Annotated in this window: 54 protein-coding genes, 1 rRNA gene and 1 pseudogene (1 of these 56 running past the window's edge); 27 read left to right on the top strand and 29 right to left on the bottom strand. The window is 73.2% G+C overall.

The features are described 5' to 3' along the window. Positions 1–94 (top strand): 5S ribosomal RNA (gene rrf, locus ACFYZY_RS02385); the annotation flags it as partial. A gap of 149 nt (positions 95–243) precedes the next feature. Next, the gene (locus ACFYZY_RS02380; protein WP_388688760.1) at positions 244–819 is read left to right on the top strand and encodes a GNAT family N-acetyltransferase; all 576 of its coding nucleotides are present in this window, start codon (positions 244–246) and stop codon (positions 817–819) included. 7 nt (positions 820–826) lie between these two features. Here the strand turns inward: ACFYZY_RS02380 and ACFYZY_RS02375 are convergent, their stop codons facing one another. The 6 genes from ACFYZY_RS02375 to ACFYZY_RS02350 all read right to left on the bottom strand — a co-directional run bounded on the left by ACFYZY_RS02375 (position 827) and on the right by ACFYZY_RS02350 (position 8,114). Further along, positions 827–2,461 (bottom strand): type VI secretion protein, encoded by a 1,635-nt coding sequence (locus tag ACFYZY_RS02375; RefSeq protein ID WP_388688759.1) that lies wholly within the window; start codon positions 2,459–2,461, stop codon positions 827–829. A 9-nt stretch (positions 2,462–2,470) separates the two neighbouring features. Continuing rightward, positions 2,471–3,874 (bottom strand): ATP-binding protein, encoded by a 1,404-nt coding sequence (locus ACFYZY_RS02370; protein WP_388688758.1) that lies wholly within the window; start codon positions 3,872–3,874, stop codon positions 2,471–2,473. Positions 3,875–3,894: 20 nt separating this feature from the next. Then, positions 3,895–5,448 carry an SCO6880 family protein gene (locus tag ACFYZY_RS02365; protein ID WP_388688756.1) on the bottom strand — a complete coding sequence of 518 codons (1,554 nt, stop codon included), beginning with the start codon at positions 5,446–5,448 and terminating at the stop codon, positions 3,895–3,897. Continuing rightward, positions 5,445–6,890 (bottom strand): hypothetical protein, encoded by a 1,446-nt coding sequence (locus tag ACFYZY_RS02360; protein ID WP_388688755.1) that lies wholly within the window; start codon positions 6,888–6,890, stop codon positions 5,445–5,447. The genes ACFYZY_RS02365 and ACFYZY_RS02360 overlap by 4 nt, the downstream gene beginning before the upstream one ends. Then, a complete protein-coding gene (locus tag ACFYZY_RS02355; protein WP_388688754.1) occupies positions 6,880–7,707 on the bottom strand; it encodes a hypothetical protein in 828 nt (275 codons plus the stop codon). The genes ACFYZY_RS02360 and ACFYZY_RS02355 overlap by 11 nt, the downstream gene beginning before the upstream one ends. Before the next feature lie 98 nt (positions 7,708–7,805). Then, a complete protein-coding gene (locus ACFYZY_RS02350) occupies positions 7,806–8,114 on the bottom strand; it encodes a hypothetical protein (RefSeq protein ID WP_024757447.1) in 309 nt (102 codons plus the stop codon). A gap of 308 nt (positions 8,115–8,422) precedes the next feature. Between ACFYZY_RS02350 and ACFYZY_RS02345 the strand changes: the two genes are divergently transcribed. The 4 genes from ACFYZY_RS02345 (at position 8,423) to ACFYZY_RS02330 (ending at position 11,990) form a co-directional block, all read left to right on the top strand. Further along, a complete protein-coding gene (locus ACFYZY_RS02345) occupies positions 8,423–9,457 on the top strand; it encodes an NlpC/P60 family protein (RefSeq protein WP_388688753.1) in 1,035 nt (344 codons plus the stop codon). A gap of 213 nt (positions 9,458–9,670) precedes the next feature. Then, positions 9,671–10,393 carry a phosphatase PAP2 family protein gene (locus tag ACFYZY_RS02340; protein WP_388688752.1) on the top strand — a complete coding sequence of 241 codons (723 nt, stop codon included), beginning with the start codon at positions 9,671–9,673 and terminating at the stop codon, positions 10,391–10,393. Positions 10,394–10,838: 445 nt separating this feature from the next. Beyond that, the gene (locus tag ACFYZY_RS02335) at positions 10,839–11,678 is read left to right on the top strand and encodes a hypothetical protein (RefSeq protein WP_388688750.1); all 840 of its coding nucleotides are present in this window, start codon (positions 10,839–10,841) and stop codon (positions 11,676–11,678) included. A 117-nt stretch (positions 11,679–11,795) separates the two neighbouring features. Beyond that, entirely contained in the window at positions 11,796–11,990 is a 195-nt protein-coding gene (locus ACFYZY_RS02330; protein ID WP_388688749.1) for a hypothetical protein, read from the top strand. A 104-nt stretch (positions 11,991–12,094) separates the two neighbouring features. Here the strand turns inward: ACFYZY_RS02330 and ACFYZY_RS02325 are convergent, their stop codons facing one another. Beyond that, positions 12,095–12,442: a metal-sensitive transcriptional regulator gene (locus ACFYZY_RS02325; RefSeq protein ID WP_388688747.1), complete on the bottom strand. Its 348-nt coding sequence runs from the start codon at positions 12,440–12,442 to the stop codon at positions 12,095–12,097. 211 nt (positions 12,443–12,653) lie between these two features. Here ACFYZY_RS02325 and ACFYZY_RS02320 point away from each other — a divergent pair, with 211 nt between their 5' ends. Beyond that, positions 12,654–13,274: a DUF47 domain-containing protein gene (locus ACFYZY_RS02320; RefSeq protein WP_388688745.1), complete on the top strand. Its 621-nt coding sequence runs from the start codon at positions 12,654–12,656 to the stop codon at positions 13,272–13,274. Positions 13,275–13,280: 6 nt separating this feature from the next. After that, positions 13,281–14,279: an anion permease gene (locus ACFYZY_RS02315; RefSeq protein WP_388688743.1), complete on the top strand. Its 999-nt coding sequence runs from the start codon at positions 13,281–13,283 to the stop codon at positions 14,277–14,279. 121 nt (positions 14,280–14,400) lie between these two features. On the opposite strand, the gene pstB is transcribed toward ACFYZY_RS02315, so the two are convergent. The 7 genes from pstB to mshD all read right to left on the bottom strand — a co-directional run bounded on the left by pstB (position 14,401) and on the right by mshD (position 23,420). Further along, on the bottom strand, positions 14,401–15,177 hold the full coding sequence (gene pstB / locus ACFYZY_RS02310) for a phosphate ABC transporter ATP-binding protein PstB (protein WP_388688741.1): 777 nt from the start codon (positions 15,175–15,177) through the stop codon (positions 14,401–14,403). A 25-nt stretch (positions 15,178–15,202) separates the two neighbouring features. Next, positions 15,203–16,276: a phosphate ABC transporter permease PstA gene (gene pstA / locus ACFYZY_RS02305; protein WP_388688739.1), complete on the bottom strand. Its 1,074-nt coding sequence runs from the start codon at positions 16,274–16,276 to the stop codon at positions 15,203–15,205. Continuing rightward, a complete protein-coding gene (gene pstC / locus ACFYZY_RS02300) occupies positions 16,273–17,247 on the bottom strand; it encodes a phosphate ABC transporter permease subunit PstC (protein ID WP_388688738.1) in 975 nt (324 codons plus the stop codon). Before pstC ends, pstA begins: the two co-directional genes overlap by 4 nt. Before the next feature lie 107 nt (positions 17,248–17,354). After that, entirely contained in the window at positions 17,355–18,503 is a 1,149-nt protein-coding gene (gene pstS, locus ACFYZY_RS02295; protein ID WP_388688736.1) for a phosphate ABC transporter substrate-binding protein PstS, read from the bottom strand. Positions 18,504–18,874: 371 nt separating this feature from the next. Beyond that, positions 18,875–19,864 carry a CHAD domain-containing protein gene (locus ACFYZY_RS02290; protein ID WP_388688734.1) on the bottom strand — a complete coding sequence of 330 codons (990 nt, stop codon included), beginning with the start codon at positions 19,862–19,864 and terminating at the stop codon, positions 18,875–18,877. After that, positions 19,851–22,103 carry an RNA degradosome polyphosphate kinase gene (locus ACFYZY_RS02285; protein ID WP_388688733.1) on the bottom strand — a complete coding sequence of 751 codons (2,253 nt, stop codon included), beginning with the start codon at positions 22,101–22,103 and terminating at the stop codon, positions 19,851–19,853. The genes ACFYZY_RS02290 and ACFYZY_RS02285 overlap by 14 nt, the downstream gene beginning before the upstream one ends. A gap of 390 nt (positions 22,104–22,493) precedes the next feature. Continuing rightward, on the bottom strand, positions 22,494–23,420 hold the full coding sequence (mshD, locus tag ACFYZY_RS02280) for a mycothiol synthase (protein WP_388688731.1): 927 nt from the start codon (positions 23,418–23,420) through the stop codon (positions 22,494–22,496). 153 nt (positions 23,421–23,573) lie between these two features. Here mshD and ACFYZY_RS02275 point away from each other — a divergent pair, with 153 nt between their 5' ends. Then, positions 23,574–25,403, top strand: a complete 1,830-nt coding sequence (locus ACFYZY_RS02275; protein ID WP_388688729.1) for a bifunctional metallophosphatase/5'-nucleotidase — start codon at positions 23,574–23,576, stop codon at positions 25,401–25,403. Between the two features lie 131 nt (positions 25,404–25,534). Further along, entirely contained in the window at positions 25,535–26,389 is an 855-nt protein-coding gene (locus ACFYZY_RS02270; RefSeq protein ID WP_388688727.1) for a phosphatidylinositol-specific phospholipase C, read from the top strand. Here ACFYZY_RS02270 and ACFYZY_RS02265 read toward each other — a convergent pair. The 5 genes from ACFYZY_RS02265 to ACFYZY_RS02245 all read right to left on the bottom strand — a co-directional run bounded on the left by ACFYZY_RS02265 (position 26,354) and on the right by ACFYZY_RS02245 (position 31,709). After that, positions 26,354–27,832: an ATP-binding protein gene (locus ACFYZY_RS02265; RefSeq protein WP_388688726.1), complete on the bottom strand. Its 1,479-nt coding sequence runs from the start codon at positions 27,830–27,832 to the stop codon at positions 26,354–26,356. The two genes, ACFYZY_RS02270 and ACFYZY_RS02265, sit on opposite strands and share 36 nt — an antisense overlap. Continuing rightward, the gene (locus tag ACFYZY_RS02260) at positions 27,829–28,578 is read right to left on the bottom strand and encodes a response regulator transcription factor (RefSeq protein ID WP_388688724.1); all 750 of its coding nucleotides are present in this window, start codon (positions 28,576–28,578) and stop codon (positions 27,829–27,831) included. The genes ACFYZY_RS02265 and ACFYZY_RS02260 overlap by 4 nt, the downstream gene beginning before the upstream one ends. A gap of 20 nt (positions 28,579–28,598) precedes the next feature. Continuing rightward, the gene (locus tag ACFYZY_RS02255) at positions 28,599–29,621 is read right to left on the bottom strand and encodes a S1C family serine protease (protein ID WP_388688723.1); all 1,023 of its coding nucleotides are present in this window, start codon (positions 29,619–29,621) and stop codon (positions 28,599–28,601) included. 213 nt (positions 29,622–29,834) lie between these two features. Further along, complete coding sequence (locus ACFYZY_RS02250; protein ID WP_388688721.1) at positions 29,835–30,863, bottom strand: LacI family DNA-binding transcriptional regulator; 1,029 nt, start codon at positions 30,861–30,863, stop codon at positions 29,835–29,837. 24 nt (positions 30,864–30,887) lie between these two features. Beyond that, on the bottom strand, positions 30,888–31,709 hold the full coding sequence (locus ACFYZY_RS02245; protein WP_388688719.1) for a response regulator transcription factor: 822 nt from the start codon (positions 31,707–31,709) through the stop codon (positions 30,888–30,890). Between the two features lie 373 nt (positions 31,710–32,082). On the opposite strand from ACFYZY_RS02245, the gene ACFYZY_RS02240 reads away from it, so the two are divergent. The 7 genes from ACFYZY_RS02240 to ACFYZY_RS02210 all read left to right on the top strand — a co-directional run bounded on the left by ACFYZY_RS02240 (position 32,083) and on the right by ACFYZY_RS02210 (position 37,023). Further along, positions 32,083–32,337 carry a MoaD/ThiS family protein gene (locus ACFYZY_RS02240; RefSeq protein ID WP_388688718.1) on the top strand — a complete coding sequence of 85 codons (255 nt, stop codon included), beginning with the start codon at positions 32,083–32,085 and terminating at the stop codon, positions 32,335–32,337. 10 nt (positions 32,338–32,347) lie between these two features. Continuing rightward, positions 32,348–33,697, top strand: coding sequence for a hypothetical protein (locus ACFYZY_RS02235; protein ID WP_388688717.1), 1,350 nt, complete (start codon positions 32,348–32,350; stop codon positions 33,695–33,697). A 108-nt stretch (positions 33,698–33,805) separates the two neighbouring features. Beyond that, entirely contained in the window at positions 33,806–34,492 is a 687-nt protein-coding gene (locus ACFYZY_RS02230; RefSeq protein WP_388688715.1) for a DUF2993 domain-containing protein, read from the top strand. A gap of 510 nt (positions 34,493–35,002) precedes the next feature. Beyond that, complete coding sequence (locus tag ACFYZY_RS02225; RefSeq protein WP_388688714.1) at positions 35,003–35,848, top strand: sulfurtransferase; 846 nt, start codon at positions 35,003–35,005, stop codon at positions 35,846–35,848. 53 nt (positions 35,849–35,901) lie between these two features. Next, positions 35,902–36,189 carry a DUF1416 domain-containing protein gene (locus ACFYZY_RS02220; protein ID WP_017242395.1) on the top strand — a complete coding sequence of 96 codons (288 nt, stop codon included), beginning with the start codon at positions 35,902–35,904 and terminating at the stop codon, positions 36,187–36,189. Between the two features lie 224 nt (positions 36,190–36,413). Further along, positions 36,414–36,677, top strand: coding sequence for a DUF3099 domain-containing protein (locus ACFYZY_RS02215; protein ID WP_388688712.1), 264 nt, complete (start codon positions 36,414–36,416; stop codon positions 36,675–36,677). Positions 36,678–36,714: 37 nt separating this feature from the next. Further along, a complete protein-coding gene (locus ACFYZY_RS02210) occupies positions 36,715–37,023 on the top strand; it encodes a transposase (RefSeq protein ID WP_388688711.1) in 309 nt (102 codons plus the stop codon). On the opposite strand, the gene ACFYZY_RS02205 is transcribed toward ACFYZY_RS02210, so the two are convergent. The 3 genes from ACFYZY_RS02205 to ACFYZY_RS02195 all read right to left on the bottom strand — a co-directional run bounded on the left by ACFYZY_RS02205 (position 37,001) and on the right by ACFYZY_RS02195 (position 38,881). Next, positions 37,001–37,681, bottom strand: coding sequence for a DUF4232 domain-containing protein (locus tag ACFYZY_RS02205; RefSeq protein ID WP_388688709.1), 681 nt, complete (start codon positions 37,679–37,681; stop codon positions 37,001–37,003). The two genes, ACFYZY_RS02210 and ACFYZY_RS02205, sit on opposite strands and share 23 nt — an antisense overlap. Positions 37,682–37,816: 135 nt before the next feature. Next, positions 37,817–38,431 carry a hypothetical protein gene (locus ACFYZY_RS02200; protein WP_388688708.1) on the bottom strand — a complete coding sequence of 205 codons (615 nt, stop codon included), beginning with the start codon at positions 38,429–38,431 and terminating at the stop codon, positions 37,817–37,819. 87 nt (positions 38,432–38,518) lie between these two features. Next, positions 38,519–38,881: a DsrE family protein gene (locus ACFYZY_RS02195; RefSeq protein ID WP_388688707.1), complete on the bottom strand. Its 363-nt coding sequence runs from the start codon at positions 38,879–38,881 to the stop codon at positions 38,519–38,521. A gap of 687 nt (positions 38,882–39,568) precedes the next feature. Here ACFYZY_RS02195 and ACFYZY_RS02190 point away from each other — a divergent pair. From ACFYZY_RS02190 to ACFYZY_RS02180, 3 genes are all read left to right on the top strand, one after another. Further along, entirely contained in the window at positions 39,569–40,141 is a 573-nt protein-coding gene (locus ACFYZY_RS02190; protein ID WP_062753387.1) for an FABP family protein, read from the top strand. A gap of 51 nt (positions 40,142–40,192) precedes the next feature. Then, entirely contained in the window at positions 40,193–40,654 is a 462-nt protein-coding gene (locus ACFYZY_RS02185) for a Fur family transcriptional regulator (RefSeq protein WP_388688706.1), read from the top strand. Positions 40,655–40,786: 132 nt separating this feature from the next. Beyond that, positions 40,787–41,767: a YgfZ/GcvT domain-containing protein gene (locus ACFYZY_RS02180; RefSeq protein ID WP_388688705.1), complete on the top strand. Its 981-nt coding sequence runs from the start codon at positions 40,787–40,789 to the stop codon at positions 41,765–41,767. 112 nt (positions 41,768–41,879) lie between these two features. Here the strand turns inward: ACFYZY_RS02180 and dtd are convergent, their stop codons facing one another. Then, positions 41,880–42,305 (bottom strand): D-aminoacyl-tRNA deacylase, encoded by a 426-nt coding sequence (gene dtd / locus ACFYZY_RS02175; protein ID WP_388688703.1) that lies wholly within the window; start codon positions 42,303–42,305, stop codon positions 41,880–41,882. Between the two features lie 129 nt (positions 42,306–42,434). On the opposite strand from dtd, the gene ACFYZY_RS02170 reads away from it, so the two are divergent. The 4 genes from ACFYZY_RS02170 (at position 42,435) to ACFYZY_RS02155 (ending at position 47,506) form a co-directional block, all read left to right on the top strand. After that, complete coding sequence (locus ACFYZY_RS02170) at positions 42,435–43,034, top strand: ABC transporter substrate-binding protein (RefSeq protein WP_388688701.1); 600 nt, start codon at positions 42,435–42,437, stop codon at positions 43,032–43,034. Positions 43,035–43,266: 232 nt separating this feature from the next. After that, positions 43,267–44,511 carry a GNAT family N-acetyltransferase gene (locus ACFYZY_RS02165; RefSeq protein ID WP_388688700.1) on the top strand — a complete coding sequence of 415 codons (1,245 nt, stop codon included), beginning with the start codon at positions 43,267–43,269 and terminating at the stop codon, positions 44,509–44,511. A gap of 187 nt (positions 44,512–44,698) precedes the next feature. After that, positions 44,699–45,361 carry a TetR/AcrR family transcriptional regulator gene (locus tag ACFYZY_RS02160; RefSeq protein WP_388688698.1) on the top strand — a complete coding sequence of 221 codons (663 nt, stop codon included), beginning with the start codon at positions 44,699–44,701 and terminating at the stop codon, positions 45,359–45,361. Between the two features lie 93 nt (positions 45,362–45,454). After that, complete coding sequence (locus ACFYZY_RS02155) at positions 45,455–47,506, top strand: HelD family protein (protein WP_388688697.1); 2,052 nt, start codon at positions 45,455–45,457, stop codon at positions 47,504–47,506. A gap of 39 nt (positions 47,507–47,545) precedes the next feature. Here ACFYZY_RS02155 and ACFYZY_RS02150 read toward each other — a convergent pair whose 3' ends face one another. From ACFYZY_RS02150 to ACFYZY_RS02140, 3 genes and pseudogenes are all read right to left on the bottom strand, one after another. Next, a complete protein-coding gene (locus tag ACFYZY_RS02150) occupies positions 47,546–48,280 on the bottom strand; it encodes a DUF5710 domain-containing protein (protein ID WP_388688695.1) in 735 nt (244 codons plus the stop codon). 46 nt (positions 48,281–48,326) lie between these two features. After that, positions 48,327–48,722, bottom strand: coding sequence for a helix-turn-helix domain-containing protein (locus ACFYZY_RS02145; protein WP_388688694.1), 396 nt, complete (start codon positions 48,720–48,722; stop codon positions 48,327–48,329). Between the two features lie 112 nt (positions 48,723–48,834). Next, a pseudogene (locus tag ACFYZY_RS02140) lies at positions 48,835–49,740 on the bottom strand (endonuclease/exonuclease/phosphatase family protein); the annotation flags it as partial. A gap of 272 nt (positions 49,741–50,012) precedes the next feature. On the opposite strand from ACFYZY_RS02140, the gene ACFYZY_RS02135 reads away from it, so the two are divergent. The 3 genes from ACFYZY_RS02135 to ACFYZY_RS02125 all read left to right on the top strand — a co-directional run bounded on the left by ACFYZY_RS02135 (position 50,013) and on the right by ACFYZY_RS02125 (position 51,644). Continuing rightward, the gene (locus tag ACFYZY_RS02135) at positions 50,013–50,471 is read left to right on the top strand and encodes a helix-turn-helix domain-containing protein (RefSeq protein WP_388688692.1); all 459 of its coding nucleotides are present in this window, start codon (positions 50,013–50,015) and stop codon (positions 50,469–50,471) included. A 27-nt stretch (positions 50,472–50,498) separates the two neighbouring features. Then, positions 50,499–51,215, top strand: a complete 717-nt coding sequence (locus ACFYZY_RS02130) for a hypothetical protein (RefSeq protein WP_388688691.1) — start codon at positions 50,499–50,501, stop codon at positions 51,213–51,215. A 90-nt stretch (positions 51,216–51,305) separates the two neighbouring features. After that, positions 51,306–51,644, top strand: coding sequence for a DUF2516 family protein (locus ACFYZY_RS02125; RefSeq protein ID WP_388688794.1), 339 nt, complete (start codon positions 51,306–51,308; stop codon positions 51,642–51,644). A 34-nt stretch (positions 51,645–51,678) separates the two neighbouring features. On the opposite strand, the gene ACFYZY_RS02120 is transcribed toward ACFYZY_RS02125, so the two are convergent. From ACFYZY_RS02120 to ACFYZY_RS02110, 3 genes are all read right to left on the bottom strand, one after another. After that, a complete protein-coding gene (locus ACFYZY_RS02120; RefSeq protein ID WP_388688689.1) occupies positions 51,679–52,896 on the bottom strand; it encodes a PP2C family protein-serine/threonine phosphatase in 1,218 nt (405 codons plus the stop codon). Between the two features lie 295 nt (positions 52,897–53,191). Beyond that, entirely contained in the window at positions 53,192–54,241 is a 1,050-nt protein-coding gene (locus ACFYZY_RS02115; RefSeq protein ID WP_388688688.1) for an NlpC/P60 family protein, read from the bottom strand. 333 nt (positions 54,242–54,574) lie between these two features. Next, positions 54,575–54,837, bottom strand: partial view of a class I SAM-dependent methyltransferase gene (locus ACFYZY_RS02110; protein ID WP_388688687.1) — the final stretch only. It continues 532 nt past the right edge of the window; only the last 263 of its 795 coding nucleotides appear in the window; the start codon falls outside the window, past its right edge — the gene reads right to left on this strand; the stop codon is at positions 54,575–54,577.

The raw sequence follows: 54,837 nt of genomic DNA, 5'->3' as shown, positions 1-54,837 counted from the left end.
AACGCCCGGTTACATTCCGAACCCGGAAGCTAAGCCTTTCAGCGCCGATGGTACTGCAGGGGGGACCCTGTGGGAGAGTAGGACACCGCCGAACAATTTTTGGCCTCAACCCCCGGACCATGTCCGGGGGTTGAGGCATTTTTGCGTTCTGAGCCCGGTCACCTTGTACCGGGGTACGACGCGGGGGCACGGCATCCGGGAAATGCCTTGTCAGGAGGGTGTGTCCGTCGTCAGGATCGGGCCATGGACCACCTGATACGTGACATCCGCGCCGACGAGTGGGAGAAGGCCCGCGAGATCCGTCTCGCCGCCCTCCGGGACCCGGTCGCGCACCTGGCGTTCCTCGACACGTACGGGGCCGCCGTCGAGCGGCCCGACTCCTTCTGGCGGGAGCGTGCGGAGGCGTCGTCCGGGAGCGGCGACGGGACGGTGCGGCAGTTCGTCGCCGAGGGGCCGGACCGCTCCTGGGCGGGCACGATCACGCTGCTCGTGGAACGGCCCTCGGACGAGGTGCGGTTCGGCGAGCCGGCGAAGGTCGACCAGACGCACGTCGTGGGGGTGTACGTGCGCCCCGAGGCGCGCGGGACGGGGGTGATCGACGCGCTGTTCCGGGCGGGTGTGGAGTGGTCCTGGGCGCTGACGGATCCGGTGGTGGAGCGGGTGCGGCTGTACGTGCACGAGGAGAACGCGCGGGCGGCGGCCTTCTACCGGCGGTTCGGGTTCACGGCGACGGGCGAGCGGGTGGCGGTGCCGGGGAGCGACACGGCGGTGGAGGTGGAGTACGAGCTGAGGCGGCCGGGGGACCCGAGCGGCGGGTGAGGCGCCGTCAGGCCCCGGAGACCAGTGAGTCGTTCGGCCAGCGGGTCCTCGCCTGTTCCCGGGAGCGCATCAGGGCCAGGGTGGGCAGGCCCCGGGAGTGGCCGTCGGCCAGGAGGGCCGGCAGTGCGGGCAGGGGGGCGACGGCGGCCACGTCGTCCAGCACGAGGGTGAGTGGTGGGTCGAGCCGACCGTCGGATGACCGTGCGGCCATGCGGCGGCCGTGCTCGACCACGTTTGCGGCGAGGGCCGTCAGGAGCGGCATCGCGCCGGGGCGGGTGCGGGGGTCCTCGATGGATTCACCCACCACGTAGAGCGTTCCCCCTTCGGGGAGGAAAGATGCCAGCGCCAGCGAATCCGTTCGGTTCGGGGTGCACGCCTCCCTGATGTGGACCGTGGAGAGCGCCGAGAACGCGCGGGCCGTCAGCTCCTGTGCCAGGCGGCGGCTCTCGGGGTGGGCGGTGAGGGCGGATTCGAGGAGTCCGGCCAGCCCGGAGGCGGCCCGGGGGTGGCCGCGGAGGACCCGTACGGGTTCGGTGGCGTCGGAGCCCTGTGCCCAGCGGTGCACCTGCCGGAAGGGGCGGCCGTCGACGGCGGCGGCGTGCAGCCAGCAGCGCAGGAGCGTCTCGGCGGTCTCGGCGGTCGTCGCGTCCAGGCGGGAGTGGGGGCGCACCGGGGCCAGCAGGGCGGCGGCGCGGGCCTGGGCGGTCTCCGGGTCCTCGCACCCCTCGGCGGGTGACCAGTGGAGGCGGGCGGGGGTGTCGCAGAGGTGCCCGGGGTCGTAGACGAGGACCGGGCCGAGCTTGCCGCGCGCGTCCTTGGTGTCCGACCAGACGGCCGGGTCCGAGGTGACGACGAGGACCGGGCCGTCGGCGTCGCGCACCGCCCGGACCGTCGCGGGGCGGCGGACGCCGGGCGGGCCGAAGACGGTGCCGGGCGCGGTGTCACCGGGTGCGGTCTCGGCGGGTGCGCCGAGGGGGACGCCGGCGGGGACGGCCTCGGCGGGAGGGGCCGGCCGGGGGCGCGGGGGGATTCCCGGCTCGGGGTGGTGGAGCGGGGACTTCGGGGTCTCCCGTACGGGTCCCCGGGGTGCGGGCGCGGGTTCCCTGGCGTGCTCGGTGCCGTCGCCCGGCCCGTACGGGCCGTCGGGCCCCGGGGGGCCGTACGGGACGAGGGCGGGGTCCGACGGGGCGCGGGGGCGTACGGGCGGCGGGAGTTCGTCCCGTACGGGCTCGTGGACCTCCCGTACGGGGCGCCGGGCGTCTCCCGCCGGCGTACCGTACGTGCCCGCCCTCCGGTGGGCGCGGACCGCGCGCCAGCGGGCCAGGGTGCCCAGGACGAAGACCGCGAGGACCGCGAGGACCATCGCCTCGCCGATCAGGAGGCCCCAGAAGAGGCCGTACCCCGACAGCCGGTCCGGCGGGGCGTCCGGCCAGGCGGCGGGGAGGTCCGTGGGGGCCGTCGCCAGGGAGCGCAGGGCCGGGGGCGTGCCCGTGAAGGCGACGCCGTCCGGCCAGGACCCGTGGGCGAACAGGGCCGCCAGGCCGGTCGCCGTCCACACCAGGAACGTGAGACAGAGGAGGAGGGCGAACAGGCTGAGCAGCAGCCCGTCCGAGATCCCTCCCCCCTTCCGTGCCGTGTCCATCTACGCCACCTACGCCACCGTCGACTGCGAGGAACCGTTCATCTGCCGCTCGGCGAGGACCGCCCGCTGTTCCGTCTCCCACTCCAGCTCCGGGTCGACCGCCGAGGACGCCGAGGACTCGGTCATGGCGCGGTCGGTGTAGACGAGGGGGCGTTCCTTCTCGGTGATGAGGTGTTTGACCACCTGCACGTTGCCGTTGACGTCCCAGACCGCGATGCCGGGGGTGAGGGTCGGGATGATCTCGACCGCCCACCGGGGCAGGCCGAGGACCCGGCCCGTGTTGCGGGCCTCGTCGGCCTTCTGGGCGTAGATCGTCCTGGTCGAGGCCATCTTGAGGATCGCCGCCGCCTCCTTGGCGGCCGCTCCGTCCACGACGTCGGAGAGGTGGTGGACGACGGCGACGAAGGACAGGCCGAGGCGGCGACCGAACTTCAGCAGGCGCTGGAACAGCTGGGCCACGAACGGGCTGTTGATGATGTGCCACGCCTCCTCGACCAGGAAGATGCGCTTCTTCCGGTCGGGGCGGATCCAGGTGTGTTCCAGCCAGACGCCGACGATGGCCATGAGGATCGGCATGGCGATGGAGTTGCGGTCGATGTGGGAGAGGTCGAAGACGATCAGGGGCGCGTCGAGGTCGATGCCGACGGTCGTCGGGCCGTCGAACATGCCGCGCAGGTCGCCGTCGACCAGGCGGTCCAGGACGAGGGCGACGTCCAGGCCCCAGGCCCGTACGTCGTCTATGTCGACGTTCATGGCCTCCGCCGATTCCGCCTCGGGGTGGCGCAGGCGCTCCACGATGTCGGTGAGGATCGGCTGGCGGCCGGTGACGTGGTCGGTGACGTGGGCGTGGGCGACCTTGAGGGCGAAGCCGGAGCGTTCGTCGAGGCCGTGGCCCATCGCCACCTCGATGATCGTGCGGAGCAGCGCGAGCTGGCCCGTGGTGGTGATCGAGGGGTCGAGCGGGTTGAGGCGGATCCCGGCGTCGTTGGCGACCATCGGGTCCAGGCGGATGGGGGTTATCCCCAGCTCCTGGGCGATGAGGTTCCATTCGCCGACGCCGTCCTCGCCCTGGGCGTCGAGGACGACGACCTGCCGGTCGCGGAAGCGGAGCTGGCGCAGGACGTACGTCTTCTCCAGGGCCGACTTGCCGTTGCCGGACTCGCCGAGGACCAGCCAGTGGGGGGCGGGGAGCTGCTGCCCGTACAGCTGGAAGGGGTCGTAGATGTAGCCCTTCCCGCTGTAGACCTCGCGGCCGATGATGACGCCGGAGTCGCCGAGCCCGGGGGCGGCGGTCGGGAGGTAGACGGCCTGGGCCTGTCCGGTGGAGGTGCGGACGGGCAGGCGGGTCGTCTCCACCTTCCCGAAGAGGAAGGAGGTGAACGCCTCGGTGAGGACGGACAGCGGATCTCGCATGGGTCGGTGCCCCTTCGGCCTCAGCGTCGGATGCCGGTCGCGAACGGCAAGGTGTTCACAAAGGCCCGGTGGTGCTCGCGGTCGCACCACTCCAGTTTCAGGTACGACTTGCCGGCGGAGGCCCTGATCGTGCGCTTGTCCCGGGCCAGGGCCTCGGGGGAACGCGACGACACGGTGATGTACCCGACGAGGTTCACCCCGGCAGCGCCGCTGGCGAGATCTTCACCCCGCTGGTCGAGCCGGCCGTGGGCGGCGATGTCGCGCGGGTCGACCGTGCGGTTCATCTTGGCGGCGCGGCTGGCGTCGGCCTCGTCGTTGGTCTTCTCGGTGAGCATGCGCTCGATGGCGACCTCGGTGGGTTCCAGGTCCATGGTGACGGCGACCGTGCGGATGACGTCGGGGGTGTGGACGAGGAGCGGGGCGAGGAAGTTGACGCCGACGGGGGTCATCGGCCACTCCTTGATCCAGGCGGTGGCGTGGCACCAGGGGGCGCGGGTGGAGGACTCGCGGGTCTTGGCCTGGAGGTACGTCGGTTCCATCGCGTCCAGCTCGGCGGGCCAGGCGTTCCTCTTCGACATGGCCTGGATGTGGTCGATGGGGTGGTCCGGGTCGTACATGGAGTGGACCAGGGAGGCGAGCCGGGACTGGCCGAGGGGCTGGCGGACGCGGATGTCGGCCTCGGCGAGGCGGGCGCAGATGTCGGTGAGTTCGCGGGCCATGACGACGGCGAGGCCGGCGTCGCGGTCGAGGCGGCGGGCGCCGGTGGCGTGGCGGGCGGCGCGGGCCATGGCGTTGGCCTCGGCGGCCAGTTCGCGGGTGTAGTGCATGCAGGCGACGAGGTAGGCGCGGTGCTGCTCGCTGGAGGTGGAGACCATGGACTGGAGCTGCTCGTAGGAGTCCTGGAGCCATCCGGGCGCGTGCGGGTCGCCGCGCTGGGCGACGTCCTTGGCGTGGGCGTCGGGGTCGGCGGGGAGGGTGCGGGCGAGCATCTGGATGCGGGTGACGAAGCCGTCGCCGTTGGCGACGTGCTTGAGGAGGGTGCCGAAGCGGTCGACCAGGGCCTCCTGGTCCTCGCTGTCGCGCAGGCCGACGCCGGGGCCCTCGATCTCGATGGCGGCGGTGACGGTGCGGCGGTCGGCGTGGAGGAGGACGGCGATCTCGTCGGGGCCGAAGGGGGCGGCGAGCCAGCCGACGCGGCCGATGCCGGGGGGCGGGCCGACCTCGACCTCGCGGCCGTCGAGGCGGGTGCCGGCCTCGGCGGCGACGGAGCGGTAGGCGGTGCCGCGCTTGAGCATGCGCTTGTAGCTGCGGTTGATCTCGAACCACTTGTAGAACGTGCGCTGCCGGTACGGGAGGTACACGGCGGCGATCGCGAGCATGGGCAGGCCGGCGAGGAGCGCGATCCGCAGGGGGAGGAGGGGGACGAGGAGTCCGCTCATCATGCCGAGGAAGGCGCCGACGATGATGAGGGCGATCTCGCCGGTCTCGCGGTTCTTGCCGACGATCGCGTTCGGCCGGGCGCGGCCGATGAGATACGTGCGGCGGGGCGTGACCGGCTGGGACTGGGTCGTCAACGCCCTGCACCTCCAGAGTTCTTGCGGTTGCTGTGCGGGGTTCCCGCGGTGGGACTGCTGCTGCGGGGGGCGGGCGGGGGCGTCGCGCCGCCGCTCCCGCCCCGGCTGCCGTGGGCGGCCATGCCGCCGGAGAGCGGGTTGGCGGGGCGGGGGGGCTGGGAGGAGCCGCCGCCGTCGCCGCGGGAGCTGTGGGTCTTGATGCCCTGGGAGACGAGGGAGGCGGGGGAGGAGATGACGGCGGCGGCGGTGTTCTCGCCGGCGCGGTGGAGGCGGTTGTTGCGGGAGGCGGCGATCTCGTCGCCGAAGCCGGGGACGAAGCGGTAGATCGCGGCGGAGGCGAAGATGGCGAGCAGGATGATCGCGAGGCCGGAGACGACGGCGGAGAAGGAGTCGGGCCCGGTGCCGGAGGAGAGGGCGCCGGCGAGTCCGAGGACGATGACGATGACCGGTTTGACCAGGATGATCGCGATCATGATGCCGGCCCAGCGGCGGACGTGGCCCCACATGTTCTTGTCGACGAGGCCGGAGTAGACGACGACGCCGAGGAGCGCGCCGACGTACAGCATGACGGCGCGGAGGAACAGCTCCAGGTAGAGCACGCCGGCGGCGATCACGGTCACCAGGGACACGATGATCAGCATGATCGGGCCGCCGCCGATGCTGTCGCCCTTCTGGAGGGCCTGTCGGAAGCTGCCGAAGAAGACGTCGGTCTGCTGGCCGGTGCCGGAGGCGATGACCTCGGTGACGGCGTCGGTGGCGTTGACGACGGTGTAGAGGATCAGGGGGGTGAAGGCGGAGGCGAGGACCGTCAGCCAGAGGAAGCCGATGGCCTCGGAGAGGGCGGTGGTGAGGGGGACGCCCCGGACGGCCCGCTTGGCGACGGCGAGGAGCCAGAGGAGGAGGGTGAGGACGGTGGAGGCGGCGAAGACGATGGCGTAGCGGCCGAGGAACTCCGGGTTGGTGAAGTCCACGTCGGCGGTCTCTTTGACGGCCTTGGAGAGGTAGTCGAGGGTGGCGGTGGCGGCGTCGGCGAAGCCGCGGGCGAGGGAGGAGAGGGGGTCGAGGGCGGGGGTCAGGTCGGTGGTGGGGGCCTTGTCGGCCCCGCCGGGGCGGCCCCTCTCGCAGAGCTCACGGGCCTGGCCGAGGATGAGACCGCAGCCGTTGTCCGTGGGGCTCGGGGACGGCGTCGGGACCGGCGGAGTCGGGGTGGGAGCCGCCTGGGCGTAGGAGGAGAGCAGGAACGGCGCGGCGAGGACCGCGGCGGTGAGCGTGGCTGTCGCGCGGCGACCACGGCCTCGCGGACGTACGGGGCCGGACCCTCCGTGGCCGGAACCGCGGTTCGCCGTGTTGTCGCCGATCGCCGTTTCCTTGTCCCGCGGTGCGTGGCACCGGTTTCCGCTGTCCGGTCCGGACCGAGCCGGACGAAAGACCTCAGCGCGCATAGGTGAACCCTCCGTACCCTTCGACGGCCGCGGCGATCTCGTCGGCGATGGACGCGCGGTTGTCCCCGTTGACCGGAGTCGGGCCCTCTGCCTGGGTGGACGAGGCGACGCGCCAGTCGCCCCCGACCCAGACCAGCTTCTGCGTGAGGGTGAACCAGGTGGACGTGACGGGCTTGGTGGAGCCGGGGCCGGCCAGGCCGACCAGGCCGGTGCACCAGACGTCGACGGTGGCGGAAGTGCCCTTGTAGTCCCGGACCTTCGCGCCGATCGGGACGGTGCGCGACACGAAGGTCAGGCCGCTGGGGGCGGTGCCGTTCGCGTCGAGTCCGACGCTGCTCATGAAGTCGGCCGAGTAGGAGGCGTCCAGGAGCTTCAGCAGGTTCTCCACGACGGCGGGGGCGTGGGTGGCGCGCACGACGGCCTCGCGGGGGCCGTCCTGGAACATGTCGGTCGAACCCAGCGCCACCGCGTAGTTCGTCGCCGCGCTCTGCGCCCCCTGCTCGTCGTGGGCGTACCCCGTGGGGACGGTGCCGTTGCCGCCCGTGACGGGGCGGACGCCGGTCGCCGCGGTGGGGGCCGGGCCGCCCGGGGCACCGGTGGCGCCCGGCTTCGACGGGGTGCCGCCGCCGCGGTTGGCGAGGGCGATGGCTCCGACGAGGAGGACCACCACGCCCACGACCGTGAGGAGGGAGCGGGTGCCGCGCGCGGGCCGGCGGTTTCCGTGGAAGTCGCCGCTGTTGCCCTCGGGCAGGCGGGTCCGGGTCTGGCCCGTGCCGCCCGTGCCGCCGAAGCCGTCGTGCTCGTCGCCGGGACTCATGCCGGGTACGCCCCCTCATTCGTTCGCGGGTACGGCCGTGCTTCAACAGGACTGGGCATCAGGTCGGTCAATCTCAGGGGGTCCGGTCCGACGGCGGGTCAGACGGCCATCCCGTAGACGATGGTGAAGAGCGTCCCCAGCGAGCCGATGATGAAGACGCCGGTCAGACCGGCGACGATCAGCCCCTTGCCCTGTTCCGCGCTGAACGTGTCGCGGAGGGCGGTCGCGCCGATGCGCTGCTTGGCCGCTCCCCAGATGGCGATGCCCAGGCAGAGCAGGATGGCCACGGCCATCACGACCTCGATCATCACCTTGGCCTCGTTGCCCAGGCTCCCGAAGGGCCCCCAGTTGGGGGCGATTCCACCGATAATGGTGGTGATGTCGCCCTTTTCAGCCGCCAGGTACATGTAACTCACCGCCCCTGTATGGGTTGTTGGCCGCCCCTCCCGGGCGGCACGGGTCATCGCTCTATCTTCGCTGATGAAACCGCCCATGTGTGACGGCTTGGGTGCTCTCTTTACCCGATCCCCGCACATCTGACCGGTCCGACGGCCTTGACCTGCGCCGGTACGGCCGGTTTTCGTGTGAAGAAGCGTATGGTCACTCTGTGTATCACGGAGGGTGACTCCGGGCAATGATTGTCGTTGTTCCACTCTTGGGCGTCTTTCGCTCGCCTAGACTGGCGCGGGACGTACTGCCATGAACCGAGGGGTGGTTGACGGTGCGCAGGGCTGGCAGGGCATGGCTGGTGGCCGGCGGGGCCGTCGGGGTCTGTCTCGGTTTCCTCGCCCTGCTGGTGGTCGGTACGTACTCCGCCGCCACGGGGCTCGCGGCCGGCGCGGGCAGTGGGAAGAACGGCACCGTGGGTCTCGCCAAGGGGGCCGTGCCCGCCCTCTACCAGGGGCTGGTGCAGAAGTGGGGGAACCTCTGCCCCGCCATCAACCCGGCCCTGCTCGCCGCGCAGCTCTACCAGGAGAGCGGCTGGAACCCGAGGGCCGTATCCTCGGCCGACGCCCGGGGCATCGCCCAGTTCATCCCCGGCACCTGGGCCGGTCACGGCATCGACGGGGACGGGGACGGGGACCGGGACATCTGGGACCCGAAGGACGCCATCCCGTCGGCCGCCTCGTACGACTGCGAACTCGCCGGCTACGTGAAGGACGTGCCCGGGGACCCGGCGAGCAACATGCTCGCGGCGTACAACGCGGGCGCGTACCGGGTGATCCGGCACGGCGGGGTGCCGCCCATCAGCGAGACGCAGAACTACGTGCGCATCATCCGCTCGCTGGAGAAGAGCTTCGCCCGGCCCCTGGGCCGCGTCGAACCGTCCCGGCTGGCCGCCGGGGCCATCCACTACGCGCAGCAGAAGCTCGGCACGCCCTACCTCTGGGGCGGTACGGGAACGGCCGCGCAGAATGGCCGGTTCGACTGCTCCGGGCTCACCCAGGCCGCGTACGAGAGCGTCGGCATCCCGCTCCCGCGCGTGGCCAACGACCAGTACAACGCCGGTCCGCACCCCTCGCGGGAGGAACTGCTCCCCGGAGACCTGGTCTTCTTCTCGGACGACCTGACCGACTCCCGGGCCATCCGGCACGTCGGCATCTACGTGGGCGGCGGCTACATGATCGACGCCCCGCGCACCGGGGCGGTGATCCGCTTCGACCGGATCGACACCCCGGACTACTTCGGCGCCACCCGGGTCACCGCGGAGGGTGCGGCGGCGCTGCCCACGCCCTCCGCGCGGACGTGACGGCGGGGGGCCGCTCTTCGGGCGTACGGGACATGGCCGGAACTCTCCGTCATGCGTAGGCCCTGAGCTGCGGCGGACCGTCACTCTTGGGTAACGTCGTCATGATCCACCGGAGAGAACGGAACGTGCGCCTCAGGCGGTTCGTTCCCTGATCCGACCGCTCTGACCACGGGGGTTGGAAACCACAGACACGAGAGCAAGGGGCCGAGGCAGATGGCTGTACTCGCATCGGACGGCTCGAACCCCGATGTCGGTCTGCTCTACGACATCAACGGACTGGCCAAGGCCGCTCCGCCGTGGTTCGACCGCGTCATGGAGTTCGCCGGCGAGTACGGGATCGTGCTCGCGATGGTGCTCGTCGTGCTCTGGTGCTGGTGGAACGTCCGCCGGCGCGGCGCGTTCGGGGACTCCGTCTCGGCCGTCGCCGGCATCGTCTGGGCGCCGCTGGCCGCGGGCATCGCCCTCCTGGTCAACATCCCCATCCGGGGCTTCGTCGAGCGTCCCCGCCCCTTCAGGGACCATCAGGGCCTCGACGTCCTCGTGGCCGGGAAGACCGACTTCTCCTTCGTCAGCGACCACGCCACCCTGGCGATGGCGCTCGGCGTCGGCCTCTTCGTCGCCCACCGCAGGTTCGGGCTCGCCGCGATCGGTCTCGCCCTGCTGGAGGGCTTCGCCCGGGTCTACATGGGCGTCCACTACCCGACCGACGTGATCGGCGGCTTCGCCCTGGGCACGGCGGTGGCGCTGCTCCTCGCCCCGCTCGCGCTCGCCGTGCTGACCCCCGTCGTCTCCGCCGTCGCCCGTTCGGGCCGGGGGACCCGCCTCGTCCGCTCCCGGCGGGCCGACGCGGTCCGGCACCCGGAGGCGGTCGGCATCCCCGAGCCCCGCGTCGGCGGCCCGGCCCCGGGCGCGGGACGGAACGGCCTCGCGGCCTGAAGGGCGGCGGGCGCCCCCTGCTGACGGGTGCTCACGACCGGCGGCCCGTCCACGGCCGGCGGGCACGCGTCGCTCCGCGTCCCCGGCGGGGAGCCTGACGGGCCGTCGCCTCCCGACGCGTACGCACCGCCCGGCGGTTCTCAGTCCGACGGGCTTCGGTCCGGGCCCTCTCCGCCCGTCGCCGTACGGACGTGTTCCGCCGCGTCCGTCCGCGCCCGGTCCCTCGACCTGCGGGCCGGACCGGCCCAGCCGCAGTCGCACCGGGCCAGCGCGAACGAACCGCGCTCCGTCGTCGTGACCGTGTGGGGGGAGGCGTCCGCGTGCACGCGTCCACCGTACTGCGCGTGACGGCTCGCCGGAGCCGTCGTTATCCGGATCGGACGTCCCCGGGGCCGGGGAAGGGCGGAGCACGGGCCGACAGCGACGAGGCAGGGGTTGGCAGGCGATGGTGAAGCAGCGGTACGGGCGTCCGCACGGGCGCGGGAGCGGGACGTTCGCCGTCGCCGTCCTGGCCGGCTCCCTCGCCGGGACCCTGGCCGTCGCCGGGTGCACCGCCTCCCGGGCGCCCGGTCCCGCGGCCGACCCGGCGCTCGCCGTGCGGAACGCCGCCGACGCGCTGACCCGGGCCGGCACGGCCAAGGCCAGCACCGCCCTGGAGATGGCCGCGGGCGGCACCCGGGTGACCATCCGGGGCGAGGGCGGCTACGACTTCCGGCGCCGCGCCGGCCGCCTCCAGGTGGTGCTGCCGAAGGACCCGGCCGGGTCGAGCGGGCACCGGCCGATCACCGAGCTCCTCACCCCCGGCACCCTCTACATGAAGAACCGGGGGGCCGGGGTGCCCGCCGGCAAGTGGGTCCGCGTCGACACCACCGCCCTGGACGACGGGAACCTCGTCACCGGCGGCGCCACCGATCCGGCCGCCGCGGCGGAGCTGCTGCGGGGCGTCCGGGAGGTGACGTACCTCGGCGAGATCGAGCTGGCGGGGGTGAAGGTCGGCCACTACCGGGGGGTCGCGGACATCGCGCGCGCGGCCCGCGCCGCCTCGCCGCAGCTGCGCGGGGCGCTGGCCGCGGCGGCGAAAGGGTTCTCCGACGACGCGGTGCCGTTCGACGCGTACCTGGACGGGGAGGGGCGGCTGCGGAAGGTGCGCCACCAGTTCAGCTTCAGCAACCGGGGCCGGACGGTCGCGGTCGCGTCGACGACCCTGCTGTACGGCTTCGGGGCGCCCGTGGAGGTCACGCTGCCGGACCGCCGGGACCTCTACGACGGGAAGATCGAGGCCTGACCCCGCCGGTGGTGGTGCGGACCATCGGCAAATGGTCCGGACGTGTCATGCGCGGTGCGTGCCGCCGTCCCTACGCTGGGGGACCGCTGGGAGACCGACGCCGGCAGGAAGAGGTGGATGCGCGTGGCCCCGCCCGGTACAGCGACCGTGCCCACGGACACGGAGTACATCGCCCTCGCCGAGATAGAACTCTGCGGCGAACTCATCATCGCCGCCTCGGCCGCCGACGGGGAGCGGCTCAGCGCCGACCGGATAGACGAGGTGCTGAGGGTGGCGGCGGGGAAGCGGACCGCCCGCGACGGCGCCCGCTGAACGAAGGCCCCCGGGCGCGGGGACCCGTACGGGAGGAGACGTACGGGAGGACCCGTACGGGAGAGCCCGGTGCCGTGCCGTGCGCGGGGGCCCTCCCGGACCGCTCAGGTGCGCAGCATGCGGGCGATGGCCTTCGTGGCCTCCTCGACCTTGGCGTCGATGTCGTCGCCGCCCCTGGCCGCCGCGTCCGCGACGCAGTGCCGCAGGTGCTCCTCCAGGAGCTGGAGCGCGAAGGACTGGAGCGCCTTCGTGGAGGCGGAGACCTGCGTGAGTATGTCGATGCAGTAGACGTCCTCGTCCACCATCCGCTGGAGACCCCGGATCTGGCCCTCGATCCGGCGCAGGCGCTTGAGGTGTTCGTCCTTCTGGTGGTGGTAGCCGTGCACGCCGTGCCCGTGGTCGGCCGTCCCGGCGGCCTCGGGGGTGACCTGGTCCGTCTCGGTCGTCGTCATCGCGTCCTCCCGTTGTGCTGCCGTCGTCCGGGGATCCGGAGAGGGGGTGCATACCCCTCGCGGGTATATGGTACCGATCCTCGCCGCACCGGGCGGGGGTCCGTGCGGTTCACTGTGCCTGATGGGCGACACTGAGAGGACGCCGGTTAGCCGTGGCCGGATGATGCGCCTAGCATCAGCCTGACCCAACCCAGCACCCCGAGGACCTCACGTGCGATTTCGTCTGACCCCCAGGGAGACGAGCTTCTACGACATGTTCGCCGCGTCCGCGGACAACATCGTCACGGGCTCGAAACTCCTGATGGAACTGCTCGGAGCGGAACATTCCGCCCGGGCCGAGATCGCGGAGCGGATGCGGGCAGCGGAACACGCCGGTGACGACGCCACCCACGCGATCTTCCACCAGCTGAACTCCTCCTTCATCACGCCGTTCGACCGCGAGGACATCTACTCCCTCGCCTCGTCGCTCGACGACATCATGGACTTCATGGAGGAGGCCGTCGACCTGGTCGTCCTCTACAACGTCGAGGAGCTCCCCAAGGGCGTCGAGCAGCAGATCGAGGTCCTGGCCCGGGCGGCGGAACTGACCGCCGAGGCCATGCCGAACCTGCGGACGATGTCCAACCTCACCGAGTACTGGATCGAGGTCAACCGGCTGGAGAACCAGGCGGACCAGATCCACCGCAAGCTGCTCGCCCAGCTCTTCAACGGCAAGTACGACGCCATCGAGGTGCTGAAGCTCAAGCAGATCGTGGATGTGCTGGAGGAGGCGGCCGACGCCTTCGAGCACGTGGCGAACACGGTGGAGACCATCGCGGTCAAGGAGTCCTGAGGCTTCGTGGACACCTTCGCCCTGATCGTGACCATCGGTGTCGCGCTCGGATTCACGTACACGAACGGGTTTCACGACTCCGCCAACGCCATCGCCACCTCGGTGTCGACCCGGGCGCTGACCCCCCGGGCGGCGCTCGCGATGGCGGCGGTGATGAACCTCGCGGGCGCCTTCATGGGCAGCGGGGTCGCCAAGACCGTCAGCGAGGGGCTCATCGCGACCCCGACCGGCGACAAGGGGATGGGGATCCTCTTCGCCGCCCTCGTCGGCGCGATCATCTGGAACCTGGTCACCTGGTACTTCGGCCTGCCGTCCTCCTCCTCGCACGCCCTCTTCGGCGGCATGGTGGGCGCGGCCCTGGCCGGCGGCACCGAGGTGATCTGGGGAGGCGTGCTCGACAAGGTCGTCATCCCGATGTTCGTCTCGCCGGTGATCGGCCTGATCGCGGGCTACCTGGTCATGTGCGTGATCCTCTGGCTGTTCCGCAAGTCCAACCCGCACAAGGCCAAGCGCGGCTTCCGCATCGCGCAGACGGTGTCGGCGGCCGGCATGGCGCTCGGCCACGGCCTGCAGGACGCGCAGAAGACGATGGGCATCGTGGTGATGGCCCTGGTCATCGCCGACGTGCAGGACGCCGGCGACGACATCCCGGTGTGGGTGAAGATCGCCTGCGCCATGATGCTCTCCCTCGGCACGTACGCGGGCGGCTGGCGCATCATGCGGACGCTCGGCCGGAAGATCATCGAACTGGACCCGCCGCAGGGCTTCGCGGCGGAGACCACGGGCGCGTCGATCATGTTCGGTTCGGCGTTCCTGTTCCACGCGCCGATCTCGACCACGCACGTCATCACCTCCGCGATCATGGGCGTGGGCGCGACCAAGCGCGTCAACGCGGTCCGGTGGGGCGTCGCCAAGAACATCATCCTCGGCTGGTTCATCACGATGCCGGCGGCGGCGCTGGTCGCCGCGGTGAGCTACTACGTGGTGCAGCTGGTCTTCGGCTGACGGACGGCCGTACGGAAAAGGGCCCGGTTCCCCTCGCGGGGAGCCGGGCCCTTCGTCGTGCGGTGGCACCGCCATGCAGCACCGCAGGACGGCCACGCGGCGGAACCGCGTGGGGTCTGGGTTATCCGAAGCGGCCGGAGATGTAGTCCTCGGTCGCCTGGACGCTCGGGTTGGAGAAGATGCGCTCGGTGTCGTCCAGCTCGATCAGCTTGCCGGGCTGGCCGACGGCCGCCAGGTTGAAGAAGGCCGTGCGGTCCGAGACGCGGGCGGCCTGCTGCATGTTGTGCGTCACGATGACGATCGTGAAGCGCTCCTTCAGCTCGCCGATCAGGTCCTCGATCGCGAGGGTCGAGATCGGGTCGAGGGCCGAGCAGGGCTCGTCCATCAGCAGGACGTCGGGCTCGACCGCGATGGCGCGGGCGATGCACAGGCGCTGCTGCTGGCCGCCGGAGAGGCCGGAGCCCGGCTTGTTGAGGCGGTCCTTGACCTCGTTCCAGAGGTTGGCGCCCTTGAGGGACTTCTCGACGACGTCGCTCAGCTCGGACTTCTTGTAGCTGCCGTTGAGGCGCAGGCCCGCCGCCACGTTGTCGAAGATCGACATGGTGGGGAAGGGGTTCGGGCGCTGGAAGACCATGCCGACCGTGCGGCGCACGGCGACCGGGTCGACGTTCGCCCCGTACAGGTTCTCGTCGTCCAGCAGCACCTTGCCCTCGACGCGGCCGCCGGGGGTGACCTCGTGCATGCGGTTCAGGGTGCGCAGGAAGGTGGACTTGCCGCAGCCGGACGGGCCGATGAAGGCCGTCACGGAGCGGGGCTCGACGGTCATCGAGATGTCGTCGATCGCCTTGTGGGCGCCGTAGTAGGCGGAGAGGCCGCTGACGTCGATGCGCTTGGCCATGTGAATCACTTCCAATTGCCGCTGGTCAGCGGGCGGTCTTCGGGGCCTTCCAGCGGGCGATGCCGCGGGCCACCAGGTTGAGGATCATGACGAAGGCGATCAGGACGAGCGCGGCGCCCCAGGCGCGGGCCACGGCGGCGTCGGTGCCGACCGAGTACTGCTCGTACACGTAGAGCGGCAGGGAGGACTGGGCGCCTTCGAAGGGGTTCGGGTTGATGAGCTTCGTGCCGAACACGAGGAGCAGGACGGGGGCCGTCTCGCCGGTGATGCGGGCGACCGCGAGCATGACGCCCGTGGTGATGCCGCCGATCGCGGTGGGCAGGACCACCTTCAGGATCGTGCGCCACTTGGGGATGCCGAGGGCGAGGGACGCCTCGCGCAGCTCGTTCGGGACGAGCTTGAGCATCTCCTCGGTGGAGCGGACCACGACCGGCACCATCAGGATGGCGAGGGCCATCGCGCCGGCGAAGCCGGAGGGGCCGAAGCCCAGCATCAGGTTCCAGGTGGCGAGGACGAAGAGTCCCGCGACGATCGACGGGATGCCCGTCATGACGTCCACGAAGAAGGTGACGGCCTGGGCGAGCTTCCCGCCGCCGTACTCCACGAGGTAGACCGCGGTCAGGAGGCCGATCGGGGCGGCGATCAGGGTCGCGATGCCGACCTGCTCGACGGTGCCGAGCAGCGCGTGGTAGACGCCGCCGCCGGCCTCGGCGTCGAGGACGCCGTTCATCGAGTGGCTGAGGAAGTAGCCGTCGAGGACGGCGGCGCCCTTGCTGATCGTGACCCAGGCGAGGGAGAGCAGCGGGACGACGGCGAGGACGAAGCAGACCCAGACGAGGCTGGTGGCGACGCGGTCCTTGGCCTGGCGGCCGCCCTCGACCTTGGTGGTCAGGGCGTAGGTCACGAGGACGAAGAGCAGGGCGGAGACCAGGCCCCACTGGATCTTGCTGTGCCAGCCGGCGGCGAGGCCGATGCCGATCCCGCCGACGACCGAGCCGGCGGCGACGGCCGCCGGGGTCCAGCGGGGCAGCCGGGCGTGGGAGAGGGATCCGCTGCGCGGGACCACCGCGAGCGGGCGTTCCTGAATGGCGTGGCTCATGCCGCTGCCCCCGAGTACTCCTTGCGGCGGCCGATGATCCAGCGGGCCGCGCCGTTGACGAGCAGGGTGATGGCGAAGAGGACGAGACCGGACGCGATGAGGGCGTCCCGGCCGTACTCGTCGGCCTCGTTGAACTTGGCGGCGATGTTCTGGGCGAAGGTGCCGCCGCCCGGGTCGAGCAGGTGGCCCGAGACGAGGAAGCTGGGGGAGAGGACCACGGCGACGGCCATGGTCTCGCCGAGCGCGCGGCCGAGGCCCAGCATGGAGGCGGAGATGATGCCGGAGCGGCCGAAGGGCAGCACCGACATGCGGATGACCTCCCAGCGCGTGGCGCCGAGGGCGAGGGCGGCCTCCTCGTGCATCTTCGGGACCTGGAGGAAGACCTCGCGGGTCACGTTGGTGATGATCGGGAGGATCATGATCGCCAGGAGGATGCCCACGGTGAAGAGGTTGCGGGCGACGCCGTCCTGGGACTTGTCGAAGACGTACGTCCAGCCGAGGTACTGGTCGAGCCACTTGTTGAGGCCGGCCAGGTACGGGACGAGGAAGATCGCGCCCCAGAGGCCGTAGATGATGCTGGGCACGGCGGCGAGCAGGTCGACGACGTACGCGAGCGGCTTGGCCAGCCGGCGCGGGGCGTAGTGCGAGATGAACAGGGCGATGCCGATCGCGACCGGCACGGCGATGACCATCGCGACGACCGACGAGACGAGGGTGCCGAAGGCGAGGACGGCGATGCCGAAGACCGGCGGGTTGCCGGCCGGGTTCCACTCGAAGGTGGTGAAGAAGTTCGTGCTGTCCTTCGAGACGGCGAGGACGGCGCGGTAGCTGAGGAAGACCGCGATCGCGGCCATGACGACGAGGAGGGTGATGCCGGAGCCTCGGGAGAGACCGCTGAAGATGCGGTCCCCGGGGCGGGTGGCGCCCTTGGCGTCCCGGCTCCTCTTGAGCTCTGGTGTGGTGGTGGCCATCTGCTTCTCCGGTCTGCGGGGCCGGTACGGACGTACCGGCTCCTGGCGGCGGTGCACCGGATGCCGGGTCCGGTCCTCCGGGGCGGGAGGACCGGACCCGGCCGGGATCAGGACAGGGTGGGGACGATCGCGCGGACCTTGGCGGCGATCTCGGCCGGCATCGGGGCGTAGTCGGCGTCGGTGAGGACCTTCTGGCCCTCCTCGCTGATCGCGTAGTTCAGGAACGCCTTCAGGGTCGGCAGGGTCTCCGCCTTGTTGCCCTTGTCGCAGGCGATCTCGTAGGTGACCAGGACCAGCGGGTAGGCGCCCTCGGCCTTCGTCGCGTAGTCGAGGGAGAGGGCGACGTCGTTGCCGGTGCCCTTGACCTTGGCGGCGGCGATGGCCTTGGAGGCGTTCTCCGTGGTGGCGGCGACCGGGGCGGAGGCGCCGGTGGCGATGCTGACCGTGGAGATCTTGCTGGCGGAGGCGAAGGAGAGCTCGAAGTAGCCGATGGAGCCCTCGGCGTCCTTGACGGCGGCGGCGAGGCCGGAGGAGCCGTTGGCGGCCTGGCCGCCCTGGGCGGGCCACGACTTCGTCTTCGGGTCGTGCTTCCAGTCGGCCGGGGCGGCGGTCGAGAGGTACTTGCCGAGGTTCTGGGTGGTGCCCGACTCGTCCGAGCGGTGGAACGCCTGGATGGTGGAGTCGGGGAGCTTGGCGCCCGGGTTCAGCCTGGCGATCGCCGGGTCGTTCCACTTGGTGATCTTGTTGTCGAAGATCTTGGCGATGGTGGAGGCGTCCAGGACGAGGTTGTCCACGCCCTCCAGCTTGTAGCCGATGGCGATGGGGCCGCCGACCATGGGCAGGTTGACGCCCTTGCCGCCCTTGCAGATCTTCTGGGACTCGGCGACCTCTTCGTCCTTCAGGGCGGAGTCGGAGCCCGCGAGGGCGACCTGGCCCTGGTTGAACTTGGTGATGCCGCCGCCGGAGCCGATGCCCTGGTAGTTGATCTCGACACCGGAGCAGGCGGCCTGGAAGTTCTTGACCCACAGGTCCATCGCGCCCTTCTGGGCGGAGGAGCCGGCGGCGAGGAGCTGGCCCTTGGCGCCTTCGCAGGCGATGCTCGACGCGGCGGCCGAGGCGGAGGACTTGGCGCCGTCGCCCTTGGCCGGGGTCTCCGTGTTGTTGTCCGAGCCACACGCCGAGAGGACCAGGGCGCCGGAGACGACGAGGGCACCGATCGCGGAGGCGCGAAGCCCGTTCTTGCGCGAAAGCTTCACTTTCGGGTGTTCCTTCCAGAAGCCGCCCTGTCGCGGACCGTGTGTCCCGAACGTTCTGTGGCGGCGTGTGTCGGTTGGGCGGGTGCTTCACTCTGCGCCGAGCACCTCGTAAGGCCGAAATTAGGCAGAACAGGTGACGTGGCCTGCGGGGAAGGGTGAACGGGAAGTGAACCGTGCCGTAAGCCCGGGTGCGGGGCTCCGGGCGGGCGGCGCCGGGCGGGACCGCGGGTCCGGACGGCCGGGGACGGCGGGTTCCCGGGCCGGGGCCCGGCCCGGGGCCGGACAGTGGTCCTCCTGGGCCGTTGGCCGGGAAACGCCGGTGGCCCCGGGGCGCGGGTCCGCCACCGGGGCCCGGGACCTGGCCCCGCCGGTCAGGTGACCGCGGCGGCCGTTCTGCGCCAGGCGCGCTGGAAGGCGAAGCGCGAGGCCTCCACCTCGTGGCGCTGGTCGGCGTGGAGGACGCCGAGCGCGTAGGCCGTCGCCGGGGCGATGCGGGGCGTGCGGGCGGCGGTGGCGGCGGCCGTCGCGGCCTCGGCGGCGTCCCGGTGCCGGTCCAGGGCGCGGGCCGCCTCGTACAGGACGGGGTCCGGTTCGCCGCCCGTGCGCAGGGCCTCGGCGGCGTACCGGTGGAGGCGGAGCAGGAGCCGGGTGTGGTGCCAGGGCGCGTCCTGGGACTCGCCGGCGGCGAGGGCGAGGGCCTCGGCGTTGTACGGGTGGGCCGCCCGGTGCAGCGGGAGGGCGGCGACCGCGTCCAGGAGGCGCCGTTCGGCGACCCCGGCGGAGGCGTCCAGGACCTCGGCGGCGGGCGCGGCGGCGGCGGGCCCGAGCGGCACCTCGGAGGCGAGGAGGGCGACGGCGTCCGCGACCGCGTGGAAGCGGGAGGAGCCGAGCGCCTGGAGGGCCGTCGAGTGGGCGCGCGTACGGGCCAGGGTGAGCTGGCGTTCGAGCAGGGCCCCGGCGCGGGCCGCGCCCACCGAGAGCCCGGCCGGTTCGCCGCCCCGGGCGGCGGGGACGGGCCCGCCGCCCGGGGCGTTCGACAGGCGGGACAGCGCGTCCACCAGCCTGACCAGCCGGGAGGTGCACGCCTGCTCCACGGCCAGGGTCCCGGAGAGCCAGGCCAGCTCGGTGCGGAGCTGGTCGGCCCAGGCGGCGTCGAGCAGCGGCCGGAAGGTGTGGAGGGTGGCGCCGATCCGGCGGGCGGCGGCCCGCAGCGCCCGGGCCGCCTCCTCCGCCCCGGCCGTGTCGGAGCCGCTCTCGCCGTGCAGGCGCAGGCCGCGGAGGAAGTCCGCGGCGCGGGCGTGGAGGTACGGGGTCAGGACCTCGCCCGCCGTGACGTCCTGCGTGTGGTCAGGGTTGTGCACGCCTGCGCCTCCGCGCGTCGATGAGCATCTCCTGGACGTGCCGCAGGGGCCGGCCCTCGGGGTCGGTCGCGTGCCGCGTCCAGTTGCCGTCCGGGCCGAGGTGCCAGGAGGAGGTGGTGTCGGACATGCCGGTCTCCAGGAACCGGATGAGGGCCGCCCGGTGCGCCGGGTCGGAGACCCGGACCAGGGCCTCGATCCGGCGGTCCAGGTTGCGGTGCATCATGTCGGCGCTGCCGAACCAGACTTCGGGCTCGCCGCCGTTGCAGAAGGCGAAGACCCGGGAGTGCTCCAGGAAGCGGCCGAGGACCGAGCGGACCCGGATGTTCTCGGAGAGGCCGGGGACCCCGGGGCGCACGGCGCAGATGCCGCGGACCCAGATGTCGACGGGGACGCCGGCCCGCGAGGCCCGGTAGCAGGCGTCGATGACCGCCTCGTCCACCATCGAGTTCACCTTGATCCGCACGTACGCGGGCCGTCCGGAGCGGTGGTGGGCGATCTCCTTGGTGATCCGGGAGACCAGCCCGTCCCGCAGCGACTTGGGGGCGGTCAGCAGCCGCCGGTAGGTCTCGCGGCGGGAATAGCCGGAGAGCCGGTTGAACAGGTCGGAGAGGTCCGCGCCGACCTGCGGGTCGGCGGTGAGCAGGCCGAGGTCCTCGTAGAGCCGGGCCGTCTTGGGGTGGTAGTTGCCGGTGCCGACGTGCGAGTACCGGCGCAGGAGTTCGCCCTCCTGACGGACCACCAGGGAGAGCTTGCAGTGGGTCTTGAGGCCGACGAGGCCGTAGACGACGTGGCAGCCGGCCTCCTCCAGCTTGCGCGCCCACTTGATGTTGGCCTGCTCGTCGAAGCGGGCCTTGATCTCGACGAGGACGAGGACCTGCTTGCCGGACTCGGCGGCGTCGATGAGGGCGTCCACTATCGGGGAGTCGCCGGAGGTCCGGTACAGCGTCTGCTTGATCGCCAGGACGTCCGGGTCGGCCGCCGCCTGCTCCAGGAACGCCTGGACGGAGGTGGAGAAGGAGTCGTACGGGTGGTGCAGGAGCACGTCCCGCTCGCGCAGCGCGGCGAAGACGTCGGGCGCGGACGCGGACTCGACCTCGGCGAGGTCGCGGTGGGTGCCGGCGACGAACGTCGGGTACTTCAGCTCGGGCCGGTCCTGTCCGGCGATCCTGAAGAGTCCGGTCAGGTCGAGGAGGCCGGGCAGCGGGTAGACCTCGGCGTCGGAGACCTTCAGTTCGCGGACGAGCAGGTCGAGGACGTACGGGTCGATGGACTCCTCGACCTCCAGGCGGACGGGGGGCCCGAAGCGCCGCCGCATCAGCTCCTTCTCCAGGGCCTGGAGGAGGTTCTCGGCGTCGTCCTCCTCGACCTCCAGGTCCTCGTTCCTGGTCACCCGGAACATGTGGTGCGCCAGCACCTCCATGCCGGGGAACAGCTCTTCCAGGTGCGCGGCTATGACGTCCTCCAGGGGGACGTACCGCTGCGGGGACGCCTCCAGGAAGCGGGAGAGCAGCGGGGGGACCTTCACGCGCGCGAAGTGGCGGTGGCCGCTGACCGGGTTGCGCACGACGACGGCGAGGTTGAGCGAGAGTCCCGAGATGTACGGGAAGGGGTGCGCGGGGTCCACGGCCAGCGGGGTGAGGACGGGGAAGATCTGCTGGCGGAACAGGGTGAACAGCCGGGCCTGTTCCTTCTCGGTGAGTTCGGGCCAGCGGATCAGGTGGATGCCCTCGTCGGCCAGGGCCGGGGCCACGTCCTGCTGGTAGCAGGCGGCGTGCCGGGCCATGAGCTCGCGCGAACGGGTCCAGATGAGGTCGAGCACCTCGCGGGGCTGGAGGCCGGAGGCGGAGCGGGTGGCGACGCCGGTGGCGATGCGGCGCTTGAGGCCGGCGACCCGGACCATGAAGAACTCGTCCAGGTTCGAGGCGAAGATCGCGAGGAAGTTCGCCCGTTCGAGGAGGGGGGTCGTGGGGTCCTCGGCGAGTTCGAGGACGCGTTCGTTGAACGCGAGCCAGCTGCGCTCCCGGTCGAGGAAGCGGCCCTGCGGCAGCTCGTCGCCCAGGGGGGCGTCGTCCTGGTAGGCGTGGGGCCCCGCGTCCGTGCCGGAGTCGGGGCCGTTCGCGACGGCCTCGCCGGCCGTCCGGGGGCGGTGCGCGGCCATGGAACCGAGCGGGGGTGCGGCGGGCGGGGACGACGGCGTGGCGGAGGGCTGGACCGGGACCTCTGCGGGCTGCTGGCTCATGACCCCATTCTTCCGCGCGGGAGGCGGCTCGGGCGCGTCGGGACGGGCCGCGCCGGGACGGGCCGCGGGGGAGGGCAGCCTCCCCTTGGGAAGGCCGGACACGGAGCGCTTCATTGCGTGAGCGTCGCAAGCGCGTCTGAATGGCCGGTAACGACGACATGACGTCCGGGAATCGGGGGCGGGGCCGTGCGGGCCCCGCCCCCGGCCCTTTTCACGGAGGGTTACGGCTCCGCGCCGGGTTACGGGTACCGGGCGCGCAGGACGCGGAAGGCGGCGAGGACCGCGGGGGCGGCGAGGACCAGGAGGGTGCCGGTCTCGACGAGCCGGGCGGGCCAGAAGGGGGCGGTGTCAACCGCCCCCTGGGAAAACGGCGTTACGGGGAAACCGGTGTTACGACTCCGTGCGGTACATCAGGTCCACCTCGTGCGTGGCGAAGCCGAGCCCCTCGTACACCCGCACCGCCGCCGAGTTGTCCCCGTCCACGTACAGCATCGCCGTCGGCAGCCCCTGCGCCGCCAGGTGCCGCAGGCCGATCGCGGTGAGTGCCTTGCCGAGTCCGCCGCCCTGGGCCTCGGGCAGGATGCCGACCACGTACACCTCGCCGAGCCGCTCCTCGGCGTGCGTCTTCGTCCAGTGGAAGCCGATCAGCCGGCCGTCCTTCTCCGCGAGGAAGAAGCCCTTCGGGTCGAACCACGGCTCGGCGGTGCGGTCGTCCAGGTCCCGCCGGGTGAGCGAGCCCTGCTCGGGGTGGTGGGCGAAGGCGGCGGCGTTGACGGCGAGCCAGGCCGCCTCGTCCTGGCCGGGGACGAAGGTGCGGACGGTCACCCCTTCGGGCAGCACCGGCTCCGGCAGGCCGAGCGGGGCCAGGGGCCGCCGCAGTTGGCGCAGCTCGCGGAAGAGGGTCAGGCCGAGGACCTGGGCCAGGTGGCGGGCGGCCGGCTTGCCGCCGTGCGCCCAGACGCGCAGCCGCTTGCCGGAGGCGTCGAGCAGGGCGGTGCCGAGCGCCCGGCCGTGCCCGCGTCCGCGCCGGTCGGGGTGGACGACCAGCTCGGCGGCCGGGGCCTCGATCGGGTCGGTCTCCTCCAGCTGGGCGTAGCCGTAGAGCCGGGGGCCGGCGGTCAGCAGGAAGTGCCGCACCCCCTCGCGCCCGCCGTTGCGCAGGTAGAGCCGCCCCTGTTCGGACACGGCGTGCAGGCCGTCGGCGCGGTCCGCGGCCTCCAGGAGCTCCTGCACGTCCCGGACCTGCCCGGGGGTGAGCTCGTCGTACGTGTGGATCTGCCGTCCGGGTTCGAGGCCCGGTGCCGCGTCGGAAGTCATGGGAACGAGCCTACGGCGACACTTCGTCAGCCGACGGCAACTGTCTTGTAACCGGCCACCCCCTGTTGCGCTACGCGCGTTGACTCTAGGCTGCACGCGCAACGGGGAAGCAGATCAACGCCGCGGAACGGGGCAAGGGGACGAGTGGGAGAGATGGCAGCGACACCGAGGAAGAACAAGACGGCACGGCGCTTTCTGGCCGCCGGGGCGGGGCTCGCGACGGTCGGGGCGCTCGTCGCCGCGATGCCGTCGTCGGCCGGTGCCGCCGGGGGAGAGACCGCCGCCGCCGGGTACGGGAACGGCAAGGGCTGGGGCCGGATGGTCGACGTCCAGCTGCTCTCCTTCAACGACCTCCACGGCAACCTGGAGCCGCCGGCCGGGTCGTCCGGCCAGGTCGTCCGGGCCAAGGAGGACGGCACCACCGAGAAGGTCGACGCGGGCGGTGTCGAGTACCTGGCCACGCACCTGCGCCAGGCGCGCGAGGGGAACCGCTACTCCGTCACGGCGGCGGCCGGCGACCTCATCGGCGGCTCCCCGCTGCTGTCCGGGCTCTTCCACGACGAGCCGACCATCGGGGCCCTGAACAAGCTGGACCTGGACGTCACCTCGGTCGGCAACCACGAGTTCGACGAGGGCGCCGTCGAGCTGGCCCGCATGCAGAACGGCGGCTGCCACCCGACCGCCGGCTGCTTCGTCGAGGGCGAGAAGTTCAAGGGCGCCGACTTCCCGTACCTCGCCGCGAACGTGACGCGGGAGAAGACGGGCAAGCCGCTGCTCGACCCGTACTTCGTCTGGGAGAAGGACGGCGTCCGGATCGGCTTCATCGGCGTGACCCTGGAGGGCACCCCGAACATCGTCACCGCCGAGGGCGTCAAGGGCCTGAAGTTCGGCGACGAGGTCGAGACGATCAACAAGTACGCGAAGGTCCTGGAGCGCCAGGGCGTCAAGTCCATCGTCGCCCTGGTCCACGAGGGCGGCGCGCCGGCCTCGTCCTCGTACAACTACGACTGCGACAGCCCCGGTCCGGGCGACGGGATCTCCGGTCCGATCACCGAGATCGCCAAGAACGTCTCGCCGCAGGTCGACGCGCTGGTCACCGGCCACACGCACCAGGCGTACGTGTGCACGATCCCGGACCCGGCGGGCAAGCCGCGCCTGGTCACCTCGGCGTCCTCGTTCGGCAAGGTGTACACGGACACGACGCTGACGTACGACCGCGCCACCAAGGACATCGTGCGCACGGCCGTCGCCTCCGCCAACCACGTCGTCACCCGCGACGTGCCGAAGGCCGCGGACATGACGAAGCTGATCCAGGACTGGACGACGCTCGCGGCCCCGGTCTCCAACCGGCCGCAGGGCTTCATCGCCGCCGACATCAACGGCCGCGGTTCCACGGCGTACGAGAAGCCGCTCGGCGACGTGATCGCCGACGCGCAGCTGGAGGGCCTGGCCCCGGCGGACAAGGGCGGCGCGCAGCTGGCCCTGATGAACCCGGGCGGCATCCGGTCCGACCTGGTGTACAAGGCGTCCGGCGCCGAGGGCGACGGTGTGGTGACGTACGGCGAGTCCTTCACCGTGCAGCCCTTCACCAACATGATGAACGTGGTCGACCTGACCGGCGCGAACCTGATCGCCGCCCTGAAGCAGCAGGTCAGCGGGTCGAACCTGAACTCCGTCAAGATCCTCCAGGTCTCGAAGGGCCTCACGTACACGCTCGACCTGACCAAGACGGGCGCGGACCGCGTCGTCGAGGGCACGATCCGGCTGAACGGTGAGCCGATCGACCCGTCGAAGACCTACCGGGTCGCGATGAACGAGTTCCTCGCGGGCGGCGGCGACGGCTTCCCGGCCCTGGCCACCGGCACGAACAAGCTGGTCGGCGCCTCGGACCTCGACGTCTTCAACGCCTACCTGGCGACCCGCTCGTCGGCGGCGGCGCCGCTGCCGGTGCCGGCCGCGAACCGCATCACCGTCATCAAGTAATCCGTACGGGAGGGGCGGCGAACCGTTTCGGCGGGGCGTCGCCCCTCCGCCGTTCCGGGGTGGCGCCCCTTTCCGTTTCCCCGTGCCGCACCCTGGCCATGGTTGAAGTGGACCTGTCATAGTGCGGTGCCATGGACCGACGACGATTCCTCGTGGGAACCGCGGCCGCCGGGGCCGCCCTGCTCGTCGGGGCGCCCGCCGCCTCGGCCGTGGACGTACGGGCGTGGATGGCCGCGCACGGGGACGGGACCGAGCTGAACCGGCTCACCATCCCCGGCACGCACGACTCCGGCGCCCGGTTCGGCGGCCCCTGGAGCGAGTGCCAGAACACCACGATCGCCCAGCAGCTGGACAGCGGCGTCCGGTTCCTGGACGTGCGGTGCCGGGTGACCGGCGGGTCGTTCGCGATCCACCACGGGTCCTCGTACCAGAACATGATGTTCGGGGACGTGCTGATCGCCTGCCGGGACTTCCTCGCCGCGCACCCCTCCGAGACCGTCCTCATGCGGGTCAAGCAGGAGCACTCCGAGGAGTCCGACGCCGCCTTCCGGGCCGTCTTCGACGACTACCTGGACCGCCGCGGCTGGCGCCCCCTCTTCCGCATCGGGGACCGGCTGCCGCTCCTGGGCGAGGCCCGCGGGAAGGTCGTCCTCATCGCCGACAACGGCGGCCTCCCGGGCCTCAAGTGGTGGGACGGGGAGCAGATCGCCCTCCAGGACGACTGGAACGCGCTGCCCGACGCCAAGTACCCCAAGATCCAGGAGCACTTCCGCGCCGCCGTCGCCCGGCCCGGAAAGCTCTACGTCAACTTCGTCAGCACCTCCGCGTACCTCCCGCCCCGCTGGAACTCCGACCGGCTCAACCCCCTCGTCCACGGCTTCCTCGACGGCGCCGAACTGGCCGGCCGGACCGGGCTCGGGATCGTCCCCCTGGACTTCCCGAACACCCGGTCAGGGCTGGTCGAGGCCCTCCTCCGGCACAACTGAGGCCCCGCCCGGCGGCGGCGTCGGCGCCCCCGGCAGCCGGACCGTCGCCACCGTGCCGCCGCCCTCCGCCGGGGCCAGCGCGACCGTGCCGCCCGCCTGCCGGACCGTGCGCGCCACGATCGACAGGCCCAGGCCGGAACCGGGCAGGCTGCGGGCCGACGGTGAGCGCCAGAAGCGCTCGAAGACGTGCGGCAGCTCGTCGGGCGGGATGCCGGGCCCGTGGTCGCGGACCGTCAGCTCGCCCCGCATCAGGGTCACCTCGACCGTGCCCCGGGGCGGCGAGAACTTCACCGCGTTGTCCAGGACGTTCACCAGGGCCCGTTCGAGCGTCGCCCCCTCCGCCCGCACGTACCAGGGCGCCAGGTCCGTGACGAAGACCAGCTCCGGGCCCCGCAGCCGCACCCGGTCCAGGGCCGCGCGCAGGATCGTGTGCAGCGGGACCACCTCCAGGGGCCCCGGCCGCACCGCGTCCGGCCGGGCCAGCTCCTGGAGGTCGCCGATCAGCGATGCCAGCTCCGTCATCTGCGCCTTCACCGACGCCATCAGCGCCCGCCGGTCCTCCGGCGGGATCGCCCGGCCCGTCTCCTCGCTGCGCGCGAGGAGTTCGACGTTCGTCCGGAGCGAGGTCAGCGGCGTCCGCAGCTCGTGCCCCGCGTCCGCGATCAGCCGCGCCTGCCGGTCCCGGGAGGTCGCGAGCGCCGCCGTCATCGCGTTGAACGAGCGCGACAGGCGGGCGATCTCGTCCTCGCCCTCCACGGGGATGCGGACGGTCAGGTCCTCGGTCGCCGCCACGTGCTCGACCGCCCCGGTCAGCCGGTCCACCGGCGCCAGACCCGTCCGCGCCACCCACAGGCCGGCCGCGCCCGCGCCGACGACCCCGATGCCGGAGACCAGGAGCAGCACCCAGCGCAGCGTGGACATCGAGTTGTCGATCTCGGAGAGCGGCCGGGCGAGGGAGACCGCGATCCCGGGCGTCCTCTCCTGCGGATAGGTGTAGACGCGCATCTCGCGTCCGCCGGCGTCCTTCACCGTGTGCAGGACGTCCTCCAGGCGCCCCTGCGCCACCGCGAGGTCGCCGCTGCCGACGGGGATCGCCGCCTCCCCCGAGGTGCACACGCTCCCGTCGGCGAGGATCACCCGCACCGTGTACGAGCCCGCCACCGACGGCGGAGCGGTGCCCTGGCGGCAGAACGACAGGATGTTCTGCGCCCCGCCCGGGTCGAGCCGGGTGGAGCTCAGCGAGGAGTCCAGCTCGGCCTCCAGCTGCTCCCGCGTCACGAACCAGCACGCCAGCGACACCGCCGCCACCGCGACCGCCACCGCGACGGCGGTGAGCAGGGCGAGCCGGGAGCGCAGCGGCCGGGAGCGGAACCAGGCCAGGGGGGCGAAGCGGGTGCCGGAGGGCTTCGGGTGCGGCGGCCGCGCCGGAGGAACCGTCGTCACTCCCCGCCCCCTCCGCGCAGCACGTACCCCACGCCCCGCACCGTGTGCACCAGGCGCGGCTCGCCGCCCGCCTCCGTCTTGCGCCGCAGGTACATCACGTACACGTCCAGGGAGTTCGAACTCGGCTCGAAGTCGAAGCCCCACACCGCCTTGAGGATCTGCTCCCGGGTCAGCACCTGGCGCGGGTGCGCCAGGAACATCTCCAGGAGCGTGAACTCGGTCCGCGTCAGCTCCACGCTCCGGCCGCCCCGGGTCACCTCCCGGGTGACGAGGTCCATCCGCAGGTCCTCGAAGGACAGCGCGTCCTCCCCGGCCGGGGAGGCGGCCGCCGACGCGTACGAGCTGCGGCGCAGCAGGGCCCGGATGCGGGCGAACAGCTCGTCGAGCTCGAAGGGCTTCACGAGGTAGTCGTCCGCGCCCGCGTCGAGCCCGGTGACCCGGTCGCCCACGGCGTCGCGGGCGGTGAGCATCAGGATCGGCACGGTCGACCCCGACGCCCTGATCCGGCGGGCCGCCGTGAGCCCGTCCATGCGGGGCATCTGGACGTCGAGGACGACGAGGTCGGGGGCGTACGACTCCACGGCGGCGAGCGCGTCCAGGCCGTCCACGGCCTCCCGCGTCCCGTACCCCTCGAAGGCGAGGCTGCGGCGCAGGGCCTCCCGCACGGCGGGCTCGTCGTCCACGACGAGGATGCGCTCGGCCCCGTCCCGCTGTCCCGTCACGTGTCCGGTCGTGTGTCCCGTCATGGGGGCAGCGTCCCACGCGTTCAGGCGGCACCGCCCGCGCGCAGTCCCGCCAGGTCGGCCTTGACCGTGTCGACGGGGATCGCGAACCCCAGGCCGACGCTCCCGGCCGTGGAGCCGCCCGAGGAACCGGGCGCGTACATGGCCGAGTTGATCCCGATGATCTCGCCGTCCATGTTGATCAGCGCACCGCCGGAGTTCCCCGGGTTGAGCGAGGCGTCGGTCTGGAGCGCCTTGTACGTCGTCTTCGACGCTCCGGTGTCGCCGTTGAACCGCTGCCCGCCGAACTCGAACGGCCAGCCCTGCCGGGAGTCGTACCCCTGCCCCTGCCCCTGGTCCCGGCCCTCGCCCTTCGCCACGGTCACGTCCCGGTCCAGGGCGGAGACGATGCCGCTGGTGACGGTCCCGGTCAGGCCCTCGGGGGAGCCGATCGCCACCACCTGGTCACCCACCCGCACGTCCTTCGAGTTCCCGAGCGCGGCGGCCCTCAGGCCGGAGGCGTCCTTCACCCTGATCAGCGCCAGGTCCTTGCCGGGGTCGGTGCCGACGACCTCGGCCGGGCGGGTGCGGCCGTCGCCGAGGCGCACGGTGACCGACGAGGCGCCCGCGATCACGTGGTTGTTGGTGACGATCTCGCCGCCGGAGGTGATGACCACGCCCGAGCCGGTGGACCCGCCGGAGCCCGAGTCCGCGGAGATCTCCACGATGGACGGGGAGACGGCGGCGGCGACCCCGGCGACCGTGCCCGTGCCGCGCGCCGCCACGTTCGTGCCGGCCACGGGGGCGGAGGCCGCGACGGGCGCTCCGTCGGAGGCGAGCCGTCCGACCAGCGTCGCCGTGCCGCCGCCGACCGCCGCGGCGGCGACGGCGACGGCCACGAGGAGCCCCGTGCCGCGCCGCGCCCGGCGGCGGGGGCCCGGGGCGGGGGAGGGGGAGGAGAACGGCCCGGTGCCGTACGGCGGCGTCGGCCCGTACGGCGGCACCGGCGCGTACGGCGGCCTCGGCGGGTGGGCGGGCTGCGGCTGCTGCTCGTGGTGGTCCGTCATGGGAACGACTCTCGGAGCCGTCCATGAGAATTGTCTGAGGACCGGCTGAGAAGCCCGACAGAAGACCGTATGCCCGATATAAGGACCGATGCGGGGAGGTCGGGGGCAAGGGCGTCGGCCCCTGTCGCGTCCGCCCGGGAGACCGGGAGACCGGGGGCGCGGGGACACCGGGCCCCCGGCAGCATCCGCCCGGGGAGGCCGGGCGCGGGCCCGTCAGCCCCCGTCGCACCCGCAGGAGCGCCGCACGATCAGGGCCGACGGGAAGAGCCTCACCCGCTCGCGGCGCGAACCCGTCACCCGCAGCGAGTCGTCCAGGACCAGGTCCACCGCCGCCCGGGCCATCGCCGGACGGTCCGAGAAGACCGTGGTCAGCGGCGGATCGGTGAGCGCCGCCTCCTTCACGTCGTCGAAGCCCGCCACCGCCAGCTCCGCGGGCACCTCGATCCGCAGCTCGCGCGCCGCCCGGAGCACGCCGAACGCCTGGTCGTCGGTGGAGCAGAAGATGGCCGGGGGCCGGTCGGGGCCGGCGAGCAGTTCGAGGGCGATCCGGTAGGCGTCGTAGCGGTTGTACGGGGCCTCGAAGAGCCGGCCCTCGACGGAGCGGCCCGCCTCCAGCATGGCGCGCCGCCAGCCCTCGACGTGGTCCGCGACCGGGTCGCCGATCGCCGGGGTGGTCGGGACGCCGCCGAGGCACGCCACGTACGGGTGGCCGTGCTCCAGGAGGTGCCGGGTGGCGAGCTGGGCGCCGCCGATGTCGTCGGTGACCACGGCCACGTCGTCGATCGCCTCGGGCCGCTCGTGCAGCAGCACCACGCGCGCGTCCCACGCCTCGATCTCGCTCGCGGCCTGCTCGCTCATGCCCTGGCTGACCAGGATCAGTCCGGAGACCCGCATGCCGAGGAAGGCGCGCAGGTAGTGGATCTCGCGCTCGGTCCGGTAGTCGGAGTTGCCGACGAGGACCATCTTGCCGCGCTCGGCCGCGGCCTGTTCGACCGCGTGCGCCATCTCCGCGAAGAAGGGCTGGCGGGCGTCCGGGACGATCATGCCTATGAGGTCGGTGCGCCGGGAGGCCATCGCCTGGGCCACGCGGTCGGGGCGGTAGCCCAGCTCCTTGATGGCGGCGAGGACACGCTCGCGCGTGGCCGGGGCGACCGGCCGTGGTCCGTTGTTGATGACGTAGCTCACGACCGCGGTCGAAGTACCCGCCAGTCGAGCTACGTCATCCCGCGTCACCTTGGCCACGCGCGGAAGTCTACGCGGGGGGACCTACCTACCGGCAGGCCGCATGGTGGCGCCCGTCACGTTCCCGTCCTCCAGGGGGGTGACGTCCTCCGTGGCTCCCTTGACGCGGGCGTCCGCGCGACCCCCCTTTCCGGCGCGGCCGGCCGCACGGGCCTCCTCCGCCGCCCGCTCCACCTTCTCGGGGGCGACGAAGCGGTAGCCGACGTTCCGGACGGTGCCGATCAGGGACTCGTGCTCGGGACCGAGCTTCGCCCGCAGCCGCCGCACGTGGACGTCGACCGTACGGGTGCCGCCGAAGTAGTCGTACCCCCACACCTCCTGGAGGAGCTGCGCGCGCGTGAAGACCCGGCCCGGGTGCTGGGCGAGGTACTTGAGCAGCTCGAACTCCTTGAAGGTCAGGTCCAGGACCCGGCCCTTCAGCTTCGCGCTGTACGTCGCCTCGTCCACCGACAGGTCGCCGTTGCGGATCTCCATGGGGGAGTCGTCGGAGACGATCTGCCGCCGGCCCGTCGCGAGCCGCAGCCGCGCCTCGACCTCGGCCGGTCCCGCCGTGTCGAGGAGCACGTCGTCGACGCCCCAGTCGGCGGTGACGGCCGCGAGGCCGCCCTCCGTGACGACCAGGATCAGCGGACAGCCGGGCCCGGTGGAGCGCAGCAGCTGGCAGAGCGAGCGGATCTGAGGGAGGTCGCGCCGGCCGTCGACGAGGATCACGTCCGCGCCGGGGGTGTCCACGAGGGCCGGGCCCTCGGCCGGGGCCACCCGGACGTGGTGCAGCAGCAGGCCGAGTGCGGGAAGCACCTCGGCCGACGGCTGGAGGGCGTTGGTGAGAAGGAGCAGAGAACTCATCGCCCACCACCTGCCCGGATCGTCGTCGTGCAGTCGTGCTCGGTTCGCTCGCCCATAAGGTCGGTTCCTCCTCGGTCCCTGCGAGGTCGTCGTGGCACTGCTTCGTACGGCTCGCGCGCTGCTGGTCGCCGGTTGCTCCCACGCCCTGAGAGCTTCTGTTCACTCCTCCGTAACAACGACCCGAAAACGCAAAAGGACCCGGCGGCTGCGTCGCCCGGTCCTCTGTCCAGCAGGATAACCCACATGCCTTCCGGGCGGGGGGCGGATGTCACGCGGAGGATGTCTTCCCGCTCACTTCCGGCCCCCGGACCGGCCCGCGCGCGCATGGCCCATCATGGGGAGCGGCGCGCACACGAACGAAGGGAGCGCCGCTGTGGCAGCGGGAACCATCCGCTACTGGGCCGCGGCCAAGGCCGCCGCCGGTGTCGCCGAGGAGCCGTACGCCGCCGAGCACCTGGCCGAGGCCCTGGACGCGGCCCGCGCGAAGCACCCGGGCGAGTTCGCCCGGGTCCTCCTGCGGTGCTCGTTCCTGGTCGACGGCGATCCGGTGGGCACCCGGAGCCATGAGACGGTACGGCTTGCCGAGGGCGGCACGGTCGAGGTGCTCCCCCCGTTCGCAGGAGGGTGAACCCCAGAGCATGAGCAACGACCAGCACGACGACCCGTACGCGCACGGGCAGCAGGGCCCCGACGTCGCACAGACGTGGGAGGGCCAGACCTGGGACACCCAGTACCAGCCGGCGGTCCGGCCCCGGCCGCAGCACCCGGAGCCGCAGCCGCCCGCGTACGACACGGGGCACGGGGCCCCTCGGGAGGGGTACGCGCCGCAGCCTTACGGGGCCGAGCCTTACGGGGCCGAGTCGTACGGATCCCAGTCGTACGGAGGCCAGGTCCACGATCCGCAGCCGTACGGAGCCCAGGTCCACGACCCGCAGGCGTACGGACAGCACACTCACGGACAGCACACCTACGGACAGCAGCCCCCCGCCCCGCAGGCGTCCGCCCCGCAGGGGGAGGTCCCGTACGGGTCGGCCCCGCAGGCGTACGAGCCGTACGCGGGCGCGTACCAGCCGCAGCCCCAGCCGGTCGCGGTCCCGGCCGCCGCCTCCGCCCCGGGCCCGGCCCCGGACCCCGCCGTCCCCGCCCCGGTGCCGGGGCACGCGCGGGCGTCCGCCCCCGTGGCCGACGCCGGGCCCGCCTACTCCTCGCCCACCACCTCCGGGAACACCCGGATCACCGACGCCCAGCGCGCCCGGGCCGAGGGCCGGTCGCCGGTCATCGAGCCCGGGATGCGGCCGGCCGCGCTGACCGCCGTGCTCGGCCTGCTGCTGGCCGGCGGCGCCGCCCTCGGCCCGTACGGACTCCTCCTCCCGCTGGTCCTGCTCCAGGGCCTCACCGCCGCCGGCTGGTTCCGGCTCAACGGCATGTGGCCCGCCCGGCAGGGCATCGCCCTCGCCTTCGCCGGCGGCCTCGCCGCCGACGCGGCCCTGCTCGTCACCGGCCGGGAGCACACGGCCGCCGCGGTCCTGGGCACGCTCGGCGTCTGGGTGCTGCTCTGCCTCGTCCTCCAGCTGCGCAGCCACGCCGACCCGGACGAGCGGATGTACGGCCTGACGGCGACGGTCACCTCGGCGGCGCTGACCGTCATGGCGGCCGGACACCTCGGCGCCGTGCCGGACGCGGTGGCCGTGGGCGGGGCAGCGGTCGCCGCCGCCGTCCTGGCCAAGGCCCTTCCGCTGCCCGGACCGGTGTCGTTCGCCGCCGCCCTGCTCGCGTCGGCGGGCGCCGGGTTCGCGGTCGGCGCCCTCACGGGCACGGGGGCGCCGGGGGCGCTGCTCGGTCTCGGCGCCGGGGTCTGCGCGCTGCTCGGCCTGCGGGTCGCCAGTTACGACTACCCGTCCCGTTTCGTCCACATGACGGCGGGCGTCGCGCTGCCGCTGACCGCCGCCGTGCCCGCCGTGTACCTGCTCGGCCGCGTCCTGGTCTGAGACCCTGATGTCACCCGGAGAGCGTCCGGGTGCGGGAACCAACCGGCCCCCCGGCACGTCGATCTTCGTGTCGGGGGGCCGAAATCTTCACGGGGGGTCGTACAGCCCATGCGAGCACTGCGGATTCTGCTGGTCCTGGCCGTCGTCCTCGGCGGGATCTTCGTCGGGGTGGACCGCCTGGCCGTGGCGTACGCGGAGTCGGAGGCGGCGGGCCGGGTGAAGCTCTCCGGTGCGCGGAGCGAGTCGATCGAGGTCGACATCAAGGGCTTCCCCTTCCTCACGCAGGTCGCGGCCAAGCGGCTCGACGAGGTCGACGTGCGGGCGACCGGCATCCAGGCGCAGGCGGGCGACCGGAAGATCCGGGTCGGCGAGCTGAACGTCACCCTGCGGGACGTGACGGTGACCGGCGACTGGACGGGCGCGAGGGCGGGCTCCGCGCACGGCACCGCCCTCATCTCGTACGCGGACCTCACCGCCGCCTCCGAGCGCGAGGCCACCGTCGCCTACGGCGGCGACGGCAAGGTGAAGGTCACCGGCAGCGTGAAGGTCCTGGGCCGCTCCCTGACCCGTACGGTCCTCTCGACGGTGTCCGTGGTGAACGGCGACACGATCCGGTTCCACGCCGACGAGGTGCCCGGTGAGGGCATCCCGGGCGTGGAGGACCTGGTCCGCACCCGCACCGACTTCGAGAGCACGCTGCGCGTGCTGCCGGGCATGAAGGTGGAGAAGGTCGAGCCGCGCCCGGAGGGCCTGGCGGTCGCCGTGACGGGCACGGACATGGCCCTGGCGGGCTGACCCGCCGCACGGCCTTCGCCGCGCGTCCCTCTCCGCCGGGCCCCTTCCGTCCGGCCCCTTCCCTCCGGCTCCTCCGTCCGGCCCGTGCGCCCTCTCGCGCCCCCGGTCGGCCACATGCTGAGACGGCACCGTCCGGCCCGCAGAAACAAGAGGCGGGCACCCCCGCGCGGAGGGGTCCGGAACCACTCGGCGCGGGGACCGAATCCCACATCTCGGACGATCGAGTCTCAAAATGCGACACACCGGTGACACGGCCGCCTGTCCGTCCCTACGATCGAGGGCATGAAGCGACAGGCGGACCTCACGGAGCGGCGGGCAGTGGACCTGTGCCGCGTCGCCGCCATGCTCTGTCGCCCCTTCTGAGCGGGACGCCGCCCCCGCCCTTCCTCACGGCCCGCCGACCGACGTCGGGGCCACCCCTGTGGAGCCGTACGCCGTCGTCCGCACGGTCCGACGCGCAGCCGCACCACTCGCACCGCACCGCCGCACACTGCCCCGGAGGAGAACAACATGGCTCGCAGCGACGTCCTGGTCGACGCGGACTGGGTCGAGGCCAACCTCGACAACCCGCAGGTCGCCCTCGTCGAGGTGGACGAGGACACCTCGGCCTACGAGAAGAACCACATCCGCAACGCCATCCGGATCGACTGGACCAAGGACCTCCAGGACCCGGTGCGCCGCGACTTCATCGACCAGGAGGGCTTCGAGAAGCTCCTCTCGGCCAAGGGCATCGCGAACGACACCACGGTCGTCCTCTACGGCGGCAACAACAACTGGTTCGCCTCCTACGCCTACTGGTACTTCAAGCTCTACGGCCACCAGGACGTGAAGCTCCTCGACGGCGGCCGCAAGAAGTGGGAGCTGGACTCCCGCGACCTGGTCGACGGCTCCGAGGTCCCGAACCGCCCGGCCACCGCGTACAAGGCCAAGCCCCAGGACGCCTCGATCCGCGCCTTCCGCGACGACGTCGTGGCCGCGATCGGCACCCAGAACCTGGTCGACGTCCGCTCGCCCGACGAGTTCTCCGGCAAGCTGCTCGCCCCGGCGCACCTCCCGCAGGAGCAGTCGCAGCGCCCCGGCCACGTGCCGAGCGCCCGCAACATCCCGTGGTCGAAGAACGCCAACGACGACGGCACCTTCAAGTCGGACGACGAGCTGAAGGCCCTCTACGAGGCCGAGCGGGTCGACCTGGCGAAGGACACCGTCGCCTACTGCCGCATCGGCGAGCGCTCCGCGCTCACGTGGTTCGTCCTGCACGAGCTGCTCGGCGTCCCGAACGTCAAGAACTACGACGGCTCGTGGACCGAGTACGGCTCCCTCGTGGGCGTGCCGATCGAGCTCGGCCCCGCCAAGTAACCCCTCCGGACCCCCCTTCACCCGGACCCCTCGACCGTAAGGACGGAAACACCATGTGCGGAGCGCAGCCCGGCGGCCCCGACGCCTCGACGATCAAGCCCGGCGAGACCACCATCCAGGGCTTCGTGACCAAGGACGGCGAGCCCGTCACCGGTTACGTCCGCCTCCTGGACTCGACCGGCGAGTTCACGGCCGAGGTCCCGACCTCCGCCACCGGACAGTTCCGCTTCTACGCGGCCGAGGGCACCTGGACCGTCCGCGCCCTGGTCCCGGGCGGCACCGCCGACCGCCAGGTCGTGGCGCAGAAGGGCGGCCTGGCGGAGGTCGCCATCGCGGTCTGACCCGCTGACACCGTCCCCCGCGCAGACCGGCGCCGGGGACGCCCGCGGGCCTCGCGGCGCCGGGCCGGCCACCAGACGGACCGGGACGGCGCGAAGCCCCGCGTACCGGCCGGAGGGCCGTGCCTCCTGGGGGGTTGGACGCCGTTCCCGGACGTGAGGCACGGCCCTCCGGTCCGTCCGCGCGCGCCCTGCCGCGCGCGGGCCGCCGGACGTACGCTGAGGGTGTGTACGCACGCCGCCGGCACGTCTACTTCTGGCTGATGGCCGCCTGCCTGGTCCTCTTCGTGGGCGCCTGGGCCGTCGTACGCCTCTTCTCGACGCCGGCCGCCGTCGCCATGTGCGTCGTCGCCATGGTCGTCCCCCCGGTCGCCGCGGTGGTCGCCAACCGCCGGGGCCCCGAGGACCGCTGGTGGGACGACCCCTCCGGGGACCCGAAGTCGGACGAGTGGTGGGACGAACTGGACCGCCGGAAGCGCCGGGAGCGCTAGGCCGTTTCGTTCAGATCATCTGATCGTTGTTCCGGGTGTGTCGTTGAGCGACGTGCGGCGGTCGCGGATCGAAACGTTGTTGCCGAGCCGGACGCCCGGACGGGGGCGGTGGCGGTGGCGGGGCCACCGTGAGGTGATCGATGCGATCGCCTGGAAGTCCCAGACCGGATCGCGGTGGGTCCACCTGCCGGAGAAGTGCGGGAACCGGCAGGGGGCCAACGTGGGCAGGAGCACTTCGCGCTGCTGTTCTCCGGGGTGGCGGAGGGGTGAGGCGCACGCGTTCGACGTCATGGTGGCGCCCCCGCGGCAGTTCCCGAGCGGGGTCAGCCGGCCGGTGAGTCGCTGACCTTGCTCACCGGGCTGATCTCCATCTTCCCGTCGCCCTCGCCGTCGGTGACGGCGAGCGTGCCCGCCGGCCACCTCAGGGTGAAGGGCTCGGTCTCGTTCGGGGGCGTCACCACCATGTCGGTCAGCCGCACGCCGGAGCCGCCGGTGTTGTTGACCGGGAACGTGATGTTGAAGGCGGCGGTCTCGCCTTCCTTGAGGATCTGCGGTGCGGCCTGCTCGCCGTTGCGGTGCACGGAGAAGGTGTCGCCCAGGGACGTCTTGAGATCGACACCCGGGAAGCCGCTGATGCGGCAGTCGGCGCCGGCGACGTTCTTGAAGGTGACGGTGACGACGCCGTTCGTCTCGTCCGTGGTGTTGTTGGCGGCGGTGGCGTCGAGCACGCCGGAGCGGCACATGTCGACCTTGCCCCCGTTGGTGTCACCGGTGTTGCTGCCGGCGCCCTGGTCGCTCCCGCCGGTGCCGGTGCCGGCGCTCTGGTCCGCCTTGCCCGCCCCGCCGGTACCGTCCGTCCTGCCCGCCCCGCCGGTGCCGCCGGTCTGGGTGCTGCCCAACGCACTGCCGTCGCCGTTGCAGGCGGTGAGGGCGAGAGCGAGGACAGCGGTGAGTGCTGCGCCGATGGTGGCGGTGCGCTTGCGGGAGCGGAGCGTCGTACGCATGTGAATTCCCCGAATACATGGCGGTCGAGTACGGAGGTGCAGTCGCGGCCCGGAAGGCGCGGGGAGCCGCTGCCCACTTGACCTGCTGACACCTGAAGCATTCCGCCCGCCGCTCACGTTTGGCTACCGCCTCACTTACGTCCTGCTGCCGTCCCTCGGCACGGCGGCACCCGCCCTTCCTCCGGTCCGCACGATGATCCGGACGACATGCCCCAGGGCGTGCGTGCCGGGCGCCGCCGGGCGGACGGGACTTTCGGCACCCGCCCCGGGCGCCGCGGCTCGGGCCGGACTTTCCGGACACGGATCGGAGCGCGTGCCGGGCCGCGTCAGACGGCGGCCCTCCGTCCGCGCCGCTCGCGGACGGTGACGTGACAGGCCAGGAGCAGGGCGAGGGTCGGGCCGACGACTCACGGCCAGCGGCGTCACGCCCCCGGCCAGGCACGCCACGAGCGTCACCGCCTGGGCGGCCTCGGTGCGCCCGAGCGCCGTGCGCAGCGGAAGGGCCCCGGTGAGCGCCCGCCCGAGCTCGTGGCACACCCGGGCGTTCACCGCGGCCCCCGCGATCCCGCAGGCGATCGAGAAGGCCACGGTCCGGGCCTCGGCGGCCGCCCCCGCGCCCTCCAGGTCGCCGGGACCGAGCCCGCCGGCGAGCAGGGGGACGACGAGGAAGCAGAACAGCGCCGGCACGACCGTCTGCCCGGCCGTGAGCACCAGGGCCCCGATCAGGGAAGCACGGTGACCGGTCCTCACGCCTCTCCTCGAAGCGGGCGGACGCCGGCCGTCCGGAGCCTGCTCCGGTCCGGTGGGGCGTCCGTACGGGTGTTCCGGGGCCGTGCCTCAGTAGACGAGCGCCTGCGTCCCGTCCGCCATCGCCTCCTGGACGAAGACCTGCGCGCCGGCGATGCGGACGCCCTCCAGGACGTCCCGCTCCGTGATCTCGCGGCGGGCCGCGCACTGGGTGCAGAGCGTCACGCGTCCGGCCGCCAGGATCGAGTCGATCAGGTCCGGCAGCGGCGCCGCGTGCGGGAGGTCGAACTCGGCGGCCCGGCCCGGGAGGGCGAACCAGGAGGACTCCCCGGTCAGCCAGAGCGACACCTCGACGCCGCTGGCGACGGCGACGGCGGCCACCGTGAAGGCCTGCGAGCAGCGTTCGGGGGCATCGGCCCCCGCGGTCACCTTGATCACGAGCTTCTTCGCCATACGCCGAACTGTAATGCGAAGCGTCACAACCTCGTGCGTCCCCCGTGTGCCGGCCGGCGGCGGTGTCGCGTACACCGCCGTCATGATCGACCGCACCGGCCGGACCGCCCCCCACCCCTTCACCGAGGGCAGCTTCACCGAGGGCGACGAGGACGAGATCCACCACGCCGACGTGCGCGACCTGCCGCTGCCCGCCGCCGTCGGCGCGACGCCCGGCCCGAAGGCCCTGCCGGACGGGGGCGGGGCACCGCCCCGGAGGACTTCGCGGACGACGTCGACGTACCCGGCACGAGCCCGTGCGCCTTCCGGGAGAAGAAGCCGTACGGACCCGAGCAGACCCGCTGGCCCACGTCCGGGCCGGGGGACGCCCTCGCGCCGATCACCCGGACCCGCCGGGGCGGGGCGCTCGCCGTGCCGTTCCGGCAGACGGTGACCCCGCGGAACCAGCCGCTCGGCCGACCGCCCCGCGCGAGACCCACCTCGCCGAGAGAGCCGGGCCCCGGCGCACTAAGCTGGGGTCCGGCCCGTTCCGCCTTCACACCTCAGTCGAGGAGCACCCCGTGATCGTTTTCTTCGAAGCTCTGCTGGTCCTGGTCTGCGTCGGCGTGCTCGCCTTCGCGGGGCTGACCGTGAAGAAGCTGTACCAGGGCCAGCGGTAATCCCCTCTAGAGAACGCCAGAGCTGCTCATGATCGAGATTCCGTCCGACCTCAATCCGGACCTCGTCCCCCTCGCGTTCCTGCTCGGTACGTGGGAGGGCGCGGGCGTCTCCGACTTCCCCGGCGCGGAGAAGTGCAACTTCGGCCAGTCCGTGACCTTCAGCCACGACGGCCGGGACTTCCTGGAGTACCACTCGCACTCCTGGGTCCTGGACGAGAAGGGCGAGAAGGTCCGCCCGCTGGAGAGCGAGAGCGGCTACTGGCGGATCGACAAGGACCGCAAGGTCGAGGTCGTCATGGTCCGTGACCAGGGCGTCGTGGAGATCTGGTACGGCGAGCTGGCCGACCAGAAGCCGCAGATCGACCTGGCCACCGACGCCGTCGCCCGGACGGCCGCCTCGGGCCCGTACAGCGGCGGCAAGCGGCTGTACGGCTACGTCAAGAGCGACCTGATGTGGGTGGGCGAGAAGGCGACCCCCGAGGTCCCGCTGCGGCCGTACATGTCGGCGCACCTGAAGAAGGTCGTCACGCCGGAGGAGGTCGCGGAGATGGCCCGCAACCTGCCGGACATGCCGGACGACGGCATCGCCTTCTTCCGTTAGGAACGGCCGGGGGCATGGGTCGGCGCGCCGCGCCCTCCTACACTGGGGGGCGTGGTGAGCACCGACTGGAAGAGCGACCTGCGGCAGCGCGGCTACCGGCTGACGCCCCAGCGCCAGCTTGTCCTGGAGGCCGTCGACGCGCTGGAGCACGCGACGCCCGACGACATCCTCTGCGAGGTCCGCAGGACCGCCTCCGGGGTGAACATCTCCACCGTGTACCGGACCCTGGAGCTCCTGGAGGAGCTGGGGCTCGTCAGCCACGCGCACCTGGGGCACGGCGCCCCGACGTACCACCTCGCCGACCGGCACCACCACCTCCACCTGGTCTGCCGGGACTGCTCCGGAGTGATCGAGGCGGACGTCGAGGTGGCCGCCGAGTTCACCGGGAAGCTCCGCGAGACCTTCGGCTTCGAGACGGACATGAAGCACTTCGCGATCTTCGGCCGGTGCGGCGAGTGCGCGCGGAAGGCCCCGGGGTCCCCGGACGGCGGGAAGCCCCCGGCGGGCGAGTAGGGCCCCGACGGGCCCCGACGGGCCGGGACAGGGCCCGGCGCGGGCCGGGACCCGGGCGGACGCCGGCCCCGGACGGCCTCCCGGTCCCCGTGGCCGGGCGGTTCGTGGACACCGGGCCGTAGGCTTTCCCGTATGCAGCGACATTCAACGACCAGCCCTCTGCTGTCCCTTCCCGGCGCCGTCGCCGCCGAAGGCCGCGACGAAGGTGTCGCCGCGCACTACGGCGACCTGTTCCGGGAGCAGCGCGCCCTCTCCGAAGGAGAGGGTTTCGTCGACCTCTCGCACCGCGGCGTCGTCACCGTCTCCGGCGACGACCGGCTGAGCTGGCTGCACCTGCTGCTCACCCAGCACATGACCGACCTGCCGCCCGGCCGGGCGACCGAGGCGCTGATCCTCTCCGCCAACGGGCACATCGAGCACGCCCTGTACCTCGTGGACGACGGCGAGACGGTGTGGGCGCACGTCGAGCCGGGCACGCAGGGCGAGCTGATCGCCTACCTGGAGTCGATGAAGTTCTTCTACCGGGTCGAGGTCGCCGACCGCACGGAGGACGTCGCCGTCGTCCACCTCCCGGCCGGCTCCATCGCCGGGACGCCGGAGGGCGTCGCCGTACGGGAGACCCCGTACGGCCGCGACCTGTTCCTGCCCCGGGCCGGTCTGGAGGACTTCGCCGCGTCGCACGGTCCGGCCGCCGGGCTCCTCGCGTACGAGGCGCTGCGGGTCGAGGCGCACCGGCCGCGGCTCGGTCTGGAGACCGACCACCGGACCATCCCGCACGAGATCGGCCTCATCGGCAGCGCCGTCCACCTCCAGAAGGGCTGCTACCGGGGCCAGGAGACCGTCGCCCGGGTGCAGAACCTGGGGAAGCCGCCGCGCCGCCTGGTCTTCCTGCACCTGGACGGCAGCGAGGTGCTGCTCCCGGCGCACGGCGCCCCGGTGCGGCTCGCGGCCGACGGGGAGGAGGGACGGCAGCTCGGCTTCGTGACGACCGCCGTCCGCCACCACGAACTGGGCCCGATCGCCCTGGCCCTGGTGAAGCGGAACGTCCCGGTGGACGCCCCGCTGGTCGTCGGGACGACGGCGGCCGCGCAGGAGGTCGTGGTCGAACCGTAGGGGTCCCGGGGCAGGCGTCATGGAGCCGTAGGGGCCCCGGGGCCCGGCGTCGTGAGCCGTAGGGGGCCCGTCGCCGGGCCGTAGGGCCCCCGGGCTCCGGTCCCCTGCGGGGTCAGACCTCGATCAGCACCGTGAACGGGCCGTGGTTCGTGAGCGAGACGCGCATGTCCGCTCCGAAGCGGCCCGTCTCCACGTGCGCGCCCAGCTCGCGCAGCCGGCGCACCACCTCGTCCACGAGGGGCTCGGCGACCGGGCCGGGCGCGGCCGCGTTCCAGGTGGGGCGGCGGCCCTTGCGGGCGTCCCCGTAGAGCGTGAACTGGGAGACGACGAGCAGCGGCGCGTTCACGTCGGAGCACGACTTCTCGTCGTCCAGCACCCGGACGGACCAGAGCTTTCTGGCCAATTGGGCGGCCTTCTCGGGGGTGTCGTCGTGGGTCACCCCCACCAGGACGCACAGCCCCTCGCCCTTGATCTCACCGACCGTCTCCCCTGCGACGACGACGCTCGCGCCGTCGACCCTCTGCACCACTGCTCGCATGCGCATCAACCTACCGACCTGAATGCGTGCGGGGCCGAACGGGTGCAGAGCGCCTGCACGGGCGGGGGCGGGAGTGGCACCATGCCTGTCAGGCGGTGCGGCTCCGCACCGGTCGAGGGGACGAATCTCATGAGTGCACCTGGCACCGGTCCGACGCCGTCCGGTTCCGTACCGCTGAGGCGATCCGGTGGTTCCGCCGCGACGCGGCCGCCCGTGCAGCGGACCTCCGAGCCCGCCCTGCCGGACCGGGAGCGGCCGGACCTCGCCGCGCTGCGGCTGCCCGAACTGCGCGCGCTGCGCCGGGACGCCCAGAACGACGAGGCCGACCTGAGCTACGTACGGCGGATGCTCCAGGGCCGGATCGACATCCTGCGGGCCGAGCTGGCGCGCCGGACCGACCCGGAGGCGCCGGTCCTCGACCGGCTCTCCGAGATCCTGGCCGACCTGCCGTCCCGGCACCGCAGCTCGGCCCGGCACGTGACGCTGTCGACGCCGCGCGGGGAGAAGTACCGCCGGCTCGCGACCGAGATGCTGTCCGAGGTCGAGCTGTCGGACCTGTCGGCCCGCACGGACGACGAGCTGCACGCGGCGATGGGACGGCTCGCGGGGTACGAGCAGCAGGTCTCCCGGCGCCGCCAGCACCTCCAGCGCACGGCCGACGACTGCGGCGCGGAGATCGCCCGCCGCTACCGCGAGGGGGAGGCGCAGGTCGACGACCTGCTGGCCTGAGCGCCGACGGGGCCCGGGCGCCGACGGGGCCCGGGAATCGGTGGGAGCCGGACGGCGGCGGGGTCCGGGGGAACGGCGGGATCCGGGAAGCGGTGGGATCCGGGAAGCGGCGGGCCCGGGAAACGGCAGGAGCTGGGAAACCCCGAGGCCCGGGAAGCGGCGGGACTCGGGAAGCGGCGGGCCCCGGAAAACCCGGATGCGGGCCCGCGAGGGCCCCGCATAGGGTCGCGGGATGACTGCCGACGTACGCCCGGTGACGGAGTCCGAGGTTCCCGACTGGCTGCGGGCCCTGCGCACCGGCTTCCTCCGCCCGCCCGTCGTACCGGACGAGGACGTGACCGACCGGCTTCCCCACCTGGACCTGGAGCGGACGCTCGGGGCCTTCGACCGGGACCGCGTCGTCGCCACCTTCCGCTCGTTCCCGCAGGAGGTCAGCACGGTCGGCGGCGGCAGCCTCGCGGCCGACGCGATCACCCAGGTGACCGTCTCCCCGACGCACCGGCGCCGGGGCCTGCTCGGCCGCATGATGGACGCCGACCTCGCCGCCGCGCGGGAGCGGGGCGACGCGATCGCGACGCTGATCTCCGCCGAGTACCCGATCTACGGCCGGTTCGGCTTCGGCCCGGCGAGCTGGACCACCGAGTGGAGCGTGGACCTGCGGCGGGCCGGGCTCGACCCGCGCCGTTCGGGGCGCCCCGGGGACGGCGGCCGCGTCGACCTGAGCGACGGCGACGAGATCCGCAAGATCGGGCCCGGCCTGCACCGCCGGCTCGCCGGGGTCCGGGCGGGCGTCACCAGCCGCTCCGAGCGCGACTGGACGCGGGAGACCGGACTCGGGTTCCAGCTCGACCCGTGGACGGAGCCCTTCTACGCGGTGTACCGCTCGGAGTCCGGCGAGGCCGAGGGGTACGTCGCGTACCGCTCCGACGACAAGTGGGACGACGGCAAGCAGCCGGTGAACACCGCGACCGTGCGGGACCTGATCGCCGTCACCCCGGCCGCCGAGCGGGCCCTGTGGCTCTACCTCTGCTCGATCGACTGGATCACCACCGTCCGCTCCGGCCACCGCGCGCCCGACGACCCGCTGCCGGACCTCCTGCCCGACCCGCGCGCGGCGAGGACGGTGACCCACACGGACATGCTGTGGGTCCGGGTCCTGGACGTGGCCCGGGTCCTGGAGAGCAGGACGTACCCGGTGGCGGCCGGCCTCGTCCTGGACGTGCGGGACGGGGGCGGCCCGGCGGGCGGGCGCTTCCGGCTCGACGCCTCCCCGGAGGGCGCCACCTGCGTCCGTACGGACGCGTCCGCCGACCTCGTCCTCGACGTCGCGAACGTGGGAGGACTGGCGTTCGGTGACGCGTCGGCGGTGCGGCTGGCCCGGCTCGGGCGCGTCGAGGAGCCGGTGCCCGGCGCGGCGGCCCGCGCGGACCTGCTGTTCCGCACCCCGCTGCGGCCGTTCTCGCCCGACATCTTCTGAGCCGTCCGGGGGTCCGGCGGGCGGGGGAACAGGGGCCGGAGGCGGCGCGGACGCCGTCACGCCCGGACCGGGGGCGCGCGTCACTAGGATGGGCGGCCGGGCGCGCCGGGCGGCGGGTCCGCGAGGCGGCCGGGCGTGGGGTCCGGCCCGGGCGCAGCAGTGGTACCGGTGGAGAGGGAGGCGCGGTGTGACGCGGGAGACCGGGGACCGGACGGTCCCGGAGGCGCCTTCCGGTCCGGTGCCCCCCGGGCTCCGGGAGCGCAAGAAGGCCCGCACCCGCCAGGCCCTGTCGGACGCCGCGATCGCGCTGTTCCTGGAGCGGGGTTTCGACGCGGTGTCCGTGGCGGAAGTGGCCGCCGCCGCCGACGTCTCGAAGCCGACCCTCTTCCGCTACTTCCCGGCCAAGGAGGACCTGGCGCTCCACCGGTTCGCGGACCACGAGGACGAGCCGGCGCGGGTGGTGGAGGCCGGCCGGGCTGTCGGCACGGCACCGCTCGACGCCCTGCACGCGCACCTGCTCGACGGCCTGGAGCGGCGCGATCCGGTCACCGGGCTCTGCGACGCTCCGGAGGTGCTGGCGTACCACCGGCTCCTGTACGGCACCCCCGCCCTGCTCGCCCGCCTCCACGCCTACCGGGCCGGGACGGAGGCGGCGCTCGCGGGCGCGCTCGGCGGTGACCCCCTGGTGGCGCAGCTCGCCGCCGGGCAGATCGTGGCCGTGCTCCGGGTCCTTGCGGACGGGAACGTGGCCCGGATCGCGGGCGGCGAGACGGCCGACGGGGTCGCGACGGACGCGGTGGAGGCGGCGGGGAGGGCGTTCGGGACGCTGCGGGAAGGGCTTCCGTACTGAGGGGGCCTCCGTGACGAGCCGGGTTTCCGCGCCACCCTCTCGCTACCAAGTAAAAAATGTAACCGAGTAACTTTTTCCGCTAGTCTTGCCGGAATGACGTCACTGGACCCCGGGCCGAACCCGGGCACCGCCCCCGGCCCGCGCACCGTTCCCGCCCCGAACAGCCCCCTCGACCCGGACCCCGAACTCGTCCTCGAACGCTCCCATCACGACGCCTGCCGCGCCGCCCTGGTCCGCATGACCGAGGAGGCCGCCGGGCAGGTCGTCACCGGCGAGGACACGGCCGCGTCCGGCGCCGACGCCGAAGCCCTCGGACGCCATCTGCGCAGCCGCGCCAAGGAGATGGGCGAACAGCCGCCCGGCCCCCTGTTCTTCGGCCGTCTCGACCGCGCGGACGGGCAGACCCACCACATCGGCCGCCGCCGGATCGCGGAGGACCCCATCGCCCCGCCGCTCGTCGTGGACTGGCGCGCCCCCGTCTCCCGCGCCTACTACCAGGCCGGCGCCCACGACCCGCAGGGCGTCGTGCGCCGCCGACGCTTCGGCTGGGCCCCCAACAGCGCCGGTGCCTCCGAGGACCTGACGGCCCTGGAGGACGAACACCTCACGGACGGCGCGGGGACGGGGAGCGCGACCGGGGCGCTCCTCGCCCGCGAGGTCGAGCGGCCCCGGGTGGGTCCCATGCGGGACATCGCGGCCACCATCCAGCCCGAGCAGGACGACCTCGTGCGCTCCGACCCGGCCGCCTCCCTGTGCGTGCAGGGCGCCCCCGGCACCGGCAAGACCGCCGTGGGCCTGCACCGGGCCGCGTATCTCCTCTACGCCCATCCACAGCGCGTCCGCCGCTCCGGTCTCCTCGTCCTCGGCCCCCACCGGACCTTCCTCTCGTACATCGCGGAGGTGTTGCCCGCGCTCGGCGAGACCGGTGTCCGCCAGACCACCCTGGACGAGGAGATCGCCCGGCACCCGGTACGGGCCGAGGACGGCGACACGACGGCCCGGATCAAACACGACGCCCGGATGGCCGGGGTGCTGCACCGCGCGCTGTACGGCCGCGTCGACCCGGCTCCCGCGGACGACCTGGCCGTCCCCGACGGCTCGTACCGCCGGCGCCTCCCGGCCGCCGAACTCGCCGCGATCGTCGCGGCGGTGCGGGAGGAGGCCCCGCCCTACGCCACGGGCCGCGAACGGGTCCGCGCCCGGGTCGTCCGGGCCCTCCGGCTCCGGGCGGAGCACCGCTCGGGGCCCAGGGACGCGACCTGGGAACGGCGGATCGGGCGGTCCCGACCGGTGACGGAGTTCCTGGACGCGTGCTGGCCGAGGACGACCCCGGAGGAGGTCCTGGCGGAACTGCTCACCGCCCCGGAGGGGACGGGCCTCGCTCCCCGGGAGGAGGCCGCGATCCGCTGGGAGCGGCCCCCGCGTTCGTACCGTACGGCCCGCTGGAGCGCAGCGGACCTCGTCCTCCTCGACGAACTGGCGGGACTGATCGAGCACCCCCCGGGGTACGGGCACGTCGTCGTGGACGAGGCGCAGGACCTCTCGCCCATGCAGTGCCGTGCCGTGGCCCGCCGCACCACCTTCGGCTCGCTCACCGTCCTCGGCGACCTCGCCCAGGGCACCACCCCGTGGGCCGCCCGCGACTGGCGGGAGCACCTGGCCCATCTGGGGAAGCCCGACGCGCACGTGGTGCCGCTGACGCTCGGTCACCGGGTGCCCGCGGCGATCGTGGACCTCGCCAACCGGCTCCTGCCGCACCTGGACGCGGACGTGCCGGCGGGCCGGTCGGCGCGTGAGGACGGCGAGGTGTCCGTCCGCCGGACCGCGGACCTTCTCGCCGCGACCCGCGGGGCGGTGCGGGACGCGCTCGCGGCGGAGGGTTCGGTGGGGGTGATCGCTCCCGGTGGACTCGCCGGCCCGGTGGCGGAGGCGGTGCGCGCGTGCGGGGCGGCGGAACGGGTGACCGTCCTGCCCGCCGCCCTCGCCAAGGGCCTGGAGTTCGACCACGTCGTGGTGGTCGAACCGGCGGCGATCGTCGCGGCCGAAGAACGGGGGGCGAACCGCCTGTACGTGGCGCTCACCCGGGCCGTGTCACGGCTGACCCTGGTGCACGAGGCGGAGCTGCCGGAGTGCCTGACGGGGTGAACCCCGCCCGTACGGCGACGGGTTCCGGCGCCCCGGCCGTCAGCGCGGCCCCCGGGGGAGGCCGTTCCCGCCCCCGGTGGACCGGTTCAGGGTTTCCACCGCGACCCGGGCGCGTTCACCGGCGCCCGGGGGAGCGGCGAGGGTGATGCCCGCGTCCGTGAGGATGCCGAGGTCCAGCTCCCAGTCGTACCGGGAACGGCGTTCCCAGACCTCGAAGGCGACGTCGACGTGCTCGCGGGCCTGCGCCTCGCTCATCCCGGTGACCTTCCGCAGGTGGGCGAGGGCCCGGTCCTCCAGGCCGCGCACCTGGGCGAGGCCGAAGTGCGTGACCGTGTGGCAGTCGGTGCACAGGCAGATGAGCCGCCTGAGCGCCTGGACGCGGGTGGTCCCGTCGAACGTCCAGCGCTCGTGGGCCTCCAGCCACCGCCGGGCCTCGCGGTCCTCGCCCGCCCCGCACGCCTCGCAGCGCCGCCCGGCCCGGCCGGTGATCATCCGGCGCAGCCGCTCCCAGTCGGCCGGCGCGACGCAGGACCGGACGTTGGTGAACCAGCAGGTGCGCGGCACGAGGTCCACGAACAGGCCGTCGCCGAGGCTCCGGTCCTCCCCGGGCAGCAGCTCGGGCACGTCGGCGGCGCCGCTCCACCGGGCCAGGGCGTCCATGCCCGGCCGGGGCGCGTACCACCGCCTGGCCGCCGGGTCCCAGCGGGCGCCGCAGCGCTTGGCCTCGTCCTTCTCGGCGTACGGAACGTCCAGCCAGACGCGTTCGGCCGCCATGCCCACCCCTCTCCGTCCGGTCTCCGCTCCGGCCCGCTCCGCGACGTCACCCGTTCTTGACGGGCCGGGTGAGGACCTTGGCGACGCACGCGGGGAGCGCGGCGCCCTCCTCGTGGGCACGGGCCCGGTACGCGCTGGGCGTCTCCCCGACGAGCGCGGTGAAACGGGAGCTGAACGACCCGAGCGAGGTGCAGCCCACCTCGAAGCAGACCTCGGTCACGCTCAGGTCACCCCGCCGCAGCAACGCCTTGGCCCGCTCGACGCGGCGGGTCATCAGATAGCTGTACGGGGTCTCCCCGAAGGCCGCGCGGAAACTCCGGGCGAAGTGCCCGGTCGACATCAGGGCCGCCCGCGCCAGGGCCGGGACGTCCAGCGGCGACGCGTAGTCGCGGTCCATGGTGTCCCGAGCCCGCCGCAGCCGTACCAGGTCCTCCAGATTCACCTGTCCAGGATGGCACGGGGCGGGCCCCCGGGAGGAGGGTTCCGTGGTGCCGGACGGGACCGGCGAGGACGTGGCCGGGCACCTGGTTCCGGGACCCGGCGCCCCCTCGGCGCAGGGCGATCCGCGCGAGGACCGGCAGGTGGTCGCTGCCGGTGGGCGGCAGGGTGCGGACGTGGGCGACGGTCGCCGAACGGGCCATGACCTGGTCGATGCGGGCCACCGGGAAGGCGGCCGGGAAACTGAGGGCGAAGCCGCGTTCGGCCGTGTTCAGGCGGGAGGTCAGCGGGGCGAGACCACGGTCCTCGGCCGTGCCGTTGAGGTCGCCGAGCAGGACCACCGTCCCCCGCTCCTCGGCGGCGACGGCCTTCCCGAGCAGGACGGCGCTCTCGTCGCGCGGGGCGGACGCCAGGCCGGTCGCCCGGACCCGGACCGAGGGGAGGTGCGCGATGTACACCGCGATGTCGCCGCGCGGGCCGCCGACCACGGCCCGCAGCCCCCGGTCCCAGGTGCCGGTGATCCCACGGGGCCGGATGTCCACCGGGCGGACCTCCGTGAGCGGGCGCTTCGACCAGAGCCCGACCGTGCCCCGGACCGCGTGGTACGGATACGCGGGCGCGAGGGTCTCCTCGTAGACGGACAGCGCCGGGGGCACCAGCTCCTGCAACGCGACGAGGTCGGGGCCCGCGTCCGCCAGGGCCCGGGCCGTGCCCGCCGGGTCGCGGTTCTCGTCGCTCACGTTGTGCTGCGCCACGAGCAGGTCGTACGGCCCCGGCCCCGCCTCCGGGCCGGGCAGCAGCAGCCCGCCGAACGCGTGCGTCCAGGCCGCCGCCGGCAGCAGCAGGGCCACCAGCGCGGTCGCGGAACGGCGCAGCAGCGCCAGGACGAGCAGCACCACGGCCACCGCGCCGAGCCAGGGCAGGAACGACTCCAGCAGGCTCCCGATCCGGAGCGGGGAGCCGGGCACCGTCCGGTGGAACGCCAGCAGCCCGCCCGTCACCACCGCGCACCCGGCGAGCACCCGGCCCCGCGTCCACACCGAGCCCCCGCCCCGGCCCCCCGGCCCCCGGCCGCGCCCCCGCGCCCACCGCCGTACCGCCGTCCTCACCCCGCCGCTCATCCACGCTCCCCTCCCCGACTCCTCCGCGTCCATGGTGCCGGGGGAACAGGCCCGACTCCTGGGCGACCCGGCCCCCGGGGCGCCGGCATGCGCGGGCGGCGGCCCGCACGACACGGCGACACTATTGCAAGCGCTCGCTTGCAATAGTTAGCAAAGGCTGGCATGGTCGGAGCATGGCATCGCTCAACGTCGGCAATCTCGGTGAGTACCTCCGCGAGCAGCGGAGGAGCGCGCAGTTGTCCCTGCGGCAGCTCGCCGAGGCCGCCGGGGTGTCGAACCCGTACCTGAGCCAGATCGAGCGGGGGCTGCGGAAGCCCAGCGCCGAAGTGCTGCAGCAGGTCGCCAAGGCGCTGCGGATCTCCGCCGAGACGCTCTACGTGCGGGCCGGAATCCTCGACGAGAAGGAGCGGGAGGAGCTGGAGACGCGGGCCGTCATCCTGGCCGATCCCTCGATCAACGAGCGGCAGAAGCAGGTGCTGCTCCAGATCTACGACTCGTTCCGCAAGGAGAACGCCGCCGAGAGCACCGCCGGGACCGCCGGAGACGTTTCCGGAGCGGACCCCGGGACGGGCCCCGAAGAGGCCCCCGCGCCCGCCGCGGCGCCCGATGCCGAAGAACCGCCTTCGCGCTAGTACGCCACATCCGGGAGGACCATCAGCATGGCCATCATCGACGAACTGCGTACCCCCCTCTACTTCGCCGCCGGCACCGCCGATCTCGCCGTGCGGCAGGCCCGGAAGGTTCCCGGCCTGATCGAGCAGATCGCGGCCGAGGCGCCCTCGCGCATCGAGGCCGTCCGGAAGACCGACCCGAAGGCCGTGCAGGAGAAGGTGGCCGCCCAGGCCAAGGAGGCCCGGGCCACCGCCCGCACGAAGCTCGCCGAGGTCGTCGGCGGCTTCGACGCCGACTTCAAGAAGGTCGGCGAGACCGCCCAGGACCTCGCCCTGCGCGGAGTCGGCGTCGCCGCCGAGTACGCCGTCAAGGCGCGCGAGAAGTACGAGGAGGTCGCCGCCCACGGCGAGGAGGCCGTCCGCGCCTGGCGCGGTGAGGCCGCCGAGGAGATCACCGAGATCGCCATCGTCGTCGAGCCCGACCCGGAGCCGAAGGCCCCCGCGGCCGGGAAGGCCGTCGTGGTCGAGGAGACCCCCGGGGACGAGAAGGCCGTGGAGGCCGCCGAGGCCGGGAAGACGGAGAAGGCCGGGACGAGGACCGGGGCGAAGACCGGAGCGGCCAGGACGGTCGGGACGATCATCGCCGAGGCCGAGGCCGAGGCCGGGGACGGGACCGCTTCCGGTGCCGGGAAGGCGCCCGCGAAGAAGCCCGCCGCCCGCAAGGCGTCCGCCGGTAAGGCGCCCGTCACCGCCGAGAAGGAGTAGGGCGGGTTCCGAAGCGGGTAGCCGGGGAGCCGGACCGGGTACCTTGACCGTGAGGCGCTCTCTCCACCCTCCCCTTAGGCGGTGCCCAGCATGTTGCGCGCGGGATTCGATTCCCTTCTCTCCCTGGTGACGTTCCTCGTCTTCACCGGATTCGCCGTCGCGGCGCTCGTCTTCGCCGCCATGGCGCGCGAGGACGCCTACCGCGCGGCGGAGAAGCAGACGAAGAAGTTCTGGCTGGTCGTCCTGGGCGTCAACCTCGCCCTGAACCTGCTCCTGCCGATGCTGTTCCTGCAGATCGCCGGGGTGATCGCCGCCATCGTCTTCATGGTGGACGTGCGCCCGGCGCTCGCGCAGGTCTCGGGGGGCGGCCGCCGGGGCGGCGGTTCCAGCAGCGACGGACCGTACGGCCCCTACAACGGCGACCGGTAGCGGCGCGGGACGGTGGCCGGCGAGGGCCCGGGGGTCACCCCCGGGCCTTCTCCCTTTCCAGGGCCAGGACGGCCACGTCGTCCGTCAGTTCGCCGCCGTTCAGGGAGCGGACCTCCGTGACGGCCGCCTCCAGGAGCTCCTCGCCCCGCAGCCCCGCCGCCAGCTGCCGGTTCATCATCCCGACCATCCCCTCCTGGCCGAGCCGCGGCGATCCGGGCCCCGCCGAACGGCCCTCGATCAGGCCGTCCGTGTAGAGGAACAGGCTCCACACCCCGCCCAGCTCCACCTGGAGGCACGGCCAGCGCGCGAGGGGCAGCAGTCCCAGGGCCGGGCCGCCGTCCTCGTACGGGAGGAGCCGTGCCGCCTGCCCCCGCCGGGCGATCAGGGGCGAGGGGTGGCCGGCCAGGCACAGGCCCGCCCGGCGTCCGTCGGGCGCGATGTCCACGGTGCAGAGGGTCGCGAAGATCTCCTCGCTCTCCCGCTCGTGCTCCAGGACCCGCTGCAGGGTCGAGAGGAGTTCGTCCCCGCACAGGCCCGCGAAGGTCAGGGCCCGCCAGGCGATCCGCAGTTCGACGCCGAGCGCCGCCTCGTCGGGGCCGTGCCCGCACACGTCGCCGATCATGGCGTGGACGGTGCCGTCCGGGGTGCGGACGACGTCGTAGAAGTCGCCGCCGAGCAGCGCGCGGGACCGGCCCGGCCGGTAGTGGGCCGCGAACCGCAGGTCGGAGCCGTCCAGGAGCGGCGTCGGGAGCAGGCCGCGCTCCAGCCGGGCGTTCTCCTGGGCCCGCAGCCGGGACTCGGCCAGCTTCACCTGGACGGCGTCGGCCCGTTTGCGCTCCACCGCGTACCGGATGGCCCGGCTGAGCAGCCGCCCGTCCAGCTCCTCGCGGAAGAGGTGGTCCTGGGCCCCGACCCGTACCGCCTCGGCCGCCAGGTCCGCGTCGGCCGAGGCCGCGAGGGCGAGGACGGCGTGGTGCGGGGCCAGGCGCAGGATGTGGCGGAGCGGGGCGAGCGGGTCGTCCCCGGCGGCCCGGGGAGCGGGCAGGGAGAGGTCCACCAGGACGCAGTGGACGTCGTCGGTGAGGAGCCGCTCGGCCTCGGTGAGGTTGCGGGCGGTACGGATGCGCACGCGGGTGCCGGCGGCGTCCGCCGCGTCGAGCAGCTCGGGTACGGCGAGGGCGCCCGCCGGGTCGTCCTCGACGACCAGGAGGGTGAGGGCGGTGCGGTCGGTGCCGGTGACTGTGCCTGTCATGAGGTGGCGTCCATGGCGCTGGCGTCCGTAACGGTGGCGTCGCCGGGACCCGCGGCGGCGGAGACGTGCTTCCGGCGCGGTACGGGTACGGGCATCGGTCCGGGTTCCTTTCCCTCCCCCGAGGGTGCGCGGAGCGCCGGGTGGCGCCCCGCCCGTCCCGGACCCTAGCGGTAGGGGGGCGCGCAGCGGAACGGCGATCGCCCGCGAGGGCGCGCGCGAGGCTTGGCATATGCCGCGGAAGGGGAGGTAGTCGCCCGTGCGCCGCACCGGGGGGCGACGGCGGCCATGAGAAACGTCACGCCGGACGGACGACGCCCAGGATCTCCATCGAGCCCGCGCCCGCCAGGGTCACGTTCCGGCCGGGGCGCGGCGCGTGCACCATCATCCCGTTCCCGACGTACATCCCGATGTGGCTCGCGTCCGCGAAGTAGACGATCAGGTCGCCCGGCCGCATGTCCCGGACGTCCACGCGCGGCAGCAGCCGCCACTGCTCCTGCGAGGTGCGCGGGATGGGGCGGCCCGCGACGCCCCAGGCGCTCTGGGTCAGGCCGGAGCAGTCGAACGACGAGGGGCCCTCGTCGCCCCATCCGTACGGCTTGCCGATCTGGGCCGTCGCGAACGCGACCGCCCTCGCGCCCTCCGGGGTCGCCCCCGCCTTCGGGCCGGTGAGGACGCCGGTGCCGAGCCAGCGCGTCTGGGCCTGCTTCTGCGCCAGTTCCTCCAGGAACCGCAGCCGCTCCCGCTCCTCGGCGGCGAGCGTGGCCTCCAGTCTCCTGGCCGCGTCGATCTTGCCGTTGATCTCCTTCTTCGCCCGGTCCTGGCGGTCGCGGTTGGCCTCCAGCCTGGACCAGTTGTCGCTCGCCTCCCGCGCGTAGACGTCCAGTGCGGCCTGGGTGCGGGTCATGTCGGCGAGGAGGTCCGTGGTGGCCTTCGCGCCGGCCTGGAGGCGTCCCGCGTTGTCGAGGAAGAGCTGCGGGTCGTTGGTGAGGACGAACCGCGCGCCGTCGGGGAGGCCGCCGTTGCGGTACTGGGCGCGGGCGGCGGCACCGGCCCGGTTCCTGAGGTCCTCGATCTTCGCGCGCCCCTCGGCGAGCATCCGGTCGACCCGGACGATCTCGGCGGACTGCTCCCTGGCCTTCTCCTCGGCGAGGTTGTACGCGTCGGTGGCGACGGCGGCCTGCCGGTACAGGTCGTTCATCTCCGCGCGCACCTGTTCCAGGCTCTTCTTCGGCGGCGGCGGGGGGAGGGGCGCGGCGGAGGCCCGGAGGGCCAGCGCGGGGGAGGCCAGCACGGCCAGGGCGCAGACCACGGTGATCGCGGCGCTGGCGCGTCGGCGTCGGTTCACGAACTCCCCCTCGGACGTCACGTGGCACGAGACCGGCTTACCGCCGGTAACTTGATGGTGACGTGGTGATGCTGCCATGCGAAACCGGCAAGTAACAAGTAACGGGGGCGGGCGGGACCTGCCGGACCCGTGTGCGGCCTGCCGGACCCGCTCCCCCACACAAGGGACGAGCGTGACGGGCGAGGCGTTCCCCTCGTACGGAGAACGGGTCCGGAACGGGGGAGGAATCGGGGTCGGCCGCCCGGTGGCGTCCGTGTTGTCCCTTACGGGGTGCCGCGTCGCCCTCGCCGTCCCCGCCCCTCCCCGCCCGTCCCCGCGGCCCCCGAGGGGGCCTCACCCCCGGGGCGCCAGCGCCTCCCACCGCACCGTCACCTCGCCCTGCCGCCACCGTCGCGGCCCGTCCGTCACGGGCCAGTCCGCCGCCAGGTCGCGGACGGAGCGGATCCACCGCTGACGCGCGCCGAGGGAGGCGTACGGGGCGGCCGCCGCCCACGCCCGGTCGAAGTCCCGCAGGAAGGCGTGCACCGGCTCGCCCGGCACGTTCCGGTGGATCAGCGCCTTCGGCAGCCGTTCCGCCAGGTCCGAGGGCCGGTCGA

It is taken from the genome of Streptomyces sp. NPDC001744, assembly GCF_042892575.1.
GTDB lineage: Bacteria > Actinomycetota > Actinomycetes > Streptomycetales > Streptomycetaceae > Streptomyces.
The sequence above is the reverse complement of the archived record's forward strand: the minus strand, read 5'-3'. Positions and strand labels throughout refer to the sequence as shown.

Excerpts from the sequence above, each read along its gene's own strand:
- ACFYZY_RS02380 (WP_388688760.1), top strand. The coding sequence starts at position 244 with ATGGACCACCTGATACGTGACATCCGCGCCGACGAGTGGGAGAAGGCC.
- ACFYZY_RS02375 (WP_388688759.1), bottom strand. The coding sequence starts at position 2,461 with ATGGACACGGCACGGAAGGGGGGAGGGATCTCGGACGGGCTGCTGCTC.
- ACFYZY_RS02370 (WP_388688758.1), bottom strand. The coding sequence starts at position 3,874 with ATGCGAGATCCGCTGTCCGTCCTCACCGAGGCGTTCACCTCCTTCCTC.
- ACFYZY_RS02360 (WP_388688755.1), bottom strand. The coding sequence starts at position 6,890 with ATGCGCGCTGAGGTCTTTCGTCCGGCTCGGTCCGGACCGGACAGCGGA.
- ACFYZY_RS02355 (WP_388688754.1), bottom strand. The coding sequence starts at position 7,707 with ATGAGTCCCGGCGACGAGCACGACGGCTTCGGCGGCACGGGCGGCACG.
- ACFYZY_RS02350 (WP_024757447.1), bottom strand. The coding sequence starts at position 8,114 with ATGTACCTGGCGGCTGAAAAGGGCGACATCACCACCATTATCGGTGGA.
- ACFYZY_RS02340 (WP_388688752.1), top strand. The coding sequence starts at position 9,671 with ATGGCTGTACTCGCATCGGACGGCTCGAACCCCGATGTCGGTCTGCTC.
- ACFYZY_RS02335 (WP_388688750.1), top strand. The coding sequence starts at position 10,839 with ATGGTGAAGCAGCGGTACGGGCGTCCGCACGGGCGCGGGAGCGGGACG.
- ACFYZY_RS02330 (WP_388688749.1), top strand. The coding sequence starts at position 11,796 with ATGCGCGTGGCCCCGCCCGGTACAGCGACCGTGCCCACGGACACGGAG.
- ACFYZY_RS02325 (WP_388688747.1), bottom strand. The coding sequence starts at position 12,442 with ATGACGACGACCGAGACGGACCAGGTCACCCCCGAGGCCGCCGGGACG.
- pstB (WP_388688741.1), bottom strand. The coding sequence starts at position 15,177 with ATGGCCAAGCGCATCGACGTCAGCGGCCTCTCCGCCTACTACGGCGCC.
- pstA (WP_388688739.1), bottom strand. The coding sequence starts at position 16,276 with ATGAGCCACGCCATTCAGGAACGCCCGCTCGCGGTGGTCCCGCGCAGC.
- pstC (WP_388688738.1), bottom strand. The coding sequence starts at position 17,247 with ATGGCCACCACCACACCAGAGCTCAAGAGGAGCCGGGACGCCAAGGGC.
- ACFYZY_RS02285 (WP_388688733.1), bottom strand. The coding sequence starts at position 22,103 with ATGAGCCAGCAGCCCGCAGAGGTCCCGGTCCAGCCCTCCGCCACGCCG.
- mshD (WP_388688731.1), bottom strand. The coding sequence starts at position 23,420 with ATGACTTCCGACGCGGCACCGGGCCTCGAACCCGGACGGCAGATCCAC.
- ACFYZY_RS02275 (WP_388688729.1), top strand. The coding sequence starts at position 23,574 with ATGGCAGCGACACCGAGGAAGAACAAGACGGCACGGCGCTTTCTGGCC.
- ACFYZY_RS02270 (WP_388688727.1), top strand. The coding sequence starts at position 25,535 with ATGGACCGACGACGATTCCTCGTGGGAACCGCGGCCGCCGGGGCCGCC.
- ACFYZY_RS02260 (WP_388688724.1), bottom strand. The coding sequence starts at position 28,578 with ATGACGGGACACACGACCGGACACGTGACGGGACAGCGGGACGGGGCC.
- ACFYZY_RS02255 (WP_388688723.1), bottom strand. The coding sequence starts at position 29,621 with ATGACGGACCACCACGAGCAGCAGCCGCAGCCCGCCCACCCGCCGAGG.
- ACFYZY_RS02245 (WP_388688719.1), bottom strand. The coding sequence starts at position 31,709 with ATGAGTTCTCTGCTCCTTCTCACCAACGCCCTCCAGCCGTCGGCCGAG.
- ACFYZY_RS02235 (WP_388688717.1), top strand. The coding sequence starts at position 32,348 with ATGAGCAACGACCAGCACGACGACCCGTACGCGCACGGGCAGCAGGGC.
- ACFYZY_RS02230 (WP_388688715.1), top strand. The coding sequence starts at position 33,806 with ATGCGAGCACTGCGGATTCTGCTGGTCCTGGCCGTCGTCCTCGGCGGG.
- ACFYZY_RS02225 (WP_388688714.1), top strand. The coding sequence starts at position 35,003 with ATGGCTCGCAGCGACGTCCTGGTCGACGCGGACTGGGTCGAGGCCAAC.
- ACFYZY_RS02220 (WP_017242395.1), top strand. The coding sequence starts at position 35,902 with ATGTGCGGAGCGCAGCCCGGCGGCCCCGACGCCTCGACGATCAAGCCC.
- ACFYZY_RS02205 (WP_388688709.1), bottom strand. The coding sequence starts at position 37,681 with ATGCGTACGACGCTCCGCTCCCGCAAGCGCACCGCCACCATCGGCGCA.
- ACFYZY_RS02195 (WP_388688707.1), bottom strand. The coding sequence starts at position 38,881 with ATGGCGAAGAAGCTCGTGATCAAGGTGACCGCGGGGGCCGATGCCCCC.
- ACFYZY_RS02190 (WP_062753387.1), top strand. The coding sequence starts at position 39,569 with ATGATCGAGATTCCGTCCGACCTCAATCCGGACCTCGTCCCCCTCGCG.
- ACFYZY_RS02180 (WP_388688705.1), top strand. The coding sequence starts at position 40,787 with ATGCAGCGACATTCAACGACCAGCCCTCTGCTGTCCCTTCCCGGCGCC.
- dtd (WP_388688703.1), bottom strand. The coding sequence starts at position 42,305 with ATGCGAGCAGTGGTGCAGAGGGTCGACGGCGCGAGCGTCGTCGTCGCA.
- ACFYZY_RS02170 (WP_388688701.1), top strand. The coding sequence starts at position 42,435 with ATGAGTGCACCTGGCACCGGTCCGACGCCGTCCGGTTCCGTACCGCTG.
- ACFYZY_RS02165 (WP_388688700.1), top strand. The coding sequence starts at position 43,267 with ATGACTGCCGACGTACGCCCGGTGACGGAGTCCGAGGTTCCCGACTGG.
- ACFYZY_RS02155 (WP_388688697.1), top strand. The coding sequence starts at position 45,455 with ATGACGTCACTGGACCCCGGGCCGAACCCGGGCACCGCCCCCGGCCCG.
- ACFYZY_RS02150 (WP_388688695.1), bottom strand. The coding sequence starts at position 48,280 with ATGGCGGCCGAACGCGTCTGGCTGGACGTTCCGTACGCCGAGAAGGAC.
- ACFYZY_RS02135 (WP_388688692.1), top strand. The coding sequence starts at position 50,013 with ATGGCATCGCTCAACGTCGGCAATCTCGGTGAGTACCTCCGCGAGCAG.
- ACFYZY_RS02130 (WP_388688691.1), top strand. The coding sequence starts at position 50,499 with ATGGCCATCATCGACGAACTGCGTACCCCCCTCTACTTCGCCGCCGGC.
- ACFYZY_RS02125 (WP_388688794.1), top strand. The coding sequence starts at position 51,306 with ATGTTGCGCGCGGGATTCGATTCCCTTCTCTCCCTGGTGACGTTCCTC.
- ACFYZY_RS02120 (WP_388688689.1), bottom strand. The coding sequence starts at position 52,896 with ATGACAGGCACAGTCACCGGCACCGACCGCACCGCCCTCACCCTCCTG.